Raw genomic sequence first — 57671 nt, forward strand, 5'->3', positions numbered from 1 at the left:
ATCCACCGCTGTTCAACTATTTCAAGCAGCGCTTTGCGCAGGTGACGAACCCGCCCATCGATGCCATCCGTGAAAAGGTGGTCACTTCCACCAGTGTATACATCGGTGCCCACGGCAACCTGCTGGAGGATAAGCCCGAAAACTGCAAGGTCCTCAAGGTGCACAACCCCATTCTGACCAACACCGACCTGCTGAAGATCAAGTACATGAATGTGCCCGGCTTCAAGGTCGCCACGGTCTCCATCAATTACTACAAGAACACCAGTCTGGAAAAGGCCATTGACCGCGTCTTCCTTGAGGTGGATCGTGCTTACAAGGAGGGTGCCAACATCATCATCCTGTCCGACCGCGATGTGGATGAATACCATGTGACCATTCCCAGTCTGCTGGCAGTGTCGGCGGTTTCGCAGTACCTGATCCGCACCAAGAAGAGCACTGCGCTGGCCCTCATTCTGGAAAGTGCAGAGCCCCGCGAGGTGCATCACTTTGCTACCCTGCTGGGCTATGGTGCCTGCGCCATCAACCCCTATCTGGCACATGAGACCATTGGTCAGCTCATCGACGAGGGCCTGCTGGATAAGGATTACTACGCAGCCGTGGAGGACTACGACAACGCCATTCTGAACGGCATCGTAAAGATCGCCTCCAAGATGGGCATTTCCACCATCCAGAGCTACCAGAGCAGCCAGATCTTTGAGGCAGTGGGCATCTCCAAGGATGTCATCGATAAGTACTTCACCGGTACCGTGAGCCGTGTGGGCGGCATTACCGTTGAGGACATTCAGGCCGATGTGGAGGCCCTGCACAATGCAGCCTTTGACCCGCTGGGTCTGGACATCAACATGGAGCTGGCCGACAGCGGTGCCCACAAATTCCGCAGCGGCAAGGAAGAACATCTGTTCAACCCCCAGACCATCCATCTGTTCCAGAAGGCCTGCTGGACCAACGATTACTCTGCTTTCAAGCAGTTCACCAGCACGGTGGACAGCATGGGCACTGACGGCGTGCATCTGCGCAGCCTGCTGGACTTCAACTATGCTCCTGACGGCGGCATTCCGCTGGAAGAGGTGGAGCCGGTATCCAGCATCGTCAAGCGGTTCAAGGGCGCAGCCATGAGCTACGGTGCACTGAGCAGCGAAGCCCATGAGACCATTGCCATCGCCTTGAACCGTCTGGGCGGCCGCAGCAATACCGGTGAGGGCGGCGAGCCTGAGGAGCGCTACCACAGCGAGAGCAATTCCAAGATCAAACAGGTGGCTTCTGCCCGTTTTGGCGTCACCAGCAAGTATCTGGTGAGCGCCGAAGAGATCCAGATCAAGCTGGCACAGGGCGCAAAGCCCGGTGAGGGCGGCAACCTGCCCGGTGCCAAGGTGTATCCGTGGATCGCAAAGACCCGCCACAGCACCACCGGTGTGGGCCTGATCTCTCCCCCGCCGCACCACGATATCTACTCCATTGAGGATCTGGCTGAGCTGATCTACGACCTGAAGAACGCCAACCGCAGCGCCAACATCAATGTCAAGCTGGTGAGCGAGGCAGGCGTCGGCACCATTGCTGCCGGTGTTGCCAAGGGCGGCGCACAGGTCATTCTGGTGTCCGGCTACGACGGCGGCACCGGTGCAGCACCCCGCACCTCCATCAAGCACGCAGGCCTGCCGTGGGAGCTGGGCATTGCGGAGACCCACCAGACCCTGATCCTGAACGGTCTGCGCACCCGCGTGCGCATTGAGAGCGACTCCAAGCTGCTCTCCGGCCGTGATGTTGCTATCAGCTGCATGCTGGGCGCTGAAGAGTTCGGCTTTGGTACTACCCTGCTGATGGCCGAAGGCTGTGTGATGATGCGTGTGTGCAATCTGGACACCTGCCCCATGGGCATCTGCACCCAGAACCCGGAGCTGCGCAAAAACTTCCACGGCAAGCCGGAATACATCATCAACTACCTCACCTTCGTGGCCGAAGAGCTGCGCGAGTACATGGCAAAGCTGGGCGTGCGCACCATCGATGAACTGGTGGGCCGCACCGACCTGCTGCGCGTGAAGGAGACTGCATCCGGCAGCCGTGCTTCCAAGATGAACCTCGACTGCATCCTGCACAATCCTGCCATTGAGAACAGCAACGTCCACTTTGTCAAGGAGGACACCTACGACTTCCATCTGGAAAACACCCTCGATATGAAGGTGCTGATGAAGAAGTTCAAGCTGAACAGCAAGGCTGCACAGAGCGTGGAGCTGAATGTCTCCAACACCGACCGTGCTTTTGGTACCATCTTTGGCAGTGAGATCACCCGCAAATACGGCAACACTCTGCCGGATGACGTATACACCGCCCACTGCGTGGGTGCCGGCGGTCAGAGCTTTGGTGCCTTCATCCCCAACGGCCTGACGCTGGATCTTGTGGGCGACTGCAACGACTACATGGGCAAGGGCCTGTCTGGCGGCAAGATCGTCGTGCGTCCGCCCAAGGGCATCACCTTCAAGCCCGAGGAGAACATTATCACCGGCAACGTGGCCCTGTACGGTGCTACCAGCGGCAAGGCCTATATCTCCGGCGTGGCCGGTGAGCGCTTTGCCGTGCGCAACAGTGGTGCTACCGCCGTTGTGGAGGGCGTGGGTGACCATGGCTGCGAATACATGACCGGCGGCACCGTGGTGGTGCTGGGTCAGACCGGCAAAAACTTTGCAGCCGGTATGACCGGCGGCATTGCCTATGTGCTGGACGAGAACTGGGATTTCTACCAGCGCGTGAACAAGGAGACCGTCAGCCTGGAGCCCGTCGAGCACAAGTACGATGTTGCTACCCTGAAAGAGCTCATCCGTGCGCATGTGGAAGCCACCGGCTCCCCCCGCGGCAAGGAGATCCTGGACAATTTCAGCGAATTTTTGCCCAAGTTCAAGAAAGTTCTGCCTTACGATTACGACCGCATGCTGCGCGTGATCGCATCCGTTGAGGAGCGCGGTCTGGACGGTGAGCAGGCGCAGATCGAAGCATTCTATACGGTGCAGAAGAAGAAGTAAGGAGGGCAGCGTCATGGGTAAGACAACAGGATTTATGGATTATACGCGCAAAACCAGCACGGATGTACCGCCGCTGGAGCGCATTGAAAACTTCAACGAATTTCACGTCTGGCTCTCCCGCGAGGAGCAGCAGACGCAGGCGGCACGCTGCATGGACTGCGGTGTTCCCTTCTGTCAGGCCGGCATGATGATCGGCGGCATGGCCTCCGGCTGTCCGCTGAACAATCTCATCCCGGAGTGGAACGACCTTGTTTATCATGGCAAATGGGAGCTGGCCATGCATCGGCTGATGGCTACCAACCGTTTTCCGGAGTTCACCAGCCGGGTGTGCCCTGCCCTGTGTGAAGCAGCCTGCACCTGCGGCGATGTGACCGGCAGCAGCGTGACCGTGCGCGAGAACGAGCACGCCATTATTGAGACGGCTTACGCCAAGGGCTGGCTGCACGCCGCACCGCCGCCCTCCCGCACCGGCAAGAGCGTAGCCGTGGTGGGCAGCGGCCCCTCCGGCCTTTCGGTAGCCGAATACCTGAACAAGCGCGGCCACGCGGTGACTGTGTTCGAGCGTGCCGACCGTGTGGGCGGCCTGCTGATGTACGGCATTCCCAACATGAAGCTGGACAAATCCGTCATCGAGCGCCGGGTCAAGATCATGCAGGCCGAGGGCGTGGAGTTCCGCACCAACATGGACGTGGGCGGTGCGGTCGCCGCCGAAGAACTGCTGAACAGTTTTGACGCCGTGGTTCTGTGCTGCGGTGCCAAGAAGGCCCGCGACCTGAACGTACCGGGCCGCGACGCCAACGGCGTGCACTTTGCGGTGGACTACCTGACCAGCGTGACCAAAAGCCTGCTGGACAGCCAGTTTGCAGATGGCAAAGCCATCGATGCCAAGGGCAGGAATGTTCTGGTCATCGGCGGCGGCGACACCGGCAACGACTGTCAGGGTACGGCCCTGCGTCAGGGCTGCACCGATCTGGTGGCTCTGGAAATGATGCCTCAGCCGCCCAAGGAGCGTGCAGCTTCCAACCCGTGGCCGGAATGGCCTCGTGTGCTGAAGGTGGACTACGGCCAGACCGAGTGCCTTGCCAGGTTCGGCAAGGATCCCCGTGTTTACCAGACCACCGTGAAGGAATTCCTGAAGGACGATGCCGGCAATCTGACCGGTGCCGTGATCAGTTACCTGAAGCCGGAGCGGGATCCCGAGACCGGCCGCACCAACATGGTGCCCACCGGCGAAGAATTTACCTACAACTGCCAGCTGGCGTTCATCGCCGCAGGCTTTACCGGCTGCGAAAACTACGTAGCCGATGCATTCGGCGTTGAGCTGACCGCACGCGGCAACGTAGCAGACCACACCTTCAAAACCAATGTAGAAAAGGTGTTCGTCTGCGGCGATATGCGCCGCGGCCAGAGCCTTGTGGTCTGGGGCCTGCGCGAAGGCCGTGACTGCGCCGCCGAGGTTGACCGCTTTTTGATGGGCTACACCAACCTGTAAGCTCTCCGTAAGGCGGCAGCTGCATTTTTAACCAAGCCATTCTCTTTCCTATCCTAAACAAGCAGAAGCGGGAGCCCGTAAAGGCTCCCGCTTCTGCTTTTGTTATTCTGTTATCGTCAGCGCCTGAGAGGGCGAGCCCGTTTTCCTTTTGTTTAATCCGTATCTCCCGCCGGGTCGGCAGCACCTGCCGCAGGCGTTTCCGGCTCCGTGGTGGGCTCTGTCGCTGCAGGTTCCTCCGGCGTGACAGTGATCTGCACGCTGGGGTCTGCCGCGATATATACCGTAATGACCGTGCCCACCTCTACACGAGTGCCGGGCTCCTCGCTGGTGCGCACGACACAGCCCGATGCATAGGAGCCGTCGTTCACCACCATAAAGCAGCTGGCCACAAGGCCCCGGGCTTCCAGCTCCTTCACTGCGCCATCCTGCGTAAAGCCGATGATGTTGGGTATTTCCACCATCTGCGGGCCTTTGCTCACCACAAGACGGATAGTCTCCCCTGCCTTGAGCACGGTGTCTGCATCCGGCTGCTGCTGGATGATCTGGCCCGCCGGGGCGGTGTCGCTGTATTCCTCGGTGACGTAGAACAGATACATGCTGGTGTACTCCCGGTTGTTCTGCACCTGCGTGTAGTCCATGCCGATAAAGTTCGGCACAAGGTTCTGCGGCACCATCACTTCGCTGCTGGCAGGCTCCGGCTCCACTGCCGAGGAGGCCGATTCATTTTTACGGCCCAGAATACCCCACAGCGTGAGCAGGATCAGAATGGAAAGCAGGATCAGGATACCCGCCAGCAGTGCTTTCAGGCTGAGCAGATGCTCCTTGCGTTCCGGTTCCGGCGGGGCCGTGCGCACAGGAGTCTCCGGTTTCATGGTGCGGGTGAGCTCTGCCGTGTATTCCTTGGAGGAAAGGGCCTGATACAGCTGCGGCACGGTCTGGATGCGCTCCATGGGCCGCAGACGCAGGCCAAGCTGCAGCACCTGCGAAACATACAGCGGCAGGCTGCCGTTAACGGACTTTGCCCGCGGGTTGGAGTCTGCGACCACACGCTGTGCTGCAGGCACCGGAGCCTGCCCGCACACCATGCGGTAAAACACCGCTGCAAGGCTGTATTCATCGGTATAGCGGCCCTCGAACTCTGCGGTGGAATACTGCTCCGGGGCGGAATAGCCTTCGTACAGCTGCTCGTGCAGGCCGCTCCCCGCTGTGCGCAGACCCACTGTGGCGTAGCCCGCCAGACGGCAGCGGCCGTTTTCCATCACCCGGATGTTCTCCGGGCAGATGCCCCGGTGCACCAGACCGATCTTGTGCATTGCAGCCACGCCCTCAAACACCGGCTGCAGCATCGCACAGGCGTCGTCCGGACGGATGGGGCCGGGGTGGTTTTCCAGCCACTGATCCAGCGGGGTCCCGCCCGGATTTTCCAGCACAGCATAGACGGTGTTGTTCGTTTCCACCACATCCAGCACCGCTTCCAGACCGTTTGCCGGTGTGATGCGCTGGATGGAGTGGTACAGATCTGCAAAATCCATACGGGTGGTCTTGAACAGCACCTCGCTGCCGGTCTTGGGGCGGAGCACACTGCCGATGGTACGTTCTGCCGTGAGGGTAATGGGCAGGTACTCTTTGATGGTCACCCGGAAGCGGCCCAGATTTTCTGCGCCGCGGTACAGGATACCCTCACCATCGATGCTGAGCATTTCCCCTACGGTGTAGCGCCCGGCCAGCACCGTTCCCACCGGCAGTGTGCCGCCGGGGTTGCGTCCGGCAAAGCTTTTGCCGCAGTGCGGGCAGCTTTGTGCTCCATCGGGCAGCGGCTGCAGGCAGTAGGGGCACAGGCGTGTTGCTTCCATAGTCTCTTTTCCCTCTTAAATCAATGATCTTTCGCTGCGTCTCTGTTCGGCCCAAAATATGGCTCAGGATCCGTTTTTGCAGGCAGAGTGCGCCGAATGAACGCAGCTTTTTACACCGTCTTGCGGCGCAGCAGGCTCATGGGCGGCAGCTCCGGCGTGGGAATGGTGTATTTTTCCATGGCGTGGGGAGTGCTTTCCACCCGCTCCCCGGCTTCGTTCTCGATCCACTCGGGGCTCAGCGGGATGCTGCGGCCATCCGGACAAAGGGCCTCCAGCGTATCCCCAAGGCTCCATTTGCCGCGCTGCTGGCAGGAAGCAACGCCGTTCTCCCAGCCTTCCACAGTGCCCACAAACTCCCACTCGCGGATGTAAGTAGCACTGTCGGTAGCCTGTCTGGCCTGCTCGCGGCCAAAGTAGAAACCGGGCGAGTAGTGGCGGTGGCTGGTACGGGTGAGCTCCTCGTACACCTCGGCAGGCAGCTCAAAGTTGTCGTTAGCGGGGTCTGCCAGATAGGCGTCCAGCGCCTTGCGGTAGGCAGCGGTAACGCTGGCCACGTAATAGAAAGTCTTGGCGCGGCCTTCAATCTTCAGGCTGTCCACACCTGCCTTGCAGATCAGGTCAAGGAAAGGGGCGGTGCACATATCGTTTGCATTGAGGATGTAGCTCCCGTTCTCGTTCTCGCCGATCTCGTACAGCTGGCCCGGGCGGGTCTCCTCGCTCAGGTAGTACTTCCAGCGGCAGGGCTGGGCGCACTGGCCGCGGTTGGCATCGCGGCCCGCCATATAGTTGGAAAGCAGGCACCGGCCCGAGACGCTCATGCACATTGCACCATGCACAAAGGCTTCGATCTCCAGCTCTGGCGGCGTTTTATCGCGCAGGATGGCGATATCCTGCAGGGTCATTTCACGGGCAAGAACCACGCGCTTTGCGCCCATATTGTAGGCCGCGCGGGCCGCAGCCCAGTTGGTAATGCCCGTCTGGGTGGACATATGCACATCGATCTCCGGTGCAAAAGTCTTGCAGGCATCCAGCACGCCCAGATCTGCCACGATGAAGGCGTCCACACCGGCCTTGGCCGCTTCCCGGATCGCTTCCGGCAGACGGTCTGCTTCCTCATTGGTGGGCAGGGTGTTCATGGTCAGGTAGACCTTGCGGCCCCGGGCATGGGCGTAGATGACGCCCTCTGCCAACTGTTCCGGTGTAAAATTGGCTGGTGCCGACCGCATACCAAATTCAGGCAGGCCGCAGTAGACGGCGTCGGCACCGTAGTTGATGGCATAGCGCAGGCGTTCCAGATCGCCTGCCGGAGCCAGCAGTTCCGGGATTTGCAGCATAATTCAAATTCCTCTCATTTTTCCGTATTCATAGATTTGTTCACCGCCGCTGCGGTCTTGCAGTTGGCGTTGTGTTCGCTCAGGGTTTGCGCATAGTAATAGCTGCCTTTGAGGTCGGTGACAAAGAAATACGCGTTCTTTGCAGCCTCATCCGGCTCAGGGGTAAGCGCAGCCTTGATAGCCGCAAGGCCGGGGTTTGAAATCGGCCCGGCAGGCAGGCCGGTGCAACTGTAGGTATCATACGCAGCCACGATATTTTCCGGGATCTTATCCCAGCCGCCATAGTAGGGTGCCACCCAGTTCCAGAGATAATTGTTGTCATCGTCGCTCTGGATGTGGCTGGAGGTGTTGCTCTGCAGGCGCGGATAGGGTGAGCCATCGGCCAGACGGTTGCGGAACACCTGCGCCACATTGGAGTCCTGACTGTTTCCTGCTTCCTCCTGAACAAACGATGCCAGTGTGATCAGCTCCGGCAGGGTCATAGCCTGCTTTTCGAGTTCTGCGTACATTTCCTCTGTGATCTGTGCATCGAACTGCGCATAGAAGGTTGCCACATAGTTGTGCACGGTATCATCCTTCAAAAATTCGTAGGTGTCCGGGAAGAGATAACCCTCACACTTCATAAACCGGTCGGGCGCGTCTACATCGTCCGGCACATACTGCCAGAAGGTGTACTTGCTGAAATCACCCTCGTTGGCTTCCTTCAAAAAATCCTCCGCGCTGCACAGACCCGCAGCTTCCATCTTCTGGGCGATGGCAATGGCAGTCGTTCCCTCCGGAATGGTCACGCGCACCGTCTCGGCTTTGGCGTAGGTGGACAGGGCCGCAATGATGGCATCGTAAGAACAGGCGCTCTTCTGCAAGGTGAAATCGCCATACTGCAGCTTTGACGCCGCGCCCTTCTGCCCCACATACCAGCGGAACAGATAGGCCGAGCGGATAACTCCCGCATCTTTGAGCTTTTGCGCAATGGCGGAAACGCCGCTGCCCTGCGGGATGCTTACCGTCACCTCCGCACCGGGTCTGCCATTGCCGCTGATCTCATTGCGCGCAAACAGCAGCGCCCCGCCAACGGCCAGTGCCAGCAGTACCACCAGCACCAGCAGGATCTTCCATACACCACCCTTTTTGCGGGCGGCTTGAGAGCTTTTTTGTGCCATATGCACTCCTTATTTATATCAGTTTTCCAGCATCAGACGCATGTAGCTTTCGCTCACATCAAAGGGTTCCGCATCGAAGCGGATCATCCCGTATTCCTGCCGCTTGCCCTCGCCGAGGAACAGCGGCTGCGCTGCGCCCACGGTGATGACTGCCTTTTCCACGATTACTTCCTTCTCGCGGGCGGCTTCCATCAGCACTTCGGCAGCGCGGTCATTGTCAGCCTGCAGCTCCACAAAATAGAGAGTGTCCTCCTTGCGGAAATAGATGCCGTATGCCTGTTCTGTAGAAACGATGGTTGCACCGGCAGAATAGAGGTCGCCCAGCACCACCGCCATGCGCTCCGGGCTGAACTGCACCGTATCGGGCCAGAAACGCTCCCGCAGCTCGCACAGCTTTTTGGCTGTGACCGAGTCAAACTCCGCCTGACTCCACAAGTTGCGCTCTACCTCGCGGGGCAGACACCGCAGTGGGAATGCCCATGCAAAGCCCTTATCCTGCAAAAACGCAGCCTGTTCCGGACCAGTGGGCACGGCCACCGTAAAGCCTGCGCCGCGCAGCTTCTGCTGAGCGCACAGATAGTCCACAAGGCCCGCCAGGATCAGGCTTCCCTCGCCGCACAGGCCATATAAATAGGTGCCGGTGCGGCCCTGCAGCGTGACAGGAACTGCCAGCGCTACAGCTGCGATCTCGTCGTTTTCTTCTGCGACATAGACGTTCTGCTCGCCTGCAAACTGCTCAATGGCCTTTTTGGCAAATTCTTCCGATTCATTGCGCTGGCTCTGCCACAAGGCCAGCACTGCCGGTTTGTCACCCGGCTGCATCAAACGATACATCTGTCAGGATACCCCCTCTTATCGAAATTTATGTCAGAAACGCTGTCATCAGTCTGCGGGTCGGTAGTTTCTCCGAAGACCGTCCGCTGGGATGGGACCCTGTTGCCGTAGGCAATCGGGCGGGCGATGGAATGGTTTGCAACAACAGTGACCACCGCCAGTGGCGGAAATAGGGAGCTGTTGTTGGGGCCGCGGCCAGCGAGATGCAAGCGGATGCGAAGCAGCTGCTGGGTGCCGCAACCCGTATTTCGTGTCTGAGGAGAAAGCTACCGACACACAGGCCCTGCAAACTGGTTCGTCTTTTAGTTTTTTAGAACGATTTTTTGCACTTCGGCCTGAATGTCTTCGATGCTGCGCATGTTGTCCCCGCTGGTGCAATGCACGACGGCCCAGCCAAGGTGCGCGGCACAATACTCGGCGGCGCGGCGGCTGCGGGCAAGATACTCTGTGTCCTTCTCGTGCACATCCTTCTTGCTCTCGTCGCCGTGGTAGCGCTGGGTCATCAGTTTCTGGCTCACGGCGGGGTCTACCTGTAAGTAGATCACCTCATCCGGCACAGGCAGGCCCAGCAGATGGAATTCAAACTCAAACAGCCAGCCGAGAAAGCTTTCCCACTGCTCCGGCGGCAGCTTGGAGCACTGGTGCACCGCATTGGAGGTGGTGTACCGGTCTGCAATGACGATGCCGCCGTTCTCGTAAAAGCTGCCCCAGTCTTTTTTGTAGCTGGCGTAGCGGTCCACCGCATAAAAGCTGGAGGCCGCATAGGCGTTCACATCGTCCGGATGCTGACCAAACTGCCCGGCCAGATACATTTTTACAAGGGCGCTGGAGTCACTGCCGTAGTCCGGGAAGCTCACCTCGCGCACCGCAAGGCCCTGTGCGGCCAGATAACCAGCCAGCAGCTTTGCCTGCGTGGCCTTTCCACTGCCATCCAATCCTTCAATGGCGATCAGTTTTCCCTTGCTCATACGCCTGCAGCCTCCTTGATGGATGCATATTTTGCGCGCACCTCAGCGGTTTTTCCGCAGCACATTTTTCCCTCCGGGCAGGGGCCGCTCACGCAGGCCGGGCCGGACTTTGCAAAGATATGCGGTGCCACCGGGTACACCAGCCCGAACATCTTTTCGGCCAGCTCCCGGATCTCCCACTGGGCACGGCTGCAACAGCGCAGGTGGAAAAAGTTCTGCAGGCTGCGGGCGTTCATCGTGACCACCATCTTGGTCTCGCAGGCGTTAGGCAGCACAAAGCGGGCGTCCTCGTTGGCCTGCTTGCTGGCCTTGGCGCGTGCCTGCTTTTCGGGCATTCCCTCGGCCATCAGGCGGGCAGTGTGGCCCTCTTCCAGCTTATGAGCCAGATCAAGATAACGTCTGGCGTCCTCTTCCATGCTGGCAAGGAAAGCCGCCTTTGCTTCCGGAATGGCTTCGATCTCCGGCGGCACCACATAGCGGAAGTCATCCAGCCGCACATAGCGCTGGCTCTGCACGCTGAAGGACGCGATACGGTGGCGGGTGATCTGGGCAAGCAGGGTGCGGCTGACCCCCTCGATGCCAAAGGTGAAGCTGGCGTGCTCAATGGGGCTGGCATGGCCCAGATCGCTGAGCATCGTCAGGAATTTTGCAGTTTTTTCTTCGTCCAGCCCGTCCAGCAGATCGGTGATGTGGGCATCGGAATAGCACAGCTTTGCCGCTGCGGCCACTACCTTTTCGGGTTCCGGGGTATGGGCGATCAAACGAACAGTCATCATAAGTTTGTTATTCCTCCGCAGTGATTTTGGTGAGGGGTGCAAAATTGGCCATGGTCTTTTTGATGCCTACCTTTTCAAAGTTGATCTCCACGATCTGATCTCCGGCGGCGGGCTTCACGGCCACCACCTGACCCCGGCCGAACACCTTGTGCTCCACAATGTCGCCGGGTTCGTAGTGTTTGGGGCCGGCAGAGGCCGGTTTCTGGGCAGGAGTGCCTGTAAAGGAAATATGCTTTTCAGTTTTTTTCTGCGCTGCACCGCTGTAATTTCCAGAACCATATTGAGAACCATAGCCTGCACCATAACCAGTGCTTCCACCACTGCGGCCGTAGCCGGAACCATGGCCGCCGCTGCTGCCCCGGTTTGCGTAGGCAGAGCCAAAGCCACGGCTCTCGCCTGCATTGTACTCCCGGTTCAGATAACCGCTGCGGCTGCCCGCGCTGTAACCATTTCCATAGCCGCTTGCGCTGCGGCCCCAGCCGGACGGCCCGGAATAGCCGGATGCGCCGCCGGGCACCGTATCACTATAGCTGTCGCCCCAGCCGCCAAAGCGGGAGCGCTGTTCCAGCACCGGACTGCGGGTCTCCTCGATATACTCCGGCTCGATCTCCCGCAAAAAGCGGCTGGGCTCGTTGCGTTGGGTGCGGCCATAGAGCATCCGGGAAACGCTGTTGGAGATGTACAGCTCCTTTTTGGCGCGGGTAATGCCCACATAAGCCAGACGGCGTTCCTCCTCAAGGTCCGCTTCGGAATACTTGCTCATTTCGCTGGGGAATACACCCTCTTCCATTCCAATGAGGAACACGTAAGGGAATTCAAGGCCTTTTGCAGAGTGAATGGTCATCAGCACCACCTGATCTGCGCTCTCGTTGTAGCTGTCGATATCGCTGATGAGGGCGATGTCTTCCAGATAGCCTTCCAGCGTGGCTTCCTCACCGTGCTGGTCGCAGTAGTTCTTGACATTGTTCACCAGCTGACCAAGGTTCTGCAGGCGGTCTGCCGCGTCCTCGTGGCCCTTGGCAGCGTCTGCTTCCAGCATTGCCTTATAGCCGGTCAGCTCGATCACATCGGCTGCAAACTCGTCCAGTGTGCGGGTCTCCAGAGAGTCCTGCAGGCGCTGGTAGATCTGCCAGAACTTGAGCAGTGGCATTACGGCACGGCTGAGCTTTGCGTACTGGTCGGCGTGGCTGATGATATCCAGCATACTCACGCCCTCCTGCCCGGCCAGATCGGCAATGACCTCCACGGTAGTGGCACCGATCTTGCGGGCAGGCTCGTTGATGATGCGGCGCAGGCGCACATCATCGCGCGGGTTCGCTACAATAGACATATAGGAGTGGATGTCCTTGACCTCTTTGCGGTCATTGAAGCGCTGGCCGCCCACGATCTTGTGAGGAATGCCCGCGCGGGTAAAGTAGCTTTCGATGGGGGCCGACTGGGCATTCATACGGTACAGAATCGCATGATCTGCCAGATGCCCACCCGCTTTCAGGTGCTGGCCGATCACATCCGCGATGTGGCTGGCCTCATCCTGCTCATTTTCGGCGGTGTACACCTGCACCTTGTCGCCCTCGCCGTTGTCGGTCCACAGAGTCTTGCCTTTGCGCTCGGTGTTGTGCTGGATGACGCAGTTGGCGGCATTCAGGATATTGGAGGTGGAGCGATAGTTCTGTTCCAGGCGAATGGTCTTTGTGCCGGGATAGAGCTTTTCAAAGTTGAGGATATTCTCAATGGTAGCCCCACGGAAGCGGTAGATGCTCTGGTCGTCATCGCCCACCACGCAGATATTGCGCTCCGGACCAGTGAGCAGGCTGACCAGACGGAACTGTGCCACGCTGGTATCCTGATATTCGTCCACCAGCAGGTAGCGGTATTTGTTCTGGTAGAACTCCCTCACATCCGGATGTTCGGCCAGCAGCTGCACGGTCTGGTAGATGAGGTCGTCGAAATCAAAGGCACCAGCTTCCTTCAGGCGCTTTTCATAAGCGGCATAGATGCGGGCGGTCAGCGCACCCTTGGTGTCCTTTGCAGGGCTGGCGAGGGCCTGTTCCGGGCTGACAAGCTGATCCTTCCAGCGGCTCATCTGGTTGATGGCCGCTTTGATGGGCAGAAATTTATCGTCCACATTCAGGTCTTTGTAGACCGCCTTCATCACACGCTGGGAGTCGTCCGTATCATAGATAGTAAAGCTGCGGGGATAGCCGATCTCTTCTGCCCAGCGGCGCAGGATGCGCACACAGGTCGAGTGGAAGGTGGATGCGAACACCTCATCGCCTTCTTCACCGCCCAACATCCGGCGCAGACGCTCTTTCAGCTCCCCTGCCGCCTTGTTGGTAAAGGTGATTGCCATTACGTTCCAGCTGCGCACCGCGTTCTGGCGCAGCATCCCATCCAGCCAGCCGGGCACGGCAGTGCCTGTCATAATGGCGTTGCGCAGAGCCTTCACATCATCCTCGGTGGCTGGGCGCGGCGTCTGTCTGGAGCCGTGGGCTGAGCCGAACCGGATGAGATTGGCAATGCGGTTGACCAGCACAGTGGTCTTGCCGCTGCCCGCACCGGCCAGAATGAGCAGCGGGCCGTCAGTGGTGAACACCGCCTGCCGCTGCATATCGTTCAGGCGGCCAAACTGTTTTTCGATATAGGTATCGCGCAGAGCGCAGAATTCCTGTGTGAGATCTGTTGCCATGGTTTCCCCTGTTCCTTTTATGTTTATACTATCAAAGTACAGTATACCACATTTTAAAACGATTGAGAATAGCCGCCGCGTTCGCTCTGGCTATTTTCAGCGGAAAAAATATTTTTATAATTTGTAACTCCGAAAAGCCTGCGGGCTTTTCGGAGTTACTTTTTCACGAAAGAGGTCATAGAGAAAAATTGCATCTGATAAAACAGCAGCCGTTTTTCGTTACGACCTTTTTGTGAAAATGTGTTTGGAGCAGCCCGCAGGCTGCGACAAACACGAAATAAATAATATAATTTCCTTATTTTATGCCCAAAGCAAACGCGGCGGGCATTTCAAATCGTAAAACAAAAACCGCCCGGCAGCTCTTGCGAACCGACGGGCGGGAAAATCGTTTTTCAGGAAATGCTTAGCCGAAAATGTTGATCAGGATACCGGCAGCAACAGCGGAGCCGATAACGCCTGCCACGTTGGGGCCCATTGCGTGCATCAGCAGGAAGTTGGAGGGATTCTCGCTCTGACCAACCTTCTGAGAAACACGGGCAGCCATAGGCACAGCGGAAACACCTGCGGAACCGATCAGGGGGTTCACCTGACCGCCGCTCAGCACATACATCAGCTTGCCGAACAGCACACCTGCGGCAGTGCCGAAGGAGAATGCGATCAGGCCCAGCACAATGATGAACAGGGTGCGGGTGTTCAGGAAGGTGTTTGCAGAGGTGGTGCAGCCAACGGACAGTGCCAGGAAGATGGTGATGATGTTCATCAGCTCATTGCCGGCGGTCTTCTGGATACGATCCACAACGCCGCACTCCTTCATCAGGTTGCCCAGCATCAGCATGCCGACCAGAACAGCGGCATCCGGCACGATCAGGGACACCACGATGGTGACCATGATGGGGAAGATGATCCTTTCGGTCTTGGAAACCGTGCGCAGCTGCTTCATCACGACAGAACGCTCTTTCTTGGAAGTCAGAGCCTTCATGATGGGCGGCTGGATGACGGGCACCAGAGCCATGTAGCTGTACGCTGCAACAGCGATGGAGCCCAGCAGCTCAGGAGCCAGACGGGAGGTGACGAAGATGGCAGTAGGGCCGTCTGCACCGCCGATGATGGCAATTGCAGCAGACTGCTTCTGGGTGAAGTCCACCAGACCGGTAGCGGTCAGCAGGCGAGCGCCCATATAAGTACCGAAGATACCGAACTGAGCGGCAGCGCCCAGCAGCAGGCTCTTGGGGTTGGAGATCAGGGGTGCGAAGTCGGTCATGGTGCCAATGCCCAGGAAGATCAGCGGCGGGTAGATGCCCAGCTTAACGCCCATGTAGAGCATATCGGCCAGACCGCCGTTGTTCAGGATCTCCACCCACATGGGGTGTTCCAGACCGTCACCAACGAAATACTGCATGTGGATGACGCCGCTGCCGGGCAGGTTTGCCAGGATCATGCCGAATGCCATCGGCAGCAGGATCAGCGGCTCAAATTCCTTGACGATGGCCAGGTACAGCAAAAAGCAGCCCACGCAGATCATGATCGCGTACAGGTAGCCGCCCGGCTCACCGAAGCGTGCAAAGCCGGAACTTTGGAAAATACCGACCAGAGTATCAATAAACTGTGTCATGCTCTTCCTCCTCTGTTAAAACGGTGCGGTGGTGTCATTCACGCCCGCATTGCCCCAGCCGTTCTTGCTGCGGCGCACGGCCTTGAGGGTGTATTTGCCGTTGCCCATTGCGTGGATCGCAGCCATAATGGCAGCGACCACATCGCCGGGGATGCCCTCTTCCACCTGAGGAGCGGGAGCGGCTGCGGCCTGCTGCACGGGTGCAGCGGGCTTTGCGGCGGGAGCCTTGGCGGCTTCCTTTGCGGCCTTTTTCTTGGTACCCATCGAATCGAAGATCTTGCCTTCCAGCGTGATGATGGCCATCAGCAGGATAAGGATCAAGAACACCAGTACGATGCCGGTAATGGTAACGACCACGTCAAAACCTAAATCCATGGTTTTCCTCCTGTTTTTCAGAATCCGCATCCGGCCCCGAGGTCGTCAGCAGAAAATCAATTTGGAAATATTATACCTTATTTTCCAATTCATTTCAATAAAAACCGACAATTTTTCTTTTTGCCGCTTTCATTCGGGTGCATGGATAAATCGTGTCCGCCTTTTTCTCTGCTGCAGCCTGTCGGGCTTACCGGCGGCCGATGCGGGGCGTTGCGTCCATAAAACCGGTCTCCAGCTTGTCGTTCAGGCCGAGACTCATGGCCGTGCCCAGCGCCACGCAGTTCACGGGGTCGGGCGAAACCGTCACTTCCACCTTGAGCTCCTCGCTCAGATACTCGGTCAGGCCATGCAGCTGTGCACCGCCGCCGGTGAGCATGACACCGTTGCGGTAGATATCACCGGCCAGCTCCGGCGGGGTCTTTTCCAGCACCTGATGGGCTGCGGTGCCGATCTGCTCGCTGAGCATCATGACCGGATCGTAGAGATCATCGGTGGAAACATTCACGCGCACCGGCAGGCCGGTGAGCAGGCTGCGGCCCTTGATCTCCATGGTCTCGTGGAAATCGGTCTTCTGGGGGCAGCAGGCCACATTCTTTTTCAGTTCCTCAGCGGTACGCTGGCCGATGGCCACGCTGTATTTGTTGCGCACGAACTTGAGGATCTCTTCGTCGTAGTGGTTGCCGGCCACGCGCACACTGGTGGCCTTGACCTTACCGCCCAGACTCAGCACTGCAATATCGGTGGTGCCGCCGCCGATGTCGATGATCATGCGGCCCTCCGGCTGGGTGATATCGATGCCGGAACCGAGAGCGGCGGCAATGGGCTCGTCGATCAGATACACCTGACGGGCACCAGCAGCCACCACAGCTTCCACCACAGCATCGCTTTCGATGCCGGTGATCGCAGCAGGCACGCAGACTGCCACCCGGGGCTTGACCATATGGGAGTTGTAAACCTGCTTGACAAAGCGACAGATCAGCTCACGGGTCATGGTGTGGTCGCTGATAACGCCGTCTTTCAGCGGAAAGATCGCGGAAATATAGTTCGGGGTGCGGCCCACCATGGCCAGAGCCTTATCGCCGACTTCCAGCACGGTGTTTTTGCGCGTGTCCATTGCCACAACGCTGGGCTGGTTGAGTACAACGCCCTGCCCCGCCTGTGCGATGATGATGGTGGTGGTACCAAGGTCGATACCGATATCGTTCTGTGCCATAAATTCTCTGTTCCTTTCTGGTTCCTCTATCGAAACAACGGCCTGTTGATGCAGGCCGGAAATCATACCAGCTTACAGTATAGCATAGTTGCCGTAAAAAGTATACCGGTTTTGAACGGCTTCCCGGGCAGATTCTGCTCTGCAGGCATCGGTCATTCCTCTGTTTTCATCTGCTCCGGCGGCAGCTCTGCCTGCAACAGATAGCACAGGCCGCTGTAGCGCAGATTCTGGCGGGTGTTTCCCATCATGCGGTTCACAACGTCCCGTCGGCCTGCCACGATGCACAGTTTGCGTGCGCGGGTAACGCCGGTGTAGAACAGGTTGCGGTAGCACAGCCGCGGCGGCACCTGCGCCACCGGCAGGATCACCGCCGGGAACTCGCTGCCCTGACTCTTGTGCACCGTGATGGCGTAAGCGATCTCCAGCTCGCCCAGGTTCTCTGCCGGATAGATCAGCCGCCGGTCATCCATGCGCACCACCATGGAGCGGTCACGGGGATTGATGCTCTCCACGATGCCGATATCGCCATTGTAGGCACCCACTCCCTGTTCCCCGCCGATGCGGTTCCAGATGATCTCGTAATTGTTGCGCACCTGCATCACTTTATCGCCGACCCGGAATACCCGGGACGCGCTTTGCAGCTGAGGCTTGCCCTTCTGCTCCGGGTTGAGCAGATTCTGCAGCTCCACATTCAGCGCCTGCGTGCCGGTGGGGCCCAGCTTTGTGGGGCAGAGCACCTGAATATCCCGGATCGGGTCAAAGCCATAGCTGCGCGGCAGGCGGGTGGTAACAAGATCGCACACCAGCTTCCGGGCCGCATCGCCGTCCGATTCCAGAAAGAAGAAGTCGTCGGTCCTGCCGCCCTTCTGCAGCGGCTCGCTGCTGATGATGTGGTGGGCGTTTTCCACGATCAGGCTGCGCGCCGCCTGCCGGAAGATCTCGTTCAGGCAGACCGTGGGCACCAGCCCGGAGCGGATCACCTCGCCCAGAATGTTGCCCGGCCCCACACTGGGCAGCTGGTCGGCATCGCCCACCATGATGATGCGGCAGCTGTAGCGCAGCGCCGCAATAAGGGCCTGAAACAGCTTCACATCCACCATGCTCATTTCGTCCAGAATGACCACATCGCACTTGAGCAGGTTCTTATCGTTATGGATAAAGCTGACCACGCCGCCGGTGTAGTCCACCTCCAGCAGACGGTGGATGGTGCTGGCCTTGCGTCCGGTCAGTTCGCTCAGGCGCTTGGCTGCGCGGCCCGTGGGGGCGCACAGCGCCACCCTCTCTGCCTGATCTTCCAGCAGCTGCAGGATGGCGTTGACGGTAGTAGTCTTGCCGGTGCCGGGGCCGCCGGTGAGCACAAGGCAGTTCTCAGTCATGGCCTTGCGGATGGCTTCCTTCTGCAAAGGTGCATAGGCAAAGCCCTGCGTCAGTTCCAGGATCTGAATGTTTTTATCCAGCCCACGGGCGGTGTTTTTGCCCCGTTTTGTCAGCATGGCAAGCCGGGCAGCAATATCCTCCTCGGCTTCCAGCAGGTCGGGCAGATAGATATAAGGTGTGCCATCGAACAGCTTCACCCGCAGTTCTTCGGTTCGGATGCATTCATCCAGTGCTGCGGCCAGCTTTTCCGGCGGCTGATGGATGAAGCCCGCCGCCGTTTCCAGCAGCTGGGTGCGCGGCAGGCAGGTATGGCCGTTGCCTGCGTTGTGGCGCAGGGTGCGCAGCAGGGCTGCTTCCAGCCGCTGGGCGCAGTCGCCCTCCATATGGTAATACTGGGCGATGCTGTCCGCATGGCGGAAGTCCAGCTGCAGCGGTTCGCCGCAGAGCAGATAGGGATTTGCCGCAATGGCCTGCATGGCCCCGGGCCCAAAGGTGCGGAACACTTCCATCGCCCTGCGGGGGCTGATCTCGAACTGAGCCAGATAGGCAATGAGCTCCCGCATCCCGAACATCCGCTTGAACTCCTGCTGGATACGGTCGGCCTTGTCGGCAGAGATGCCGGGCACCTGCGTGAGCCGGGCCGGGTCGTTGGCGATCACCTCCAGTGCCTCAGCCCCGAACAGATCGATGATCTTATCCGCTGTTTTGGCTCCGATATACGGCAGCGACTTGCTGGCCAGAAAGGCGTAGACAGCTTCCAGATCCTTCGGCATATCGGTCTCGCACTCCTGTGCGTGGAACTGGCGGCCATAGGTGGCGTGGTTCTCATACCGGCCGCGGCATACCACGCTTTCGCCTGCGTGCAGTTCCCCCACGATGCCGCACACCACCGTGACCACCCCGCCGCCGGATAGTTCAAACACGGTGTAACCGTTATCCTCATTTTCATAGATGATATCTTCCACGGTGCCTTCGATCTGTTCCAGTTCTGCCATACGCTCACCTCCTGCCAGATACACAATCATATGTAGTATAACGCTTTTGGCGGGATTTGTAAATCAGAAGAGTCAACAGACAAACACAAAACCGGAAGCACTTCACTCACACCTGTGTGTGGTGGTATGCTTCCGGTTCTGTTCGTTCAATCATTTATCACACGGTAATCCGACGGGATCGCGAGCACTGCTTCATCCGCAACGGGTTTCAGCTCAATGTTTTCCATGCCGACAATGGGTTCCACCAGAATAAAGCTCAGCTCGTTGCCATCGTAGCAGTAAGTATAGGTTGCATAAATGTTCTCCTGATGCACCTTGAGTGTTTCCGTGTCATACGTCTTATCATCTTTTTTGTATTTTCCTGCCGAAATGGAGCCAACGTTCTGATCGGTCGGCAGCGTAAAATAGCCGTAACACGCCCGGATGGAAGCAGCATAGCTATCTGCAGTCGGGCTGCCAGCCGGATACTTCCACCATTCTTTGTTGCCGCCTCTGGAACCTATCAGGTAAACATTGCCGTCAGCATCCACACGCAGCTTATGGTCGGCCGCGGTCTCATATCCGGCCTGTTTGCCCCTAATCGCGTATTTCAGCTCCACCTTCTGTCCACTGGCCATCATATCCGCCGTCAGGGTGTACTCCTGCGCCTTGATACCCTTTGCATCAAAATATTGCTTGGTGCGGGAGTTCTGCCACGTCAGCTCTGCCGGACCCGCCGGGGCCGTCCCATCGCAGGCCGTCAGTCCGGTCAGGATCATCACCGCAGATAAAAAAACCGCTGCAAGCCGTTTTCTCAGTTTCATTTCGATTTTCCTCCTCAATCAAAACCTTCTGCTTCCAGAATTTCCCTTATTATCCCCCCCCCGAGGATTTTTGTCAAGAACTTTTTGAAATTTCAGCACTTTTGCAAAAAGTCGTTTTCTTCCACACAAAAAAGCCAGCCAGACCCGAAGGCCCAGCTGGCTTGTGCTATTATAAATATTCCCGCTGCCGCGTCAGGCCTTTGCCGCCTGCGCGTCGTGCGCTTTCTCGATGTCCTTTTCCTTCTGCAGCTTTCTGCGCACCACAAAGTAGGCCGGAATGAGGAAGAAGCAGGCAAAGAACCACGCCACCGGGTTTGCGATGCAGGCCGCAAAGTAGCCCCACAGCGGCACGAACCAGAAGCCCACCATTGCGCGGGCCACCATTTCGGCCACGCCGGCGAACATGGCAAGACCGGAGAAGCCCAGCCCCTGAATGGTGTAACGGTAGATGATGAGCACCGCCAGCGGGATATAGAAAACGCTGTTCCAGAAGATAAAGCTCTGAGCATTGGCCATGATCGCGGTCTCGCCCGCATCGAGGAACAGGCCGATGAGCAGCTTATCCGTCACGCGCAGGATAAGGAAGGACGCAATGCTGTACACACAGCCAATGCCCAGGGCGGTGTTCACGCCGCGATTCACACGGCCAAGGTCTTTGGCGCCCATATTCTGGCTGGTGTAGGTGGTCATGGCGGTGCCGATGCTCTCCAGCGGCACGCTGAGGAACTGCGCCGCCTTGCCGCCTGCAGTCTGCGCAGCCACGATGTCGCTGCCGAGACCATTCACAGCGCCCTGCAGTACCACGCTGCCGATGGCCGTGATGCTGCACTGCAGGCCCATGGGGATGCCCATGTTGCACAGCTTTGCGCAGTGGGTCAGGCTGAAACGGCCCTCTTCCCTGCTCCAGCGCAGCTCCGGGTAGTGGCGCATGATGTACAGCAGACTGCCAAGGCCCGCCACCGCCTGACTGAACACGGTAGCAAAGGCCGCACCGAATGCGCCCATGTTGAGCACAATGATGCAGGCAAGGTCCAGCCCGATGTTCAGCACGCTGGCCACCAGCAGAAAATACAGCGGGCGCTTGCTGTCGCCCAGTGCACGCATCAGGGCGCTGGTCACATTATAAAGCAGAGTGAAGGGGATGCCTGCAAAAATGGTGCGGATATAGATATCCGCAAGGTCGATGATATCGGCCGGGGTGTTCGTCCACACCAGCACCAGCCGGGTCATAGCCACCGTAACGATGGTGAGCACCGTGGCAAAAGCGATGGACAGCCACACGGTATTGGCGGTGTAGCGGCGCATTTCCTTGTAATCCTTGGCACCGAAGGTCCAGGAAATCGGGATGGAAAAACCGCAGGCGATGCCGTTCACAAAGCCCAGCACCAGATAGTTCAAACCGCCCACGCTGCCCACAGCGGCCAGCGCTTCCACGCCCACAAAGCGGCCCACGATGATGGTATCGGCCAGATTATAGAACTGCTGGAACAGACTGCCCAGCATCAGCGGCACCGCAAACGCAAGGATCAGCTTCAGCGGACTGCCCTGTGTCATATCCTTTGTCATGGCAAAACCTCCTACCACTCAGGGGATATCTGAAAGCAAAGAAACAAACCATGTTTTCAGCTTTTCAGATGCGCCCCGGAAAAATCTGCTCAACGGCGTATTTTTGCCGTGAAAAACGCCCTGCCGGAAAAGGGCAGGACGTTGTGTGCATTCATGAATGGTATTATAGCGGAGTGACGCAGGATTTACAAGATTTGCATTGCATCAACATTTACGAATTTTTGCAGAAAGAATTGGTGATTTTGCTTATTCCGAGTAATGCGCAAGGAACTGCTTGGTGCGCTCTTCCTGCGGGTGCTCAATGAGCTGCCGGGCAGGGCCTTCCTCCACCACAACGCCGCCATCCATGAACATGATACGGTCGGCCACGTCACGGGCAAAATGCATTTCGTGGGTGACGATGATCATGGTGGTCTTACGGTCAGCAAGTTCACGCAGAACTTTCAGCACTTCACCGGTCAGTTCCGGGTCAAGGGCGCTGGTGGGCTCGTCGAAGCAGAGGATGTCCGGGTGCAGGGCCAGTGCGCGGGCAATGGCTACGCGCTGCTGCTGACCGCCGGAGAGCTGGTGCGGATAGTGGCCTGCACGGGCAGACAGGCCCATCTGGGCCAGAAGCTCCTGTGCCTGCTGTTCCAGCTGGGCATGGATGGCTTTTTTGTTTGCCTTGTAATCCGGGCTCTCCTTTGCCAGCAGCTCACCGGCCAGCATCACGTTCTGCAGGGCGGTATACTGCGGAAAGAGGTTGAAGTTCTGGAATACCAGACCAAAGTGCAGCCGCTTTTTGCGCACCTCGCTTTCCCGTTGGGTGGCGGGGTCGGCGGCGTCCCACATGGTCTCGCCGTTCACCTTGATGATGCCGGCATCCGGCCTCTCAAGGAAATTCAGGCAGCGCAGCAGGGTGGTCTTGCCGGAACCGGACGAGCCTATGATGGCCAGCGCCTCACCCTGTTCAAGGTTCAACGAAATATCTTTGAGCACCTTGGTCTCGCCAAAGTTTTTGCCGATGCCGGAGGCTTCAAGCAGTGCCATGATTCAGTTTCCTTCCTTTCATCAGCGGAAATAATCCAGTTTCTTTTCAGCCCAGCCAAACAGCAAAGTCAGCGCGCCCACGAACACCAGGAAGAAGATGGCGGTGGAGAACAGCGGCCAGATCAGACCCTTTGCACTGTATTCCTTGGCCATCATGATGATCTCCTTGTTGGCGATGGTGTTGGCCAGCGAGGTATCCTTGACGAGGGTGATGACCTCGTTGCCCATGGGGGCCAGAATGCGCTTGACCACCTGCAGCAGCGTCACCTTGAAGAAGATCTGCGTTTTGGTCATGCCCAGCACCTGACCGGCCTCGGTCTGGCCCTTGGGGACAGCCTCGATGCCGCCACGGTAGATCTCGGAGAAGTAGCAGGCATAGTTGATGGCAAAGGCCACCACCGCCGCCACCATGCGTCCGCCGGAGCCGGAGGGCCACGGATTATTCATGCCCAGCAGGCCGGGGCCAAGGTAGATCACGATGATCTGCAGCATCAGCGGCGTACCGCGGATGACCCACACGAAAGTTTTCACCGCGCCGGAAAGCGGCTTGCACCGGCTCATGGAGCCGAAAGCGACCACCAGACCCAGCGGCAGCGCAAACAGCAGGGTCAATGCAAACAGTTCACAGTTGAGCAGAAACGCGCCGGAAAGGCGCCCCAGAATCACAGACACAAGAACACACCCATCAATCCGTTTTTAATAAAGGGAACGCCCCGCTCAGGGGGCGCTCCGTTCATTTTAAATGTAGATACTTAATCGGCCAGAGCCAGATCGTACTTGTCGGCCAGAGCCTGCATGGTGCCGTCAGCCTTCAGCTCGTCAAAGACGGCATCCACAGCGGCGGCGGCATCGCTGTCCTTGCGGAAGGCCACGCCGTACTCCTCAGCGTTCAGCTCGTCCACGATCTTCAGGCTTGCATAGTCGGTGCCCTCACCGATCATGGCGTTGGCCAGAGTCAGATCCAGAACAGCCGCATCTGCAGTGCCTGCGGCAACTTCCATCAGGCAGTCGGTCTGCACGCTCTTGGAAACGTAATCGGCCTGTGCCAGATTCTCGTCTCCTTCGATGGCAGCCTCACCGGCAGAGCCGGCTTCAGCCACTACGGTCTTGCCCACCAGATCTGCAGTGGAGCTGTAGTCGGTACCGTCCTTCACGACCACGACCTGTGCGTTCTTGGCGTAGGCCTTGGTGGTGGCGGTGTTGGCCATGATATCATCGGTCAGGGTCATGCCGTTCCAGATGCAGTCGATGCTCTTGGCGTCCAGCTCAACCACCTTGGTGTCCCAGTTGATCTCTACAAACTCCGGCTCGACCCCCAGCTTTTCGCACACAGCCGTTGCCAGCTCGGTGTCAAAGCCGGTGAAGTTGCCGTCTTCATCGGTGTAGTTCATGGGTTCGTAGACGGTGTAGCCAATGACCATCTTGCCCTTTTCCTTGATGTAATCCAGATCACTGGCAGCGGTTTCGGCAGCAGAAGCGGCTGCGCTGCCGGACGCGGCAGAAGATGCCACGGTGGAAGTGGATGCGGCACCGCCGCAGGCGGCAAGGCTCAGTGCCATGGCACCGGCCAGAAAAGCGGAGACTAAACGTTTCATAACAGGTTTCCTCCCTCGTTATTTCCCAAAAGATGTTCCCTCTCGGTTTAGCATTTTATCATGCTAAAGTGTTAAACCGTGACTATAGAATAGCGCGTTTGAGGGCATTTGGCAAGAGGAAATATAAAAGTTAGTGCATATTGTCCTTTATTTTTTTCTTTTCGTTTCGTCTCTTGTTGAATTGCACAAGTAAAAGAGGAAAGACACAGTGTCTTTCCCCTTTCCGATTGCTTATTCTTCTGCGAACGCTGCCAGTGCCGCCTTTTGCAGCTCTGTCACTGAAATAGTACATACAGCCGCAAGGTCGGCATCCGAGCCGTCATCCGGGATGGACGCCACCTCTGCGCGGGTCCGGCCCTTGAGGTAGTCGCACCAGCCCTCGCTGTGCTCATACCATTCTTTGTCCAGAGCGGATGCACCGCGCATCCCGTACTGATCGCCCTGCTCCAGCTTGGTTTTCACCAGCTCCGGTGCCGATACGGTGCCGTCCGCGCTCACCGTCAGGGCAGGCTCCGTCACGTCAGCGATGGCGCTGGTCACGCGGTCGTCGGCATCCAGCGTCAGAGCCGTCACCGTAATGTCCACCTGCGCGGTCACATCGTGGTCATCGTCGGCGGTCAGATCTTTGGTATCATTGCGCACCGACACGCCCAGCACAGCACGGTCGCCGCGGGCCGAACCCACCGCCTTTGCGTTCTCACAGGCGCGCACCACTGCATCCCGATAGCCGTCCACTGCAATGGTACAGCCGGAAAGCAGGTCGGCGTCCTTGGGCTTGCCGTCATCGTCGGTGGCAAGCTTTTTCACCTCGTCCGGCGTCTTGCCTGTGAGAAAATCGCCAAAGGCATCTGCCTGTTCTGTCCAGCCTTTTTTCAGCGAGGACACCGCAGCCAGCGGGTAGTCCTCCCCCTTCTGGCGCTTGGTAAGAGTTTCGCCGGGCATCGTCACCTTGCCGGTGCCGTCCCCTGTTACAGAGATCTCCACCTCATCCAGCATCACATCGGCCACTTTCCCCTCAGCATCCAGCAAAACGGCAGCAGCGATCGTGTTGATCTTCCCGGCACGCTCCTCTCCGTCCGCTTCCGTCAAGATGCCAAGGCCGGTGCGCCATGCGGCGTTCTGCGTGGTCTGGGACGAGCTGCCGCCCATGCCTGTGCTCATGCTTCCGGAAGAACCGGAGCCGCTCCCGCCGCAGGCGGTGAGTGTCAGCGCCGCCGCCAGCGTGCAGCCCAAAATCGTGCAGGATATCTTTTTCGTTATCATCGAAACGCTCCCTTTCCTGCCCCATCGTAAAGGGGCTTTTGGGCTAGTTTGCCCGGAAAGCAGCGGTTTTATTTTGTGTCTGCTGCAGTCTGTCGTTTCTTTTACATTAAAGGGCTCAGCAGCCGCAGCACGCTGTCCAGCACAGTGCCCAGCAGACCGGTATGGCAGTCCGATACCTGCACCTCCCGGCATTTGAGCAGTGTATCCCGCACGTCATCCCGCAGGACGGTCACCTGACTGTTGTTCTGCAGCAGCACGCCGCACTCGAAGTGCAGGAACAGGCTGCGGTAATCCATGTTGATGCTGCCCACCACAGCGGTGCTGTCGTCGCTCACCCAGCACTTGGCGTGCAGGAAGCCGGGGGTGAACTCGTAAATGCGCACACCCGCCCGCAAAAGCGGCAGATAGTACGACCGGCTCAACCGGAATACCAGCTTCTTGTCCGGGATGCCCGGCAGCACCAGACGGACATCCACCCCGCGCTTGGCAGCGTTTTTCAGCGCATCCAGCATTTCCTCGCCGATCGCAAGGTAGGGTGTATAGATGTAGACATACTGTTTTGCCTGCGCAAGGATATTCAGATAAACGGTTTCTGCCATGGGCTCCTCGTCCAGCGGACTGTCTGCATAGGGCTGCACCACGCCGTCCGATGTCGGCGGCACCAGCGGCATGGGGCGAAACGCATCATAATCCGTCTCGCTGGGGCGAAAGGCATTCCAGAAGTTGAGGAACATCACCGTAAAGTTCCACGCGGCGTCGCCTTCCACACGCAGGGCTGCATCCTTCCAGTAGCCGAAGCGCTGCTCGGCGTTGATATACTCATCTGCCAGATTCACACCGCCGGTGTAGGCCACCGTACCGTCAATGACTACGATCTTGCGGTGGTCGCGGTGGTTCATCACCAGCGAGATCAGGGGCACCACCGGGTTGAACGGAATGCAGCGGATGTGCGCCCGCTCCATCCGCACGATAAAATCAGCAGGCAGGCCCAGCAGGCTGCCAAAATCATCGTAGATCAGACGCACATCCACGCCCTGTGCCGCCTTGCGGCGCAGGACCTTCTCGATGCCATTCCACATGCAGCCATGGCTCACGATGAAAAATTCCAGAAAGATGCTCTTTTGAGCCTTTTCCAGATCGGTCAGCAGCTGCGGATACATCGCTTCGCCACTGGCAAAATACTGCGCACGGGTGTTCTGCCATGCCGGATAGGGACCATACTTTGCCACATAACGGCTCTGGCCCTGCCCGCCGGCATCCAGACTGTCCAGTACGCCCGGCTGCTGCTGCAGGTCTTTTTTATGTGCGCTGTCCACAGCATGCATTTTCAGGCTCAGGCGCTTGCTCGGGCGTTTGTTGCCAAAGGCCAGATACAGTGCACCGCCCAGCAGCGGCAGGATGCCGATCAATGCGATCCAGCCCACCTTATAGGCGCTGTTCTCGTCCTTGCGCACAAGGTACAGGATAATGAGCAGGCTCAGGGCGTTGAGCAGACCGTTCACCCATACACGGCCTGTACCGGTGGTAATGGAATAGAACACCCAGCACAGCCACAGCAGCTGCAGCGCTACCAGCACCACCGTGATGGTGACGCGGTTCAGGATGCGGTTAAAAAAGCGCATGATCGGCGAACGAAAAAACATCGGCCTGCCATCCTCCTTTATTATAATATGTGTAAGTATAGCGCGGTTTTGCAGCTTTTTCAAGATTTGCGTTGTTTCCTGATTCGCCCCGCAAAAAGCCGACCGGAAAAATCCGCAGATTTTTCCGGTCGGCAAACAAAGAAATGATTTTTTTCGTCAAAGAGACAGCTATTGCAGTTCCCGCGCAAATGCGGAGCCATTGAAAGCCGCTTTATGCTTCGGCTTCGCCGTCCTCAAAGCCCACCATCAGGCCGCCCTGCTCAGCGTAGTAGCTGCACAGGCCGCCGCACTCGGTGACATCCACCTGTGCGCCTGCAAACACCGCATGGATCATCAGCTTCAGGCGCTTGGCAGCTTCCGGGTTATCACAGTGGGCAATGTGCACTTTGCCATCGGTAAAGCCGTGATCCTTCAATTCCAGCACGATGCGCTCCAGTGCGCCGTGCTCGCCGCGGGTCTTGCACAGCACCTCCAACTCACCGCTCTCGCTGGCCTGACCAATGACCCGGATGCCCAGCATCCGTGCCACGGCGGCAACGGCGGGCTTCACACGGCCGTTGCGGGCCAGATTTGCCAGCGATTCCAGCGAAAACACCAGATGCGTGTGCTTGTGGTAAGCCAGGATCGCCTCACAGATCTCGTCAAACTCCATCCCGATCCGGACGAGGTCCCGCAGACGCTCTGCCAGCAGACGCAGCTCCGGCCCGGCAGACAGGCTGTCCAGAACAAAAATACGGGCCTCCGGGTGTGTTTCCTTGTATTCTTCTGCTGCCAGCAGTGCAGCATTGTAGCTGCCGGACAGTGTGCCCGTGATGGTGGCAACAAAGATCTGCTCTGCACCCTCATAAGCAGCCAGCCAGTCTGCCACATTGGGGCAGGAGGTGCTGGTCTTGCCCTTGTAAGTACGCAGAGACCGGGCCATACCCACAGCATCCAGAGTGCCGTCATCCAGATATTCCTGTTCATCCGTGACGATCTTCAACGGCACACAGGCAAAATCCACGCCCGGCAGGGCATACAGGCTGGACGAAGAATCCACAACGATCTTGGTTTTCATAAAATGCACGCTCCAAATCTATTTTGTGATAGCAGGTCATTTTTGTATTTTCCGTGCCTTACACGCACTTCTGCCTGCATGGTTTTTCGGTTCACTGCAGACATCATAGCAGTTTTTCAAAAACCTGTCAAGGGATTTTATGCATTCTTTCAAAAGTTTTAAAAATCCGTTGACCAAAGTACAGATTTGCGCTATAATACCGCCATAAAACCATTTTCTGTATCCCGCGCAGCCCAGCTGCGCCAACCTTAGAGAACTGCTTACGATATGAAAACTGAAACCAAATGCCGCGTTGCGGCCTGCGCCGCCGGGTTTGCCCTGCCCCGGTACGCCGATCTTCCGCAGATGGGGCTTTACCTTGACCAGACCGTGCAGTATGTCAACAGCTATTTCCGCACCTTTTGCGGCGTGGAGCTCACCTCTTCCATGGTAAGCAACTATGTCAAAAAGGGCATTTTGTCCCACCCGGTGCGCAAGAAGTATGCCCGCGATCAGATTGCATCCCTGATGTACATTGCAGTCTCCAAGACCGTTCTTTCGATGGAAAACATCGATGCCCTGTTTAAAATGCAGCGGGCACACTGTTCCGCCGGGGCAGCTTACGACTACTTCTGCGACGAGATGGAGAACTGCCTGCCGTTCGTATTCGGCTGCACCAGGGAGATCCGTGACCTTGCCGTGGATGCCGCAGATGAAAAGCTGCTTCTGCGCAGCACGATTCTTGCAGCGGCAAACAAAATGTATCTGGACTGCTGCTTCAACGCCCTGCGGCAGGAGGAAAACCTCTGGGACACCATTCTGCCCGATCTGGCATAAGAATACAAAAAAGCCGTGCCTCCACAAAAGGAAGCACGGCTTTTGCATTTTATACGTTCAAGATCAGGTATCCTGCAGTTCCCCGCGGCTTGCAGCCTTGAGGTATGCAAAGATGAAACCGTCCAGATCGCCGTCCATCACAGCGTCCACATTGCCGGTCTCGTAGTTGGTGCGGTGATCCTTGACCATGGTGTAGGGCATGAACACATAGCTGCGGATCTGGTGACCCCATGCGATCTCGTTCTGCACGCCCTTGATGTCGTCGATCTTATCCATATGCTGCTGCTTTGCGATCTGATACAGCTTTGCCTTCAGCATTTCCATTGCGTAGTCACGGTTCTGGAACTGGCTGCGCTGGGTCTGGCAGTTGACCACGATGCCGGTGGGCTTGTGGATCAGACGGACAGCAGAAGAGGTCTTGTTGATGTGCTGACCGCCGGCACCGGAGGAACGGTACACCTGCATCTCAATATCCTCGGGGCGGATATCCACCTGAATGGTGTTGTCCAGCTCGGGCATCACTTCCAGCGAAGCAAAGCTGGTCTGACGGCGGGCATTGGCGTCAAAGGGCGACACACGCACCAGACGATGCACGCCGTTCTCGCTCTTGAGCAGACCGTAGGCGTTGGCACCCTTCACCATCATGGAGGCGCTCTTCATGCCGGCTTCATCGCCGTCCTGATAGTCCAGCACCTCCACGGTCATGCCGTGGTTGGAAGCCCACTTGTTGTACATGCGGTACAGCATTTCGGCCCAGTCCTGTGCCTCGGTGCCGCCGGTGCCGGCATGGAAGGTGAGGATGGCGTTGCTGTGGTCGTACTCACCGTTCAGCATCGTCATGAGCTGCAGCTCATCCACTGCCTTGCCCACAGCGTTCACGGACTCCTCTGCCTCGGGGATCATGGCAGGGTCGTATTCTTCATCCAGCATTTCCAGCATGGTCTCAGCGTCATCGTACAGGCCCTGCAGCTTTTCAAAACGGCTCAGCTTGCCCTTCAGGTCGCCCACCTCGTCAAACACCTTTTTGCTCAGGTCTACATCATCGTAAAAACCGGGGCGGGACATGGTGTGCTCCAGCTCCTGCACGCGCTTGCGGGAGGCATCGATGGCCAGAGCCTCTTCCAGGTCCTTGACCGCCTTGCCGTAATCGGCAAGCTGCACCTTCAGTTCGTCAATCGTGATCATTCTTTCAGTTCCTCTCGAAATGATAATAAGGTAAAGTCTTTCATTTTCAAAAGACACAGTTTATACACAGATACTTCACTAGTATACCGAGAATCTGTGTTAAAGTAAAGAGGTAAATGGATTATCCTGCTGGAATTTTGAAGATTTTTGCCTTTTCTTTTCGTTCTCAGGGGAGTATAATACCAGTATGAATCATATAACAGGAGGAAATCATGCCGAAATATTATGGCTGTCCCTGCGAAGGCTGCGGCAGACCTCTGGCGCTGACCGATGATATCGTGGTCTGCCCGGACTGCGGCGCACCCTATCACCGCGAGTGCTACGAGAAGCTGGGCCGCTGCATCCATACCCCCGCCCACGGCGCAGGCTATGAATGGAAGTTTCCGTACAAGGATGAAGAACTGCGCACCTGCCCCAGCTGCGGTGAGCGCACCCTGCGTTCTGAGACGGTATGCCGCTGCTGCGGTGCCGTCATGCCGCCGGAGGATCAGTGCCCGGATCCTTCCGCCCAGACTGCTTCCGGCGCAGACCAGAACCGATTTGATTATGATGATCTTTACCGCCAGTACCAGCAGACCGTGGAAGAACCCACCCGCCGCAATGTACAGGCGGCCTTTGGCAAGGAAGAGCTGATCGACGGTATCCCCTACAGCGACTGGAACGATTACATCGGCAAGGCCGCGCCTGTCTATCTGAACGACTACAGCCGGATGCAGCTGCAGCACACCAAGATCTCCATGTGCCTCTCGGCGCTGGTGTTCGGTCCGTTCTATTTCTTCTATCGCAAAGCGTGGAAGCCTGCCTTTGGTTTTCTGGCCGCAGAGCTGGTGCTGGCTCTGCCCACCCTGCTGAGCATGATGCAGGCCACCGGTAGTCCGCTGACCGCCGGCATCAGCAGCACGGTCATCGTTATACTGTCCCGCATTATGACGGTGCTCAGTTTTGCGCTGGTGATGCTGCGCACTCTGTATGCCAAATGGCTGTATCGCAAAAGTGCAGCCGAACGCATCCGCCGCATCCGTGCCGAGTTCCCGGATGCTGCTCAGCGCCGTGCGGTCCTGTCTGCGCAGGGCGGCGTGAGCATCGCCGGTGTGATTGGTGCCTTTGTACTGCTGATGGTGCTGGGTGCCTGCGCTACCGTGCTCATGGGTCCGAATCTGGACGCTTTGGTCGGGATGTTCTGATCTGCAATGCCGCCTGCAAAGGCTGGCATTGCGGATTTCAAAATAGTAAGGAGAATATGAATCATGATGAAGAAAGTCACAAAAGCTGTCATTCCTGCCGCCGGTCTTGGCACCCGCGTGCTGCCCGCTACCAAGGCCATGCCCAAGGGTATGCTGCCCATTGTGGACAAGCCTGCCATCCAGTATCTGGTGGAAGAGGCGGTGCGTTCCGGTATCACTGATATTCTCATCATTCTGGGCCGCAACCAGAGCATCATTGAGGATCACTTTGACCGCAGCCCTGAGCTGGAAGAAAAGCTGGCAAAGCCCGGCAAGGAAAAGGCTCTGGAAGAATGTCTGGGCATTGCCAACATGGCAAACATCTTCTTTGTGCGCCAGAAGCAGACGCTGGGTCTGGGCCATGCCGTGAACACCGCCAAGGCCTTCACCGGCGACGATCCCTTTGTTGTCATCTACGGTGATGACGTGATCTGGGGCGAGGACCCGGTCTGCGCTCAGCTGATCCGCGCCTACGAGGAGTTCGGCCGCCCGGTCGCGGGTGTTTCCGCTGTGCCTTGGGAGGATGTGAGCCGGTACTGCAGTCTGAAGACCACCCCCATCCACGACAACTACTTCTTTGTGGATGACATGATCGAGAAGCCCAAGAAGGGGCAGGAGTTCAGCAATTACTCCATTCTGGGCCGTGTGCTGCTGACTCCGCAGATCTACGAGATCCTCGCCCACACCAAGCCCGGTGCCGGCGGTGAGATCCAGCTGACCGATGCCATGGCCGAGTATGCCCGTACCTGCGGCGGAATGACGGCCGTAGAGTTCACCGGAAAGCACTACGACATGGGCAACAAGCTCAAGGTGGTAGAGGCTCAGGTGGAGCTGGCCCTGCAGCATCCGGAGATCGGCGAAGCCTTCCGTGAGTACCTGAAGGAGTTCTGCAAGACACTGTAAAAATGATGTTGCTGCGCAAATGATGTTCTTCAAATGATGTTTTGCTTCGCAAAAATGATGTGCGCTGCGGCGCATGAAGGACGATACGACAGCAAAAAAAACACCCCGGAATGCGAAAGCTTCCGGGGTGTTTTCATTGCACCGCTGTGCGGTGCACATCATTTGCGCAGAAACATCATTCTTTATTCCGCCTGACTGGGGTGCAGCTGCGGCGGCATTTTGGTAAAGAGAGCCTTGAGCACCAGCGGCGTTGCCACACTGGACACCACGATCAGCAGGATCACAGCGGTAAAGTAGACCGAGTCCACCACGCCGACATCCAGGCCCTTTTGGGCCACGATCAGTGCCACCTCGCCGCGGGTCATCATGCCAACGCCGATCTTGAGGGAGTCGCCCCAGTTAAAGCGGCAGAGTTTTGCGGCCAAACCGCAGCCGATGATCTTGGTGATAAGTGCCACAATGACGAAGCAGACACAGAACAGGAAGATTTCCGGCGTCAGGCCGCTGATGTCGGTCTTCAAGCCGATGGATGCAAAGAAGATGGGTGCAAAAATGATATAATTGCTGATGTCCACGCGGCGCTCCACGTAGGGGGCATCGTCCATGGTGCACAGAACGATACCTGCGATATAGGCACCGGTGATATCTGCAATGCCGAAGTATTCCTCGGCGATGTAGGCCATGGCAAAGCAGAACGCCATGCTCACGATGGTGATGCGCTGGGTGTGGGGATTGCGCTTGTCCAGCCATGTCATAGCAAAGTGAGCCACAACGCCCACGCCCACGGCAGTGGCAAAGAACAGCACCGTATTGATGAGCACCTTGCCCAGACCTGTGCCGGTACCAGAGCTTGCGCCCAGTACGCAGGTGAGGACTACGATGCCGATGACATCATCAATGACGGCGGCACTGACGATGGTAGTGCCGAGAAAGCTCTTCAGGTGGCCCAGCTCCTGCAGGGTCGCCACCGTAATGGACACGCTGGTGGCGGTCATGATGGTGCCGATGAACAGGGCACGGTAGAACTCAGGGCTGCCCACGGCAGAGAAGCCGTAGAACGCACTGTACAGCAGGGTGCCGCCCACCAGCGGAACGGCAACGCCCACGCAGGCGACCAGGGTGGCGATGGGGCCGGCTTTGATAAGTTCCTTCAGATTGGTGCCAAGGCCCGTGGTGAACATCAGCATGACCACGCCGATCTCCGCAAAGGTGGAGATGGCATCACTGGTCTGCACGAGGTTCAGGATGCACGGACCGATGAGCAGGCCGGCAATGATCTCGCCCACCACCTGCGGTGCCTTGCACTTGCGGGCCACAAGGCCAAAGAACTTTGCGCTGAGGATGATAATTGCCAGGTCACGGAAAACCAAATACACAAAGAATCCTTCCTTTACTATAAAATTCCTAGAACCATATATACTTTCCTTCCGAAGACGGATAACAGAGAACAGAGAAACGGCCGATCCTCGGCTGCCCCGCCGTTCATCCTCTGAAAGCGACTATATTATAGTCCTCTTTCACAAAAAAATCAAAACATTTTTTGTTGTATCTTTTTTCAGAAAACACTTGACAGATCCTTTACAGCTTGCTATAATAAGTTGCTGTCTGAACAGACACGCCGCACACAAGGCGCGACGCCGCGTTTTGTGTGTACCCTTGGTCCTGTGATTGCAGGACCCTTAAGTCCAAAAGGAGGTGCTACAAAATGGCAAAGTACGAAACCATGCTGATTACCAGCGCCGCTCTCGACGAGGAGGCTACCGCCGCTCTGGTTGGTAAGTTCAAGTCCCTGATCGAGGCTAACGGTACGATCGATTCCATCGACGAGTGGGGTAAGCGCCGTCTGGCCTATCCCATCAACGACGAGGAGGAAGGCGTCTACACCGTGATCGACTTCACCAGCGAGCCCAGCTTCCCCGCTGAGCTGGACCGTGTGTACAAGATCACTGAAGGCGTTATGCGCAGCCTGATCATTGCTCACGAGGAGTAATCCTTCCGTGACAGAAAGGGAGACCGTAGTATGTTGAATGTTGTTGCCATCATGGGCCGTCTTGTGGCGGATCCCGAACTGCGCACCACCCAGCAGGGTACCAATGTGTGCAGTTTCCGCATTGCCTGTGACCGCAATTTTGCGCGTCAGGGCGAGCAGCGTCAGGCCGATTTCATTGATATCGTCGCATGGCGCCAGCAGGCCGAGTTTGTTTGCAAGTATTTCCAGAAAGGCAGTCTGATCGCCATTGAAGGCAGTCTTCAGACCCGCCAGTATCAGGACAAGAACGGCAACAACCGCACCGCTGTGGAAGTGGTAGCCAACAACATCAACTTCGCAGGCCCCAAGAGCAGCAATGCAGGCGGCGGAGCAAATTATCAGAATAATTCTGCTCCCGCCTACCAGAACGCAGCGCCTGCCCGCCCGGCTGCTGTGGAGGCAGCTCCCAGCTACTCTGCCGGCAATGCAGACGATTTCGCTGTGATTGATGACAGCGACGACCTGCCGTTCTGACACGAAACGGTCAATCCGTTAAAAATTCAATAGGAGGTAATAAGCAATGGCTTTTGAAAGAACCGAAGGCTCTCGCCCCGCACGCCCCATGCGTCGCGGCCGCAAGAAGGTTTGCAGCTTCTGTGTCGATCGCATCGACACCATCGATTACAAGGACGTGCCCCGTCTGCGTAAGTACGTCTCTGAGCGTGCAAAGATCATTCCCCGCCGTGTGACCGGCACCTGCGCTTATCATCAGCGCGCACTGACCATCGCCATCAAGCGTGCTCGTCACGTTGCTCTGATGCCCTACGTCAGCGACTAATCTTTAAAGAATCAACCCAATCAAAATAATCAGCAATCAGCAAAGCGCTCTCACCGATGACAAGGTGGGAGCGCTTTTTTGTCTTTTCCTTTCTTCCCGGATGTGCTATACTGAGTTCAGGGGTTGTTTTATTATTTTTTGAGGAGGTTTTCTGTCATGAAAAAACGGTATCTTAGACTTGCGGCGCTGACAGCCGGTGTGCTGCTGGCTGCACAGACCGGTCTTTCCGCTGCTGCGCTTTCTACCTTTGATGCAGCATACTACGCTGCACAGTATCCGGATGTTGCGGCCGTATGCGGCAATGACGAAGGCGCGCTGCTGCGTCATTATCTGGATCACGGCATTGATGAAGGCCGCAAGCCTTCTGCGGACGGCATTGCCGGTGATGACGAGCTTTCTTTGACCGAAGCACAGTTTTCTTCCGTCTGGTCGCCGGTGGCCATCAACAAGCTGACCCACTACAAGTCCCTCAAGCGCAAATGCACCGATGAGGAGTTTGCGCAGGCATATCAGGAAGCGCTGAAGGTGGTCACACCGCTGGCGCTCATGAGCCGGGAAGACCAGCTTTACGGCATTGCCTCTGCCCTGCGTGCGGTGGTGGATGATGGTTCCATGGCTTACTCCATGGAAGCCAACCACTACAACGACCCCTACGGTTATTTTGTACTGCGCACAGCATCCTGTGCCGGGTGTGCCCGGGCCACCGCTCTGTGTCTGGACATTCTGGGCATCCCCTATGAGCATGTGAACGAGAACCAGTACAGCCACCAGTGGTGCCGCGTGCCCATGGAGGACGGCAGCTACTGGATCTGCGACGCGTTCGGCCTGTACTGCGGCCCGGAGCCCGAACCCTATCAGCACCCGTATTTTTGAAAAAGCGGATAAACCATTTCAAAACCATGCAATGCCCGGCAGGCTGTGTTATCTGCCGGGCATTGTTTTTTTATTTCCTTTCCCCTTTTATAAAACCACTGCTCTATGTCGAAAAGTTACAAATCGGTACGGTTTTACCGGTTGTTTCTGATTTGTACCGGGAATTTGCGGAACTATTGGCATGTTTTGATTTGCACGCAATCCAATCTGCACAAAAGCAGTTCCATATGTTATGCAATTTTCACGAAAACACTTTGGGGTTATTGATTTTTTATACAAATTATGCCATACTATAGCCACTGAAAACGTTCCCGACAACGTTCCCGAATATATTACCGAAAGTGAGGTACTCCGACAAAATGCCGAATCTGACCATCAAGGACATTGCCCGGATCAGCGGCTGCTCGGTGAGCACCATTTCTCGTGTCATCAACGACCGGCCCGACGTCCGGCCCGAGACCAAGGAACATGTGCTTACGGTAATGCGGGAGGCCGGGTTCGTGCCCAACACCAATGCACGACAGCTGAAGATCCAGCAGTCCCGCAGTCTGGTGTTCGTGGTCAAGGGTACCCGCAATCTCTTCTTCTCGGACTTCTTAGTCCAGCTGCAGCGGGCCGCTACCCTGTACGGCTACAATGGCATCGTTTCCTATCTGGATGAAAACGCCAACGAGATCGATGCCGCCGAAAAGATTCTGCGGGAGATCAAGCCCAAAGGCATGATCTTTCTGGGCGGCAGCGTAGCCAACTTCAAAAAAGGCTTTGCCAACATCACAGTCCCCTCGGTGCTGACCACACTGGTCTCCGACGAGCTGGACTTTCCCAATCTTTCCATGGTGGGCGTGGATGACCGCGCCGCAGCCTACGCTGCTGTGGACTACCTCATCCAGCAGGGACACCGCAAGATCGCAGTGCTGGGCGGTCCTGTCACCAGCTATCCCAGCGTGATGCGCCGCGAGGGTGCACAGCAGGCGATGCGGGACGCAGGCATCCTGTTCAGCGACAAGCTGTACGGCTTGTCCAACTACGATTTTGAGTCTGCCTATCATGCTGTGAACAGCCTTCTGGCCCGCCGGGCCGACTTCACCGCCCTGTTCGCCATGAGCGATGTAATCGCTTTAGGTGCCATCCGTGCGCTGGTAAGCGCCGGGCTGCGGGTGCCGGAGGATGTCTCGGTGATCGGCTTTGACGGCATCACGATGTCCCGTTACTGCGTGCCCGTGCTGACCACCATCGTGCAGCCCAGCGAACAGATCTCGCTGCAGAGCATTGAGCTGCTGGTGCGGCAGATCGAGCACGGTGCACCGGCCCAGACCATCACCTTGCAGCCGGAGCTGCAGCAGGGTGAGAGCGTGAAGGCCATCTAAACCTTGTACTCCCTCCGTCAGGGGACGGAGATTTTAAAATAGTTTATTTTTAATAAGAAGGAGAACTTATTATGAAGAAAATGATCACTCGTCGTAACTTCCTGAAGGCCGCTGGTGTTTCCGCCGCTGCTCTGGGTCTGGCTGCCTGCGGCGGCTCTTCCAACAGCACCGCTTCCTCTGCTGCCGGTTCTGCCGCTGCTTCCAGCACCGCTGCAAAGGCTGACGGCAAGGTCTACTACCTGAACTTCAAGCCCGAGCAGGATCAGGCCTGGCAGGATCTGGCTGCTGAGTACACCAAGGAGACCGGCGTGCCTGTGACCGTCGTCACCGCTGCTTCCGGCCAGTACGAGACCACCCTGATGAGCGAGATGGAAAAGAGCGAAGCTCCCACCCTGTTCCAGGTGAACGGCCCCGTGGGTCTGGCAAACTGGAAGGATTACTGCTATGATCTGTCCGGCAGCCAGCTGTACGGTGAGCTGACCAGCGATTCCTTCGCACTGAAGGATGGCGACGCTGTTACCAGCATCGCATACGTCATCGAGACCTACGGCATCATTTACAACAAGGAACTGCTGAGCGCCGCCGGCTACACGCAGGACGATATCAAGGGCTTTGCCGATCTGAAGAAGGTCGCTGACGATATTCAGGCACGCAAGGCTGAGCTGGGCGTGGACGGTGCTTTCACCTCTGCCGGCATGGACGGTTCTTCTGACTGGCGCTTCAAGACCCATCTGGCAAACCTGCCCATCTACTACGAGTACAAGGCAGACGGCATCAGCTCTACCGACGCCATCAAGGGCACCTATCTGGACAACTACAAGCAGATCTGGGATCTGTACATCACCGATTCCACCTGTGACCCCACCCTGCTGGCTTCCAAGACCGGCAACGATGCTGTGGCTGAGTTCGTGGGCAAGAAGGCTGTGTTCTACCAGAACGGCACCTGGGCTTACAGCGATGTGAAGGATCTGGGTGACGACAATCTGGGCATGCTGCCCATCTACATCGGCGTGGATGGCGAGGAGAATCAGGGCCTGTGCACCGGTTCCGAGAACTTCTGGTGCGTGAACAACACCTCTTCTGATGCCGACATTCAGGCTACTCTGGACTTCCTGTACTGGTGTGTCACCTCCGAGACCGGTACCAGCGCAATGGCCGACGACATGGGCTTCGTCATCCCCTTCAAGGCTGCCAAGGACTCCACCAATCCTCTGATCGCCATTGCAAACGATTACGTTGCCGCGGGCAAGACCAGTGTTGACTGGTGCTTCTCCACCATGCCTTCTGAGGAGTGGAAGAACGGCGTTGGTTCCGCTCTGACCGCTTACGCAGCAGGCACCGGCGACTGGGACGGCGTTGTGACCGCCTTCGTCGATGGCTGGGCTAAGGAGTACAAGCTGGCAAACGGCTAACCCCCTGGACAGATTCACTGAAACAGAACTGAATCGGGAGGCGGGCGAAGAAGTTCGCTCCGCCTCCCCTTTTTTGTTAACCACTCCGCATATAGGAGGTACATCATGCAAAAAGCCATCAGTAAATACTGGCCGGTGTTCGTGCTGCCTACCCTCATCGCGTTCATCATCGGCTTCATCTGGCCCTTTATCTGGGGTATTTACCTTTCGTTCCAGCGGTTCACCACTGTGAGCAAGACCACCTTTGTGGGCATTCAGAACTACATCAGCGTATTTCAGGATGCCACCTTCCTGCACGCGTTCGGCTTTACTGCGGCGTTCACTGTAGTATCCACCGTGCTCATCAACGTCTGCGCCTTTGCCATTGCGCTGGCGCTCACCCGCGGCATCCGCGGCACCAACATCTTCCGTACCGTCTACTTCATGCCCAACCTGATCGGCGGCATCCTGCTGGGCTACATCTGGCAGATCCTGCTCAACGGTGTGCTGGCAAACCTGCAGAAGCCCCTGCTGGCGCTGGATGCCAAGGCCGGTTTCATCGGTCTGGTCATTCTGATGTGCTGGCAGCAGATCGGCTACATGATGATCATTTACGTTGCCGGCCTGCAGAGCGTGCCCGGTGACCTGATCGAGGCCGCTAAGATCGACGGTGCCAACGACCGCGAGATCCTGTTCAAGATCAAGATTCCCATGGTCATGCCCAGCGTGACCATCTGCACCTTCCTGACCCTGACCAACAGCTTCAAGCTGTTCGACCAGAACGTTGCCCTGACCGCAGGCGAACCCGCCAACGCCAGTGAAATGCTGGCCCTGAACATCTACAACACCTTCTATGGCCGTTCCGGTGCCCAGTGGAAGGGCATCGGTCAGGCAAAGGCTGTGGTGTTCTTCCTGATCGTTGTGGTCATTTCTCTGATCCAGCTCCACTTTACCCGTTCCAAGGAGGTGCAGCAGTAATGCCTAAACAGAAAAAAATGTGGGATAACGTCCTCACCGTCATCATGTCTCTGCTGAGTCTGCTGTGGATCTACCCCATCGTGCTGATCCTGCTGAACAGCTTGAAGGTCGAGGGTACCTTTACCACCTCCACCGTGTTCAAGCTGCCTACCGCAGAGACCTTTGCGGGTCTGAGCAACTACGTTTACGGCGTCACCAAAATGGGTTTCCTTTCCAGCCTTGGCTACAGCCTTGTCATCACCGTTACCAGTGTGGCGCTGATCCTGCTGTGCTGCTCCATGACCGGTTGGTACCTCACCCGCGTGAACAACAAGCTGAGCAAGTTCATGAACCTGCTGATCGTGTTCTCCATGGTCGTTCCCTTCCAGATGGTCATGTTCACCCTGTCCAAGACTGCTGACCAGCTCAATCTGAACACCCCCTGGAACATCTGCATCATCTATCTGGGCTTCGGTGCCGGTCTGGCCGTGTTCATGTTCACCGGCTTTATGAAGAGCGTGCCCATGGAGATTGAGGAAGCTGCCATGATCGATGGCTGCAACCCCATCCAGATCTTCTTTAAGGTCGTATTCCCCATCCTCAAGCCCACCATGATCTCCACCGCCATCCTCGAGACCATGTGGGTGTGGAACGACTACCTGCTGCCCACGCTGGTGCTGGACATCAAGAAGTATCGTACCATCCCCATGGCCATCCAGTATTTCCGCGGCGGCTACGGCCGTGTGGAGCTGGCTCCCATGATGGCCTGCATCATCATTGCCATCATCCCCATCATCATCCTGTACATGACCTGCCAGAAGTACATCATCGAAGGCGTTGTGGCAGGTGCCGTGAAGGGCTAAGGAGGTGCGCACAATGCGTACAAGCGGCATTTTGATGCCTGTTTTCAGCCTGCCGGGCCCCTTTGGCATCGGTACGCTGGGAAAAGAGGCCTTTGCATTCGTGGATTTTCTGGCCGAGGCGAAGCAGGCCTTCTGGCAGATCCTGCCCATCGGCCCCACCGGCTACGGCGACAGCCCCTACCAGAGCTTTTCTGCCTTTGCCGGCAACCCTTATTTCATTGATTACCGCCTGCTGGCTTCTGACGGCTGGCTGACCGCTGACGAGATTCCTGCGGAAAGGCCCGTCGGACCCATCGATTATGGTGCGCTCTACAACGAGCGGCCCGTTGTCCTGAAAAAAGCAGCGGATCGTCTGCTGGCCTCCCCTTCCCCCGCTTATGAAGCCTTCTGCCGCGAACACAGCTTCTGGCTGGAGGATTATGCCCTGTTCATGGCGGTGAAGGCCGCGCAGGGGCAGGCGGGCCTTGCCGACTGGCCAAACGCGCTGCGCTGCCGCGAGCCGGAAGCCATTGCCGCAGCCAAGGCAGAGCTTGCCGGGAGTATCGACTACTACAAGGCTGTGCAGTTCTTCTTCTACACCCAGTGGAGCGCCCTCAAGGCCTATGCAAACGCAAAGGGCATCCGGCTGGTGGGCGATATCCCCATCTATGTCAGCCCGGATTCCAGCGACCTGTGGACCCACCCGGAGCTGTTCCAGACCGACGGCACCATGCACCTGACGCAGGTGGCCGGATGCCCTCCGGACGCATTTGCGGCAGACGGACAGCTGTGGGGCAACCCGCTGTATGATTGGCCCGTTCACAAGGCCACCGGCTTTGCATGGTGGAAGCAGCGCATGAAGTACGCCACCTCCATTTATGATGTGGTGCGCATCGACCATTTCCGGGGCTTTGAGAGCTACTACTGCATCCCCGCCGGGGACAAAACGGCGGCGAACGGCCATTGGGAAAAGGGCCCCGACCGGGACTTCATCCATGCCATGCACGAAGCGCTGGGCGATGGCAGCATCATTGCCGAGGATCTTGGCTACCTGACCCCGGAGGTCAAGACCATGCTTTCTGCCAGTGGCTACCCGGGCATGAAGATCATGCAGTTTGCCTTCGACAGCCGCGAGTCCGGCAACTATCTGCCCCACACCTACCACCGCAACAGCGTGGTGTACACCGGCACGCACGATAATGTGACGACAGAAGGCTGGCGCATCAACGCCAGTGCAGAGGACGTTGCCTATGCCTGCCGCTATCTGCGCTGCAAGCCCGAGGAACTGACCGAAGCCATGATCTGCGCCTGCCTTGCCAGTGTTTCGGACATGGCCATCATCCCGCTGGCAGACTGGCTGCATCTGGGCAGCGAGGCTCGCATCAACACCCCCAGCACGCAGGGTACCAACTGGCAGTGGCGGCTCTCCACCCCCCTGCCGGAAGGCCTTTCTGCTCACATTGCCGGTCTGACCGTGCTGTATGAGCGGGTTGCGTAAAATTTTGCATTCTCTTCAAAGCATCTGCACGGATCCGTGCGGATGCTTTTTATTATTGCACCGGAACATTTTTTCGGAACCGGAATTGGGTCACGCCGCACGGTTTTACACTGACGTTCGTCATTTTGCCGCTTGCTTGTAACAATTTGTTCACAAATGTATCATGATTTTACGCAGCTCTGCTCTTGTTATTTTGACACAGTTATGCTACAATTCAGATAGTATATTATCTGCCTTTATGCAGATTCCACTATGGAAAGGAGTTTTCCCATCATGGACCATCTCTATCAGACCACCATGCTTTTACCGGCTTCCTACGCCGTTATTTCCGAAGAAGAAATGACCTATCTGGACGGCGGTAAGGAGATTCTTCTTGGCAGTGTGTTTGGCTACGACATCACCTTCAATACTGATCAGTTTGTCATCTTCTGCCAAAGCGCTCTTGTCAATGCGCTCCTTCTGGGCGGCAGCTATTCCCTCAGTTACATCAAAAACACCATTGTCAGCGGAGCCAACAATGGCCTGTCCCCGGCTGGCACCTTCTACCACACCTGGGATAAGCTGAACGGCTGGAGCAAGCTTGCTCTGTTTGGTATTGGTACTCTGGCAGGTTATTATGCATACGGTCAGGTCGTAAGCATTATCCGTACGGTCAAGAACATCTACAACGACCTTGTGAACCCCATGCCTGTTTTCAACAACGGACAGGCTTCTGATACGGCAGCCGCCTGATTCCTGCGTTTGACCCTGAGGTAGCAGATCTATTTGTCGGAAAGGAGCTTCATCCATGAAAAACCTTCAGATGCCTCATTCTTACGCCTCTGTCCCGGAAGAGGAACTGTATTCCATTTCCGGCGGCGGACCGTTGGGCGATGCGCTGGATCTTTTCTTCAGCAATCTGCGTCTGGATGATTTCTTCTTTGGCGGCGGGTTGATCTCGTTTTCCTTCACCTTTGTTCCTCTTCTGCTGTTCAATGTGGTAAAGACCGGCTTCAATTTTGTGGTCGGTGCTTATGACACGATCTCCGACCTGTTCCATTTTTCCCGTGAGGAAAAGGAAATGGTGGAGTATCTCTCGGATCAGCAGCAACGAAAACAGCAGGCACAGCATCCGACCAACGGCTTTATGTCTGGCTGCTGATTTTATCCGTTTCTCATTCTTACACATAAAAAGCATCTGCGGTATATATCACACCGCAGATGCTTTTCTTTTTGCTGTTTCAGCCTACCCGCACAGCACCTTGTTCCCGCAGGCGAAGCACATAGCAGCTGCCTGCACCGAACGCCCGCTCGATCTCGCTATGATAGCGTTCCAGCAGTTCCTTGGGCACATAGGCCTGAATGGTTCCTGCAAAGCCGCCGCCCTGCATCCGCCAGGCACCGCTGCCCTGCAGGATGCACTGGCTCAGCGCCAGCGCCACGGAGAGCCCCTGATGCCGCACATCCGTGCTGCAATAGACATTCTGACACAACGCAAAAGAGGCCCGGCCACTTTCTAGAACCAGCGCAGCAAAAGCTGCAAACTTTCCCGCCTGCAGCGCGTCCCGCTGTGCAAGCGTACGGGTATTTTCTTCAAAATAGTGAATGGCCCGCAGCACAGCCCTGTCGCCGCATTTTCTGCGCAGCTCAGGCAGCGCCGCCCAGAATTCGCTTTCCGTCACCTGTCCCAGAACCTTTTTGCCCAACGTCCCGGCCACCTGCTCCATCTCTTTCCGGATGGCTGCAAACTCGCTTGTCAGTTCACTGTGACTGCCGCGCGTATCCGTAACGCACAGGCTCATACCCGGCGGCAGCAGGCCGTCCGTATGGATCTTTTCGATCTGCGGCGATGCCGGATCTGCAAAGTCTGCAAAGATGATGCCGCCCACCGCACTGGTCAGCTGATCCAAAAGTCCGCTCGGCTTGCCAAAGTAGGTGTTTTCTGCGTACTGGCAGATCTTCGCCAGCTCCGTAGGGGCAAGGCCGCAATCGTACTCCCCGTTCCAGATGACCGCCATTCCCATTTCAAAGGCCGCAGAGCTGGAAAGTCCGGACCCGCGCAGCACATCGCTGGCAGTATAGGCATCAAAGCCGCCCACCTTTTTTCCAACGGTCCGGAACCCCTCCGCAATGCCGCGGATCAGACTGGCGGAGTGGGTCTCCTCCCCTTCCTGCGGGCCTGCTACAGTCAGATCAATGACATCCAATTTGTTGAACCCACGGGACTTTACCCGGACATAGCCATCCGTATTGCGGGCTGCGACCGCCACAAGGTCCAGTGTCACCGCCGCCGCAAGGCCGTAACCGTGCTGGTGGTCGGTATGGTTGCCGCCCAGTTCTGCACGGCCCGGTGCTGAATAGACCTGCACCTGCCTGCCCGGGCCGAAATACAGCTCAAACTGTTCCAGTGCGGCGCAGTACCGCGCACGCTGGCGGCAAAGCTCCTGTTCCGTATTTCCGTACAATGCCCGGAGCTTTGGGTCCCACTCCCCTGCCGCGATCCGCTGCCGAAGCTGTGTGCTGGTCGCCATGACGATCCCTCCCTCAGAATGCTGTCTTGAGATAGACGGGTTTGTTATGCCTATTGTAATGCATCCAGCCCCTTTTTTCAATTTCCATCGCAGAAAAAGCACGAATTTTGGCGTCCAGCTCAAAGAATAAGATGTACTTTTGTTGAACTTGCAGGCAGATGTGTGGTATACTTATCTCAATGTCGGGCAGAAAGCTGCCTGCAATATGACAAAGTGGAGGAAACGCGGCTATGGCGGACGTATACAAGCAATCCTTCAAGCAAAATTATACCAACAATATTGAGCTGTCCATTTTCAACTGCGGTATCGAACGCTGTGCTCCGGGGCAGACCTGGGGCCCCGGCATCCGGGATCATTACCTGATCCATCTGGTGCTTTCCGGCAAGGGTGTATTCGAGGTGGGCGGCCGCACCTGGGAAGTGAGCCCGGGAGATCTGTTCTTTGCACGGCCCAGCCAGCTCATCCGTTACACAGCCGATGAGCAGCAGCCGTGGGAGTACAGCTGGGTCGGTTTTAATGGCGCATGTGCCCATAAACTGACTGCACAGCTGCCTTTTACCGATGACTCGCCTGTGCATCACACACAGGATCCGGAGGGAATGCGTACCGCACTGGCCAACATTTATTCCTCCCGTGGGCTGCAGCCTCAGGACGAAGCCGCCATGGTGGGATATCTGTACCTGTTCATTGCTTCCCTGATGAAGGAGACCAGCGTCGGCAAGCCTCACACGGCTTCTTCTTCCAGCCAGTATGTGCTCAATGCAATCAAGTATATCCAATTCAATTATTCTCACGATATCTCCATCGACGATGTGGCAAAAAGTGTAGGCGTATCCCGCAGCCACCTTTATCGTGTGTTCATGTTGAATGTAGGCAAGAGCCCCATCGATTACCTTACCGAGTACCGTATCAACGAAGCCTGCAAGCTGCTGCGTGCAGGCAATCTGTCCATTGCGGAGGTCGCTGTTTCGGTAGGCTTCTTCGACCAGTTCTATTTTTCGCGGGTATTCAAGCGTGCCAAGGGCGTGCCGCCCAGCAAGTATTTTGCGGCACAGGCAGATGCCCCTGCCGACGGCACCGACCACCAGTAAAGGAGACCCTTCATGCCCTTACAGAAAAATCAAGTTCTCACTCTGCAGGTGGAGCGCCTGTCCAGCGATGGCAGCGGTGTCGCCCACAGCCCGGAGGGTGAGACCGTGTTCATTCCCGGTGCAGCGCCCGGCGATGAAGCCCGGGTACGCATCGTCAAGGACTGCAAGCGCTACGCTTTCGGCATTCTGGACGAGGTGCTCACACCCTCGCCCGATCGCATCCCGGTGGACTGTGCTGTGGCCGGTCCCTGCGGCGGCTGCAGCCTGCGGCATCTGGACTATGCCGCCGAGCTCCGCGCCAAGCAGGAGAATGTTGCAGACGCCTTTGCACGCATCGGCGGGCTGGATGTTCCGGTCCTTCCCATCGTAGGCTCCCCGGAGATCGACCGATACCGCAACAAAGTCCAGTTTCCGGTCGGAACAGACAAAGCCGGCCACCCCTGCATTGGTTTTTATGCCGGGCGTACCCACCGTATCGTTCCCTGTCCGGACTGCCGCCTGCAGCCCGGCGTACTGAATGAGATCGGCAACACACTGTGCGCATTCTTTGCAGAAAAAGGCATCCACCCCTACAATGAGGAGACCGGCAAGGGCCTTGTACGGCATATTTTCCTGCGCCGCGGTGCACACAGCGGACAGATCATGGTTTGTCTGGTATGCACTCGTGCCAAGCTTCCTTCAGCCGAAAAGCTGTGCACCCGGCTGAAGGAGGCGTTTCCGGACATTGTCACCATCCTGCTGAATGTCAACGCAAAAAACACCAATGTCATCCTTGGTTCCGAGACTCACACCCTGTATGGACAGGGGTATATTGAAGACACCCTCTGCGGCGTCCCGGTGCAGCTTGGCCCGCTTTCGTTTTATCAGGTAAACACGCTTGCCGCTGAGCAGCTCTACGGCATCGCTGCCGAATACGCCCAGCTGACACCGGATGACCTTTTGCTGGATCTCTACTGCGGCATGGGCACCATCGGCCTTTCCATGGCAGACCACTGCCGTGAGCTGGTGGGCGTAGAGATCGTACCCGAAGCCATCGAAAGCGCCAAGGCCAATGCCGCCCGCATGGGTACAGCGGTTTCCGCCAAGAGCCGCTTCTTCTGCGCCGATGCCGGGCAGGCGGCCGCACAGCTGGCCGCCGAGGGCCTGCACCCGGACGTCGTGATGCTGGACCCGCCCCGCAAGGGCTGCGACGAGGCCACCCTTTCTGCCGTGGTACGCATGGCCCCCCGCCGGGTGGTCTACGTCAGCTGCAACCCCGCCACCGCCGCCCGGGACGCCGCATGGTTGGAACAAAATGGGTATCACGCAGAAAAAGTGCAGCCTGTGGATCTGTTTCCAAGGACGAAGCATTGCGAATGTGTCATTGCACTTTCCAAGGGTGAGATCGACTCCAAAAAAGTCCGTGTAGAGTTCTCTTTGGAGGGCATGGACACTTCAGGATTGCAAAAGGGTGCGACCTATCCTGAAATCAAGGCCCGTGTGTTGGAACAGACTGGGCTGAAGGTTTCTTCCCTGTATATCTCGCAGGTCAAGCAGAAATGCGGTCTGGAGGTACGAGAGAGCCACCATAAGGCGAAGTCCGAAAATGTGAAGCAGCCTCAGTGTCCGAAAGAAAAAGAGGATGCGATCGTGGAAGCGTTGCGGCATTTTCAGATGATTTGATAAGTTGAAGCAACCTGCTGATGCTAAACAGGAGGCATCGAATGTCAAAATTAAACATTGATCAAAAAAGCGTGCGGGCACTTTTCAGTGAGAAGAAGGCTGATTTCCTCATTCCGGATTATCAAAGGCCTTACGCCTGGGGAGAAAAGGAATGCCAGACTCTTTGGGATGACCTGTTCTTATTTGCATTTCCTGATAATGACTGCGACAAATTCAACAGTGACAGCGATGAGTATTTTCTCGGCCCCATCGTCACATTTAAAAATGATGACGGTAAAATGGAGATTATTGACGGACAACAGCGCCTTACGACATTGATGCTGTTGCTTCGAGCTTTCTATGAAAAATATGGAAGCATGAAGAACGATAAAGCTGTAAAGACCAGCAAGTTCATTGAGCAGTGCATCTGGAAAACCGATGAGTTTGGTGACCCGGACAAGTCAGCATTGAAAATCGACTCAGAAGTCGCCACCGACAAGGAAAAGGGCGAATTTCTGAATATCCTGAAAACAGGAACCTTGTCTGATTGCGAAAAGAGCAGCTACGCCAATAACTATCGCTTTTTTCAGCAAAAGATCGTAGACTTTCTGAATACTTACCCAGACTGGTTTTCCTTCTTTCCGATTCGGATCATGAACAACTGTATTTTGCTCCCGATTGAAGCAGAATCTCAGGACACCGCTTTGCGAATCTTCTCGACATTGAATGACCGCGGAAAGCCACTGTCTGATGCAGATATCTTCAAGGCGCAATTTTACAAGTATTACTCTGCCAAAGGCGAGCGGGAAGTCTTTATCCAAAAGTGGAAGGACCTCGAGGTACTGTGTGATTCTATTTTCCATCCTATTACCGGCACTCCGATGGATGAGCTTTTCACACGGTATATGTACTATGAACGTGCAAAGCAAGGCATCAAATCCTCGACAACGGAGGCGCTGCGCAAATTCTATGAGCGGAATGCTTACAGCTTGCTAAAAAATGACCAGACTTTTGAAAATCTGATCGATCTTGCAAATTTCTGGAATGATGTGCAGAATCAAAATGTTGAGCGCTTCTCTGACCGAGTTCTTCGCAGGCTCTTTGTTCTGAACTACGCTCCCAACGGTATGTGGACCTATTTTGTTTCGGTCTATTACATGGCCAATCGGGATTCTGATGGTCTACTGAACGACGATCGTTTCTATAGCTTTCTTAACAAAATCACCGCATTCATCTGGGCATATGCCGTTACAAATCCGGGCGTAAATGCACTGCGCACTCCCATTTTTGCAGAAATGATCAACATTGTAACCGGGCAACCTGTTCGGTTTTCTGACTATTTGTTTGATACTCAGAAATTGCAGAACGCTTTTGACAACTATACCTTCAGCAACAACCGCGCGATCACAAAGGCCATGCTGACATGGTGGGCATTCCAGAACTCCTCCCAGGAGCTCTTGTCCCTTGAAAGTGTACTTGAGATCGAGCACATCTACGCACGCAACCGCCAGGAAAAGGAGCACTCGCTTTCCAATCCGAGAAATGTTGAAAGCCTTGGCAACAAGGTGTTGTTGGAAAAGCGCATCAATATCCGCGCTTCTGATTATCGCTTCAGCGATAAGGTCAAGTACTATACCGGTTTTGAAAACAACCGGAAGCAGAAAAAAGAGGGTACAAAAATCAAGGAGCTTACTGACCTCGCTGCGAATGCCACAGATTTTACCGAATCTGACATTGTAGAGAGAAACGCCAAAATCATCCTCAACTTTATCACCTTCATGCACAACAACGATCTTCTATGTGAAGATTAAATCCTTCTATGATCGATGCCCGTCTGATTTTCAGGCGGGCATTTCTTTTTGGCAAAATATAGTCATTCTACAAAATCCGTGGTACAATAGATGCAAGAATCATTTTTGAGGAAAAGCATCCTGCTATCCGATTTATAGGACACCCATCGTTGTAAAATCAGGATGTCCACCTATCACAAAAAACAAGGAGCAACGTATGCCAAACGATAAGATCACCGCCGTAGGTGCCAACATTGCCGAAAAAGCCGCCATGATCTGGAATGTAGCCGATATGCTGCGGGGGCCGTTCAAGCCCCACGAGTACGGTCTGGTCATTCTGCCCATGACCGTGGTGAAGCGGTTCCACGACTGTCTGCTGCCCACCCATCAGGCAGTGCTGGACACCTACGAGAAGGTGAAAAAGCTGCAGGTCATCGACGGCTTTTTGCAGAAGGCCTCCGGCTACCAGTTCTATAACACCAGCCGGTTCACCTTCGAGACCCTGCTGGCTGACCCGGACAACATTGAGTCCAACTTCCGGGATTACCTGTCCGGTTTCTCTGCCAACGCACAGGATGTGCTGGCAAAGTTCGACTTTGACAACATCATCAAGCGGATGGTAGAGAGCAACACCCTCTACCTCGTTATCAAGGAGTTTGGCTCCGAGAAGGGATATCTTGGCCCGGACAAGATCAGCGCCGTGGACTGCGGCTATATCTTTGAGGACCTGGTGCGGCGGTTCTCCGAAAGCTTTGGCGAGGAAGCCGGAGCGCACTTCACCAGCCGGGATATCATCTACCTGATGACCGACCTGCTGCTGTCCGAAGCCGACCTCGATACCAGCAGCATGACCGTTTACGATATGGCCATGGGCACCAGCCAGATGCTGAGCTGCATGGAGGAGCGCATCCACGAGCTGAACAGCGACATTGAGGTGACCTGCTTCGGGCAGGAGTTCAACCCCTCCACCTTTGCCATCGCCAAGGCGGATATGATGATCCGCGGCGGCGACCCCAACAATATGCGGTTCGGTGATACTTTGTCGGAGGATCAGTTTCCCGGATTCACCTTCCAGTACATCATCTCCAACCCGCCCTTCGGCATCGACTGGAAGCGGGAGCAGAAGGCGGTGGAAGCCGAAGCCGCCCGGGGCGAGATGGGGCGTTTTGCGCCCGGTCTGCCCAAGATCAGCGATGGTCAGCAGCTTTTTGTGCTGAACGGCCTTGCCAAGCTGGCAAACAAGGGCAAAATGGCCATTATCCAGAACGGCTCTCCCCTGTTCAGCGGCGATGCCGGCAGCGGGCCCAGCAACATCCGGCAGTATATTCTGGAAAACGACTGGCTGGACTGCATCATCCAGCTTTCCACCGATATGTTCATGAACACCGGCATCTCCACCTACATCTGGGTGCTCAGCAAGGATAAGCCCGCCCACCGTGCAGGCAAGGTACAGCTTATTGACGCCAGCCACTGCTTTGAGCCACGCCGCAAGAGCATCGGCACCAAGCGCAACGACATCACCGATGCCTGCCGGGAGCTGATCGTCACCGCCTACGGCGAATCTGCCAACGGCAAGGTGTACGGCGACAAAAACGGCATCTACTGCGAGAGCAAGGTGTTCGAGAGCGTGGAGTTCGGCTACAACAAGATCGTGGTGGAGCGCCCCCAGCGGGACGAGGCGGGCAACGTTATCCTGAAGCGCGGCAAACCTGTGCCGGACACCAGCCTGCGGGACACCGAAAACGTACCGCTGGTGCAGGATATCGACGCCTACTTTGCCCGGGAAGTTCTGCCCTACGCCCCCGACGCATGGATCGACCACAGCAAGACCAAGGTGGGCTACGAGATCCCCATGACCCGCTATTTCTACGAGTATCAGGCGCCGGAAGCCGTGGAGGATATCGTGGCGCGCATCACCGCACTGGAACAGGATATCTCCGCCGGGCTGGCAGAGCTGTTCCATAAGGAGGACTGACCATGGCACGGAAAATGAAAGATAGCGGCATTGAATGGATCGGGGAGATTCCAGAGGGGTGGGAGGTTGTACAACTCAAACGCTTTGCTGAAGTTCACAATGGTCGTGAGATTGACGTTGAAGTCGATAGTACCGATTCTTCTGCCGTTGGAGTATATGGCTCTGGTGGAGTTTTTAAATACACCAATCGTGCACAATACAGTGGAAAAGCTGTTCTTTTTGGGCGAAAAGGAACTCTCGGCAAGCCCTTGTATGTTGAAGGACAACTATGGGCAGTAGACACCATGTATTTTCTCACTTACAGTAATCGCCTACTTGAAAAATTCAGTTATTATCAATTTTTAGCCTTTAACTGGGCTCCTTATATCACTCACACTGCTATTCCTAGTGTTGTTGCATCTGAAATTGTTGCTTGTTATTTTCCTATTCCACCGCTAGAGGAACAGGCAAAAATCGCAGATTACCTTGATAATGGTTGTGCTTCACTTGATACCATCCTCGACAAAACTCGTTCCAGCATCGAGGAATACAAAAAGCTCAAGCAGGCAGTTATTACGCAGGCTGTGACCAAAGGCGTGCGTGGTGAGCGGGAGATGAAGGATAGTAAAGTTGATTACATCGGACAAATTCCTGACGAATGGGTTCTTTGTAAACTCCGCAATATCGGTGATGCTCAAAACGGTATTAGTAAGGCCAGTGAATTTTTCGGTAAAGGAACACCATTTGTAAGTTATAGTGATGTTTATAAAAATTACTCTCTGCCTTTTTCCGTATCTGGATTAGTCGAGTCCACTCCAGAAGAACAAGAGCGATACTCTGTAAAGGAGGGAGACATTTTCTTTACCCGGACTTCCGAAACAATCGAAGAAGTTGGATTTTCTTGTGTTTGTGAAAAGGATATTCCCAATGCCACGTTTGCTGGTTTTCTCATCCGAGTACGTCCATTTTCAGACAAATTGCATACACCGTATGCAAAGTATTATTTTAGAAGCTCTCACTTACGGTTTTATCTTGTTAAGGAAATGAATCTTGTAACACGGGCTAGTCTTGGGCAGAGCCTTCTTAAATCCATGCCTGTTTTGTTGCCACCACTTGAAGAGCAAAAAGAAATTGCTGCCTACCTTGACGCCAAGTGCGCCGAAATTGATAGGCTGATTGCAAAGAAGGAGCAGCTGGTAAAAGAACTGGAAAGCTATAAGAAAAGTTTGATTTATGAGGTTGTAACAGGGAAACGGGAGGTGTAAAATGGAAGAAAATAAATTCCAGGATGTTTTGGGCAATATTTTAATGGAAACACTATCAAATCGTGCGGACGAATTGCAAAAAGAAGGAAAATCCATTTCAGACATTTCTAAAATCCTCAATGATGATAAAATATCTTCTATCGTTGAAAAACTTCTTGAGCGGGCTTCTTCCGACAATGTTTCCTTTTACAAATCACATCTTCATGAAATTATCGAAGATGCTGACATTGAAAAGAACCGCTTTCTTCAGCATCACCATTCAATCTGGGGGGAATGTTTTGAAGCCTCTCGTGTTATGTATATAATTGCTGTTGAGGGTGCGGAAGCTTTCTGTCATTATGTAACAGATAATATTCCGATTGATACCCGCGAATCAAAACAATTCACATTTTTGGCTCTTCAACACATTCATGGACGCGTTTGCCAACAGTTTGCTGAGGTTCTCTGTCTTATGGAAAATGGTTTCGCAGATGGAGCCTATGCTCGTTGGCGCTCAATGTTTGAATTGTGTTGCACGGCTACTTTTATTTCTGAACAGGGTGAACAGATTGCAAAACAATATATCGAGGCTTCTAAGTCCGACAAGCAAAAGTATGAGTGGACAAAAGGTGCAAAAGATCCATCTGGGAAAGAAATCACAATAAAAACTTTTGCTGCGCTCCAATCACAATGTCATGTTAATGAAAAATGGAAACCACAATATAAGCTTGCCTGCTCTATCATTCATCCTACGCCTCAAGGAACAATGGGGCGTTTGTCTAACGCGGATAATTCCAACTGTGTTCCTGTAGGACAATCAAATTTTGGCATTTCTATTCCTGCGGAGCATTCTGCCATATCATTAGCATGGGCAACCAACATTTTTCTTACTGTGTTCACATATATGGATGGTCTATCAACTTGTGAAACTCTAAACAAATGGATTGATGTTATTCGTGCGTTATATTTTTCTGCAATGGACAATTATAAAGGAGGTAAAAAATGAACAGTCCTGATGTAAACGCTATTGTAGCTTCCGCTACAACAATAAATTGGGTTACAGACGTAATTGTTCCGTTGACTTCTGCGCTTATTGGTGGTCTAGTAGCACTGGTAGGCGTTTATATCACCCTATCCCATGAGCGCAATGTCCGAAAAGCTGAAATCTCCGCGAATGCAAGGCCCTTCTTCTCAATTTTCGGAATGTATGACCATGGTCGTTTTTCTAATGCTCAAGAACATGTATTTTCTTTCGTCTCTGGTGATATTTATGATGACAACCAATCTCATCTCGTTGCAAATGTTGTTAATTCTGAAAAAATCGAATTTGTAATAAATGAATTTTGCATTGATGGTATTCATTATCATCCCCATGGATACGAAAAACAATTCATTTCAAAAGGTTTAGTTTGCACAATAGTTATCAATATTAAAACAGGTGCAAATTTGTCCGATGCTTTAATGTATGTCACCGATATCAATTCCACAAAGCACATTTACAAATTAAAATGTAGAAATGAACTTGTTATCGATTTTGAAGAAGTTCAAAAGGAGGTCTAACCATGCCCCTCAACACCACCGAAAAGCAGTTTGAATCGGACATTGCGGCGGCGCTGCTCTCCCCTGCCGGGGGCTACACCCGCAACGGGGATTGCTACGACCCCAAGCTGGGGCTGTTTGTGGATACCCTGATCCGCTTTGTGCAAAAGACCCAGCCCAACGAGTGGGCATTTTTTGAAAAGCAGAACCCGGTAAACCCGGTGCGAAAATTCTGCACTGCCTTTAACAATGCCTGCGATGCGGACGGACTGCTTTCGGTGCTGCGGTATGGGTTCAAGCACCGGGGACGGCGGTTCCGGGTGTGCTATTTTCAGCCGGAATCCGCGCTGAACCAGAAGGACGCCCAGCGCTACGCTCAAAACGAGATCACCTGCAGCCGGCAGTGGTTCTACTCTGACACCACCCACAACTCGGTGGACATGGTGCTGGCGGTAAACGGCATCCCGGTGTTCGCCTTTGAGCTAAAGAACCAGTTCACCGGGCAGACCGTGGAGAACGCCAAGCAGCAGTGGATGCACGACCGGGACCCGCGGGAGGTGTGTTTCCAGTTCAACAAGCGCATTCTGGGCTACTTTTGCGTAGACCTGACCGAGGTGTGGATGGCCACCCGGCTGGCAGGCAAGGACACCCGCTTTCTTCCCTTCAATCAGGGCTCTAACGGTGCCGGACGGGACGGCGGCGCAGGCAACCCGCCCAACCCCAGCGGCTACCTTACCGCCTACCTCTGGGAAGAAGTGTTCCAGAAGGACAGCATGATGGACATCCTGCAAAAGTTCATGAGCCTGCAGGACGGCAAGACCCTGATCTTTCCCCGGTACCATCAGCTGGACGTGGTGCGTAAGCTGGTGGCAGATGTGCGGCAGAAAGGTGCCGGGCAGCACTATCTCATCCAGCACAGCGCCGGGTCGGGCAAGTCCAACTCCATTGCTTGGACGGCGTACCGGCTGGCTTCCCTGTTCAACACCGAGAACAAGCCGGTGTTTGCCAGTGTCATCGTGGTGACTGACCGCACCGTGCTGGACGCACAGCTGCAGGAGACCATCTCCGGCTTCGACCATACGCTGGGTGCGGTGGAGGCCATCGGCGAGGACAAAAACTCCGGCGACCTGCGGGATGCCATCAACAACGGCGCACGCATCATCATCACCACGCTGCAAAAGTTCCCGGTCATCTATACTGAGGTAAACAAGACTGCCGGGAAGAACTATGCCGTTATCATCGACGAAGCGCACTCCTCCCAGACCGGCACCTCTGCTTTAAAGCTGAAAGCCGCCCTTGCCGACACTGAGGACGCGCTGCGGGAATATGCCGAGCTGGAAGGCAAAGCGGAGGACGAGATCGACCCGGAGGATGCTCTGGTGAAGGAGTTGACCTCCCACGGGCGGCACAAGAACCTGTCCTTCTTTGCCTTTACCGCCACCCCAAAAGCCGCCACGCTGGAGCTGTTCGGCACCGAGTACCCGGACGGCAGCCACCACCCTTTCCACATTTACAGTATGCGGCAGGCCATTGAGGAAGGGTTCATTCTGGATGTGCTGCAAAACTACATGACCTATTCCACCTGCTTTAAGATCGCCAAGACCATCCCGGACAACCCCGACCTGCCTGCCAGCCGGGCGGCAAAGCTCATCCGCAAGTATGAAGAGCTGCACCCCTACAACATCAGCCAGAAGGCAAAGATCATTGTAGAGACCTTCCGGGAGACCACCAGCCACAAGATCGGCGGGCGGGGCAAGATGATGGTGGTCACCTCCTCCCGGCTGGCGGCGGTGCGGTACTTTCACGAGGTCAAGCGCTACATTGCGGAGCAGGGCTATGACGATGTGCAGATCTTAGCGGCGTTTTCCGGTGCCGTACCGGACGGCGGCGTGGAGTACACGGAGCAGTCCCTGAACGTCCGCGCCGACGGCAGCCACATTACAGAGAGCCAGACCAAAAAGGAGTTCCACAACAACTTCAATGTGCTCATCGTGGCAGAAAAATACCAGACCGGTTTTGACGAACCGCTGCTCCATACCATGATCGTGGACAAAAAGCTGAAGGGCGTCAAGGCGGTGCAGACTCTCTCCCGTCTGAACCGTACCTGTCCCGGTAAAATTGACACCTTTGTGCTGGATTTTGTGAACAAGGCGGAGGACATCCGGGAGGCATTCCAGCCCTTTTATCAGGAGACGTTTCTGGAGCAGGAGGTCAACACCGACCTCATTTACAAAACCCAGAAGGAACTGCGGAGCTTTGCGGTCTATTCCGATGCAGACGTGGAAGCCTTTGCCAAGGAGTATTTCCGCAGCACCAAGCAGGATAAAAACGCCGTGGGCCGCATGAGCAGCGTCTTGAAGCCGGTGGCAGACCGCTACAACCAGAAGACACAGGCCGAGCGGTACCAGTTCCGCCGCCTGCTGCGCAGCCTTGTCAAGTGGTACGGCTACGTTTCACAGGTGGCGCGGATGTTTGATGAAGAGCTGCACAAGGAGAACGTATTCTGCGCTTACCTGCTCAAACTGCTGCCGCCGGACGAGGTCTCTCCGCTGGACTTAGAGGGCAAATTACAGTTGGAGTATTACAAGCTGCAAAAGACCTTTGCCGGTGCCATCGAGCTGGAACACGCCAAGGGCGTCTACGAGCCAGTCACCCAGAAAGGCGCTCTCGGCCACGACCCCAAGGAGCCGCTGGACGAGATCATTTTGAAGATCAACGAGAAGTTCAAGGGCGAGTTCACCAATGCCGACCGGGTGCTGCTTACTGCCCTGCATGACCGTCTGCTGGCCGACCCGAAGCTGGCAAAGCTGGCGCGCAGCTCCGACCCGCAGATCTTTACCGAGAGCATCTTCCCCAAAGCCTTTGACACCGCCGCACAGGACAGCTATCTTGAAGCGCAGGACACCTTCTCTTCCCTGTTTGAAGATACCAGCAAGTACAAGGCTATCATGTCAGCATTGGCAGAGTGGCTGTATGGAGAATTCCGCAAGAAGTAAAACAGTTTTCCCTTTTTATTTGCTTAAAGCAGCCTGCATCCACGGGATGCAGTTCAAGGGTTTGGGTGTTCCCAACAAGCATTTTGCAACGCAAATGGTGTTTGTATAGACAGACACATTGCTTGCGAGCACTATGAAGCCTCTCAACGCGACTTCCAAATTTGAAAATTATTTTGCAATCGAGACCGTCCGTTTTCAAGTTCAACTTGAAGCGGGCGGTTATTTTTCTGCACAAAAATTTTCGAATTTGCAACCGCAGCAAGCAGGGCGAGTTGGTGCCAACTCACAAGTTTTGAATCAGATTTTTCAAATCCGACTTCAAAAACGATTGTTGGGCTTCGCCAAAACCCGATATTCAGCACATAAACTGTGCCGACTGCGTATCTTAACAGACGCTGA

General features: G+C 55.9%; 46 protein-coding genes (1 of these 46 cut by a window edge). 24 read left to right on the top strand and 22 right to left on the bottom strand.

What is annotated here, in order from left to right:
- Both gltB and MTP37_RS07975 read left to right on the top strand, forming a co-directional pair.
- A protein-coding gene (gltB, locus tag MTP37_RS07970) for a glutamate synthase large subunit (protein WP_249236793.1) crosses the window boundary here: on the top strand, positions 1–3014 show its 3' portion. The gene continues 1522 nt to the left of window position 1, outside the view; 3014 of the gene's 4536 nt are visible here — the last part of the coding sequence; its start codon lies off the left edge, out of view; it ends in the stop codon at positions 3012–3014.
- 13 nt (positions 3015–3027) lie between these two features.
- Complete coding sequence (locus tag MTP37_RS07975) at positions 3028–4506, top strand: glutamate synthase subunit beta (protein ID WP_249236794.1); 1479 nt, start codon at positions 3028–3030, stop codon at positions 4504–4506.
- A gap of 152 nt (positions 4507–4658) precedes the next feature.
- Here the strand turns inward: MTP37_RS07975 and MTP37_RS07980 are convergent, their stop codons facing one another.
- The 19 genes from MTP37_RS07980 to MTP37_RS08070 all read right to left on the bottom strand — a co-directional run bounded on the left by MTP37_RS07980 (position 4659) and on the right by MTP37_RS08070 (position 28645).
- A complete protein-coding gene (locus tag MTP37_RS07980) occupies positions 4659–6359 on the bottom strand; it encodes a PASTA domain-containing protein (protein WP_249236795.1) in 1701 nt (566 codons plus the stop codon).
- Between the two features lie 110 nt (positions 6360–6469).
- Positions 6470–7693: a peptidase U32 family protein gene (locus tag MTP37_RS07985; RefSeq protein WP_249236796.1), complete on the bottom strand. Its 1224-nt coding sequence runs from the start codon at positions 7691–7693 to the stop codon at positions 6470–6472.
- Positions 7694–7707: 14 nt separating this feature from the next.
- Positions 7708–8853 carry an endolytic transglycosylase MltG gene (gene mltG / locus MTP37_RS07990; protein ID WP_249236797.1) on the bottom strand — a complete coding sequence of 382 codons (1146 nt, stop codon included), beginning with the start codon at positions 8851–8853 and terminating at the stop codon, positions 7708–7710.
- Between the two features lie 18 nt (positions 8854–8871).
- Positions 8872–9687: a GNAT family N-acetyltransferase gene (locus MTP37_RS07995; RefSeq protein WP_249236798.1), complete on the bottom strand. Its 816-nt coding sequence runs from the start codon at positions 9685–9687 to the stop codon at positions 8872–8874.
- 302 nt (positions 9688–9989) lie between these two features.
- Positions 9990–10655 carry a dTMP kinase gene (locus MTP37_RS08000; protein WP_249236799.1) on the bottom strand — a complete coding sequence of 222 codons (666 nt, stop codon included), beginning with the start codon at positions 10653–10655 and terminating at the stop codon, positions 9990–9992.
- On the bottom strand, positions 10652–11431 hold the full coding sequence (gene thyX / locus MTP37_RS08005; protein ID WP_249236800.1) for an FAD-dependent thymidylate synthase: 780 nt from the start codon (positions 11429–11431) through the stop codon (positions 10652–10654). The genes MTP37_RS08000 and thyX overlap by 4 nt, the downstream gene beginning before the upstream one ends.
- A 7-nt stretch (positions 11432–11438) precedes the next feature.
- The gene (locus tag MTP37_RS08010) at positions 11439–14117 is read right to left on the bottom strand and encodes an ATP-dependent helicase (RefSeq protein WP_249236801.1); all 2679 of its coding nucleotides are present in this window, start codon (positions 14115–14117) and stop codon (positions 11439–11441) included.
- Between the two features lie 403 nt (positions 14118–14520).
- Positions 14521–15729: a sodium ion-translocating decarboxylase subunit beta gene (locus MTP37_RS08015; protein WP_249236802.1), complete on the bottom strand. Its 1209-nt coding sequence runs from the start codon at positions 15727–15729 to the stop codon at positions 14521–14523.
- Positions 15730–15744: 15 nt separating this feature from the next.
- Positions 15745–16104: an OadG family transporter subunit gene (locus tag MTP37_RS08020; protein ID WP_249236803.1), complete on the bottom strand. Its 360-nt coding sequence runs from the start codon at positions 16102–16104 to the stop codon at positions 15745–15747.
- Positions 16105–16291: 187 nt separating this feature from the next.
- Entirely contained in the window at positions 16292–17317 is a 1026-nt protein-coding gene (gene mreB, locus MTP37_RS08025; protein ID WP_249236805.1) for a rod shape-determining protein, read from the bottom strand.
- Between the two features lie 152 nt (positions 17318–17469).
- Positions 17470–19689 (bottom strand): SF1B family DNA helicase RecD2, encoded by a 2220-nt coding sequence (gene recD2, locus MTP37_RS08030; protein ID WP_249236807.1) that lies wholly within the window; start codon positions 19687–19689, stop codon positions 17470–17472.
- Positions 19690–19835: 146 nt separating this feature from the next.
- A complete protein-coding gene (locus tag MTP37_RS08035) occupies positions 19836–20492 on the bottom strand; it encodes a hypothetical protein (protein ID WP_249236809.1) in 657 nt (218 codons plus the stop codon).
- Between the two features lie 192 nt (positions 20493–20684).
- Positions 20685–22058 (bottom strand): MATE family efflux transporter, encoded by a 1374-nt coding sequence (locus MTP37_RS08040; protein WP_249236811.1) that lies wholly within the window; start codon positions 22056–22058, stop codon positions 20685–20687.
- Positions 22059–22304: 246 nt separating this feature from the next.
- Complete coding sequence (locus MTP37_RS08045; protein WP_249236812.1) at positions 22305–23087, bottom strand: amino acid ABC transporter ATP-binding protein; 783 nt, start codon at positions 23085–23087, stop codon at positions 22305–22307.
- A gap of 21 nt (positions 23088–23108) precedes the next feature.
- Positions 23109–23753, bottom strand: a complete 645-nt coding sequence (locus tag MTP37_RS08050) for an amino acid ABC transporter permease (protein WP_249238713.1) — start codon at positions 23751–23753, stop codon at positions 23109–23111.
- Between the two features lie 86 nt (positions 23754–23839).
- Positions 23840–24682 (bottom strand): transporter substrate-binding domain-containing protein, encoded by an 843-nt coding sequence (locus MTP37_RS08055; RefSeq protein ID WP_249236813.1) that lies wholly within the window; start codon positions 24680–24682, stop codon positions 23840–23842.
- A 231-nt stretch (positions 24683–24913) separates the two neighbouring features.
- A complete protein-coding gene (locus MTP37_RS08060) occupies positions 24914–25945 on the bottom strand; it encodes a hypothetical protein (protein WP_249236814.1) in 1032 nt (343 codons plus the stop codon).
- A gap of 101 nt (positions 25946–26046) precedes the next feature.
- Entirely contained in the window at positions 26047–27588 is a 1542-nt protein-coding gene (gene cls / locus MTP37_RS08065; RefSeq protein ID WP_249236815.1) for a cardiolipin synthase, read from the bottom strand.
- Positions 27589–27799: 211 nt separating this feature from the next.
- Positions 27800–28645: a DegV family protein gene (locus tag MTP37_RS08070; RefSeq protein WP_249236816.1), complete on the bottom strand. Its 846-nt coding sequence runs from the start codon at positions 28643–28645 to the stop codon at positions 27800–27802.
- Between the two features lie 267 nt (positions 28646–28912).
- On the opposite strand from MTP37_RS08070, the gene MTP37_RS08075 reads away from it, so the two are divergent.
- Positions 28913–29461 carry a DUF1836 domain-containing protein gene (locus MTP37_RS08075; protein ID WP_005938962.1) on the top strand — a complete coding sequence of 183 codons (549 nt, stop codon included), beginning with the start codon at positions 28913–28915 and terminating at the stop codon, positions 29459–29461.
- A gap of 63 nt (positions 29462–29524) precedes the next feature.
- On the opposite strand, the gene prfB is transcribed toward MTP37_RS08075, so the two are convergent.
- The gene (gene prfB / locus MTP37_RS08080; protein WP_249236817.1) at positions 29525–30646 is read right to left on the bottom strand and encodes a peptide chain release factor 2; all 1122 of its coding nucleotides are present in this window, start codon (positions 30644–30646) and stop codon (positions 29525–29527) included.
- Between the two features lie 212 nt (positions 30647–30858).
- Here prfB and MTP37_RS08085 point away from each other — a divergent pair, with 212 nt between their 5' ends.
- Both MTP37_RS08085 and MTP37_RS08090 read left to right on the top strand, forming a co-directional pair.
- On the top strand, positions 30859–31830 hold the full coding sequence (locus tag MTP37_RS08085; protein WP_249236818.1) for an RING finger protein: 972 nt from the start codon (positions 30859–30861) through the stop codon (positions 31828–31830).
- A gap of 66 nt (positions 31831–31896) precedes the next feature.
- Complete coding sequence (locus tag MTP37_RS08090; protein WP_249238714.1) at positions 31897–32772, top strand: UTP--glucose-1-phosphate uridylyltransferase; 876 nt, start codon at positions 31897–31899, stop codon at positions 32770–32772.
- A gap of 182 nt (positions 32773–32954) precedes the next feature.
- On the opposite strand, the gene MTP37_RS08095 is transcribed toward MTP37_RS08090, so the two are convergent.
- On the bottom strand, positions 32955–34148 hold the full coding sequence (locus MTP37_RS08095; protein WP_249236820.1) for a cation:proton antiporter: 1194 nt from the start codon (positions 34146–34148) through the stop codon (positions 32955–32957).
- A gap of 329 nt (positions 34149–34477) precedes the next feature.
- Between MTP37_RS08095 and rpsF the strand changes: the two genes are divergently transcribed.
- The 11 genes from rpsF (at position 34478) to MTP37_RS08150 (ending at position 43648) form a co-directional block, all read left to right on the top strand.
- Positions 34478–34762 (top strand): 30S ribosomal protein S6, encoded by a 285-nt coding sequence (gene rpsF, locus MTP37_RS08100; protein WP_005938979.1) that lies wholly within the window; start codon positions 34478–34480, stop codon positions 34760–34762.
- A 30-nt stretch (positions 34763–34792) separates the two neighbouring features.
- Positions 34793–35275 carry a single-stranded DNA-binding protein gene (locus MTP37_RS08105; RefSeq protein WP_249236822.1) on the top strand — a complete coding sequence of 161 codons (483 nt, stop codon included), beginning with the start codon at positions 34793–34795 and terminating at the stop codon, positions 35273–35275.
- A gap of 46 nt (positions 35276–35321) precedes the next feature.
- Positions 35322–35579 carry a 30S ribosomal protein S18 gene (rpsR, locus tag MTP37_RS08110; RefSeq protein ID WP_015538096.1) on the top strand — a complete coding sequence of 86 codons (258 nt, stop codon included), beginning with the start codon at positions 35322–35324 and terminating at the stop codon, positions 35577–35579.
- A 156-nt stretch (positions 35580–35735) separates the two neighbouring features.
- Complete coding sequence (locus tag MTP37_RS08115) at positions 35736–36452, top strand: hypothetical protein (protein WP_249236824.1); 717 nt, start codon at positions 35736–35738, stop codon at positions 36450–36452.
- Between the two features lie 359 nt (positions 36453–36811).
- Entirely contained in the window at positions 36812–37819 is a 1008-nt protein-coding gene (locus MTP37_RS08120; RefSeq protein ID WP_249236826.1) for a LacI family DNA-binding transcriptional regulator, read from the top strand.
- 71 nt (positions 37820–37890) lie between these two features.
- Complete coding sequence (locus MTP37_RS08125; RefSeq protein WP_249236828.1) at positions 37891–39231, top strand: ABC transporter substrate-binding protein; 1341 nt, start codon at positions 37891–37893, stop codon at positions 39229–39231.
- Between the two features lie 105 nt (positions 39232–39336).
- Positions 39337–40188: a carbohydrate ABC transporter permease gene (locus MTP37_RS08130; RefSeq protein WP_249236829.1), complete on the top strand. Its 852-nt coding sequence runs from the start codon at positions 39337–39339 to the stop codon at positions 40186–40188.
- A complete protein-coding gene (locus MTP37_RS08135) occupies positions 40188–41030 on the top strand; it encodes a carbohydrate ABC transporter permease (protein ID WP_249236830.1) in 843 nt (280 codons plus the stop codon). Before MTP37_RS08130 ends, MTP37_RS08135 begins: the two co-directional genes overlap by 1 nt.
- A gap of 13 nt (positions 41031–41043) precedes the next feature.
- Positions 41044–42507 (top strand): 4-alpha-glucanotransferase, encoded by a 1464-nt coding sequence (gene malQ, locus MTP37_RS08140; protein WP_249236831.1) that lies wholly within the window; start codon positions 41044–41046, stop codon positions 42505–42507.
- A 273-nt stretch (positions 42508–42780) separates the two neighbouring features.
- The gene (locus tag MTP37_RS08145) at positions 42781–43239 is read left to right on the top strand and encodes a hypothetical protein (RefSeq protein ID WP_249236832.1); all 459 of its coding nucleotides are present in this window, start codon (positions 42781–42783) and stop codon (positions 43237–43239) included.
- Positions 43240–43294: 55 nt separating this feature from the next.
- A complete protein-coding gene (locus tag MTP37_RS08150) occupies positions 43295–43648 on the top strand; it encodes a hypothetical protein (protein ID WP_249236833.1) in 354 nt (117 codons plus the stop codon).
- A 79-nt stretch (positions 43649–43727) separates the two neighbouring features.
- On the opposite strand, the gene MTP37_RS08155 is transcribed toward MTP37_RS08150, so the two are convergent.
- Positions 43728–45017, bottom strand: coding sequence for a galactokinase (locus MTP37_RS08155; protein WP_249236834.1), 1290 nt, complete (start codon positions 45015–45017; stop codon positions 43728–43730).
- Positions 45018–45247: 230 nt separating this feature from the next.
- On the opposite strand from MTP37_RS08155, the gene MTP37_RS08160 reads away from it, so the two are divergent.
- From MTP37_RS08160 to MTP37_RS08195, 8 genes are all read left to right on the top strand, one after another.
- Positions 45248–46108, top strand: a complete 861-nt coding sequence (locus MTP37_RS08160; RefSeq protein WP_249236835.1) for an AraC family transcriptional regulator — start codon at positions 45248–45250, stop codon at positions 46106–46108.
- Positions 46109–46120: 12 nt separating this feature from the next.
- Positions 46121–47770: a 23S rRNA (uracil(1939)-C(5))-methyltransferase RlmD gene (rlmD, locus tag MTP37_RS08165; RefSeq protein ID WP_249236836.1), complete on the top strand. Its 1650-nt coding sequence runs from the start codon at positions 46121–46123 to the stop codon at positions 47768–47770.
- Positions 47771–47811: 41 nt separating this feature from the next.
- Complete coding sequence (locus MTP37_RS08170; protein ID WP_249236837.1) at positions 47812–49560, top strand: DUF262 domain-containing protein; 1749 nt, start codon at positions 47812–47814, stop codon at positions 49558–49560.
- Positions 49561–49756: 196 nt separating this feature from the next.
- Positions 49757–51514 carry a type I restriction-modification system subunit M gene (locus MTP37_RS08175; protein WP_249236839.1) on the top strand — a complete coding sequence of 586 codons (1758 nt, stop codon included), beginning with the start codon at positions 49757–49759 and terminating at the stop codon, positions 51512–51514.
- Positions 51515–51516: 2 nt separating this feature from the next.
- Positions 51517–52758: a restriction endonuclease subunit S gene (locus tag MTP37_RS08180; RefSeq protein ID WP_249236840.1), complete on the top strand. Its 1242-nt coding sequence runs from the start codon at positions 51517–51519 to the stop codon at positions 52756–52758.
- Position 52759: 1 nt separating this feature from the next.
- Positions 52760–53743, top strand: a complete 984-nt coding sequence (locus MTP37_RS08185) for a DUF5677 domain-containing protein (protein WP_249236841.1) — start codon at positions 52760–52762, stop codon at positions 53741–53743.
- The gene (locus MTP37_RS08190) at positions 53740–54297 is read left to right on the top strand and encodes a hypothetical protein (protein ID WP_249236842.1); all 558 of its coding nucleotides are present in this window, start codon (positions 53740–53742) and stop codon (positions 54295–54297) included. The genes MTP37_RS08185 and MTP37_RS08190 overlap by 4 nt, the downstream gene beginning before the upstream one ends.
- Before the next feature lie 2 nt (positions 54298–54299).
- Complete coding sequence (locus MTP37_RS08195; RefSeq protein WP_249236843.1) at positions 54300–57272, top strand: type I restriction endonuclease subunit R; 2973 nt, start codon at positions 54300–54302, stop codon at positions 57270–57272.
- Positions 57273–57671 lie beyond the last annotated feature (399 nt).

The sequence above is a fragment of the Faecalibacterium sp. HTF-F genome, from assembly GCF_023347535.1.
Classification (GTDB): domain Bacteria; phylum Bacillota; class Clostridia; order Oscillospirales; family Ruminococcaceae; genus Faecalibacterium; species Faecalibacterium wellingii.

Bases quoted from the DNA above. Each gene is read 5' to 3' on its own strand.
- rpsR (WP_015538096.1), top strand. From the start codon at position 35,322: ATGGCTTTTGAAAGAACCGAAGGCTCTCGCCCCGCACGCCCCATGCGT.
- MTP37_RS08170 (WP_249236837.1), top strand. From the start codon at position 47,812: ATGTCAAAATTAAACATTGATCAAAAAAGCGTGCGGGCACTTTTCAGT.
- MTP37_RS08125 (WP_249236828.1), top strand. From the start codon at position 37,891: ATGAAGAAAATGATCACTCGTCGTAACTTCCTGAAGGCCGCTGGTGTT.
- MTP37_RS08180 (WP_249236840.1), top strand. From the start codon at position 51,517: ATGGCACGGAAAATGAAAGATAGCGGCATTGAATGGATCGGGGAGATT.
- MTP37_RS08160 (WP_249236835.1), top strand. From the start codon at position 45,248: ATGGCGGACGTATACAAGCAATCCTTCAAGCAAAATTATACCAACAAT.
- rpsF (WP_005938979.1), top strand. From the start codon at position 34,478: ATGGCAAAGTACGAAACCATGCTGATTACCAGCGCCGCTCTCGACGAG.
- MTP37_RS08000 (WP_249236799.1), bottom strand. From the start codon at position 10,655: ATGAGCAAGGGAAAACTGATCGCCATTGAAGGATTGGATGGCAGTGGA.
- MTP37_RS08090 (WP_249238714.1), top strand. From the start codon at position 31,897: ATGAAGAAAGTCACAAAAGCTGTCATTCCTGCCGCCGGTCTTGGCACC.
- MTP37_RS08040 (WP_249236811.1), bottom strand. From the start codon at position 22,058: ATGACAAAGGATATGACACAGGGCAGTCCGCTGAAGCTGATCCTTGCG.
- MTP37_RS08115 (WP_249236824.1), top strand. From the start codon at position 35,736: ATGAAAAAACGGTATCTTAGACTTGCGGCGCTGACAGCCGGTGTGCTG.
- mltG (WP_249236797.1), bottom strand. From the start codon at position 8,853: ATGGCACAAAAAAGCTCTCAAGCCGCCCGCAAAAAGGGTGGTGTATGG.
- MTP37_RS08155 (WP_249236834.1), bottom strand. From the start codon at position 45,017: ATGGCGACCAGCACACAGCTTCGGCAGCGGATCGCGGCAGGGGAGTGG.
- MTP37_RS08055 (WP_249236813.1), bottom strand. From the start codon at position 24,682: ATGAAACGTTTAGTCTCCGCTTTTCTGGCCGGTGCCATGGCACTGAGC.
- thyX (WP_249236800.1), bottom strand. From the start codon at position 11,431: ATGATGACTGTTCGTTTGATCGCCCATACCCCGGAACCCGAAAAGGTA.
- MTP37_RS08010 (WP_249236801.1), bottom strand. From the start codon at position 14,117: ATGGCAACAGATCTCACACAGGAATTCTGCGCTCTGCGCGATACCTAT.
- MTP37_RS08150 (WP_249236833.1), top strand. From the start codon at position 43,295: ATGAAAAACCTTCAGATGCCTCATTCTTACGCCTCTGTCCCGGAAGAG.
- mreB (WP_249236805.1), bottom strand. From the start codon at position 17,317: ATGGCACAGAACGATATCGGTATCGACCTTGGTACCACCACCATCATC.
- MTP37_RS07985 (WP_249236796.1), bottom strand. From the start codon at position 7,693: ATGCTGCAAATCCCGGAACTGCTGGCTCCGGCAGGCGATCTGGAACGC.
- MTP37_RS07975 (WP_249236794.1), top strand. From the start codon at position 3,028: ATGGGTAAGACAACAGGATTTATGGATTATACGCGCAAAACCAGCACG.
- MTP37_RS07980 (WP_249236795.1), bottom strand. From the start codon at position 6,359: ATGGAAGCAACACGCCTGTGCCCCTACTGCCTGCAGCCGCTGCCCGAT.
- cls (WP_249236815.1), bottom strand. From the start codon at position 27,588: ATGTTTTTTCGTTCGCCGATCATGCGCTTTTTTAACCGCATCCTGAAC.
- MTP37_RS08195 (WP_249236843.1), top strand. From the start codon at position 54,300: ATGCCCCTCAACACCACCGAAAAGCAGTTTGAATCGGACATTGCGGCG.
- MTP37_RS08120 (WP_249236826.1), top strand. From the start codon at position 36,812: ATGCCGAATCTGACCATCAAGGACATTGCCCGGATCAGCGGCTGCTCG.
- MTP37_RS08060 (WP_249236814.1), bottom strand. From the start codon at position 25,945: ATGATAACGAAAAAGATATCCTGCACGATTTTGGGCTGCACGCTGGCG.
- MTP37_RS08130 (WP_249236829.1), top strand. From the start codon at position 39,337: ATGCAAAAAGCCATCAGTAAATACTGGCCGGTGTTCGTGCTGCCTACC.
- MTP37_RS08015 (WP_249236802.1), bottom strand. From the start codon at position 15,729: ATGACACAGTTTATTGATACTCTGGTCGGTATTTTCCAAAGTTCCGGC.
- MTP37_RS08075 (WP_005938962.1), top strand. From the start codon at position 28,913: ATGAAAACTGAAACCAAATGCCGCGTTGCGGCCTGCGCCGCCGGGTTT.
- MTP37_RS08035 (WP_249236809.1), bottom strand. From the start codon at position 20,492: ATGAAACTGAGAAAACGGCTTGCAGCGGTTTTTTTATCTGCGGTGATG.
- MTP37_RS08020 (WP_249236803.1), bottom strand. From the start codon at position 16,104: ATGGATTTAGGTTTTGACGTGGTCGTTACCATTACCGGCATCGTACTG.
- MTP37_RS08045 (WP_249236812.1), bottom strand. From the start codon at position 23,087: ATGGCACTGCTTGAAGCCTCCGGCATCGGCAAAAACTTTGGCGAGACC.
- prfB (WP_249236817.1), bottom strand. From the start codon at position 30,646: ATGATCACGATTGACGAACTGAAGGTGCAGCTTGCCGATTACGGCAAG.
- MTP37_RS08105 (WP_249236822.1), top strand. From the start codon at position 34,793: ATGTTGAATGTTGTTGCCATCATGGGCCGTCTTGTGGCGGATCCCGAA.
- MTP37_RS08190 (WP_249236842.1), top strand. From the start codon at position 53,740: ATGAACAGTCCTGATGTAAACGCTATTGTAGCTTCCGCTACAACAATA.
- recD2 (WP_249236807.1), bottom strand. From the start codon at position 19,689: ATGGCAGAACTGGAACAGATCGAAGGCACCGTGGAAGATATCATCTAT.
- MTP37_RS08070 (WP_249236816.1), bottom strand. From the start codon at position 28,645: ATGAAAACCAAGATCGTTGTGGATTCTTCGTCCAGCCTGTATGCCCTG.
- malQ (WP_249236831.1), top strand. From the start codon at position 41,044: ATGCGTACAAGCGGCATTTTGATGCCTGTTTTCAGCCTGCCGGGCCCC.
- MTP37_RS07995 (WP_249236798.1), bottom strand. From the start codon at position 9,687: ATGTATCGTTTGATGCAGCCGGGTGACAAACCGGCAGTGCTGGCCTTG.
- MTP37_RS08135 (WP_249236830.1), top strand. From the start codon at position 40,188: ATGCCTAAACAGAAAAAAATGTGGGATAACGTCCTCACCGTCATCATG.
- MTP37_RS08145 (WP_249236832.1), top strand. From the start codon at position 42,781: ATGGACCATCTCTATCAGACCACCATGCTTTTACCGGCTTCCTACGCC.
- MTP37_RS08185 (WP_249236841.1), top strand. From the start codon at position 52,760: ATGGAAGAAAATAAATTCCAGGATGTTTTGGGCAATATTTTAATGGAA.
- rlmD (WP_249236836.1), top strand. From the start codon at position 46,121: ATGCCCTTACAGAAAAATCAAGTTCTCACTCTGCAGGTGGAGCGCCTG.
- MTP37_RS08175 (WP_249236839.1), top strand. From the start codon at position 49,757: ATGCCAAACGATAAGATCACCGCCGTAGGTGCCAACATTGCCGAAAAA.
- MTP37_RS08085 (WP_249236818.1), top strand. From the start codon at position 30,859: ATGCCGAAATATTATGGCTGTCCCTGCGAAGGCTGCGGCAGACCTCTG.